The organism is Elusimicrobiota bacterium (assembly GCA_040757695.1).
Taxonomy (GTDB): domain Bacteria; phylum Elusimicrobiota; class UBA8919; order UBA8919; family UBA8919; genus JBFLWK01.
The window spans coordinates 1-56,481 of record JBFLWK010000012.1 but is presented as its reverse complement, the minus strand read 5'-3'; the positions used below and the strand labels follow the sequence as shown (position 1 = coordinate 56,481).

Genomic DNA, 56,481 nt, shown 5'->3' with positions numbered 1-56,481 from the left:
GGCGACAAAGTAACTGCACAAACTATACAGAAATACATCCAATATCAAAGAGCAGAAGAAGACAGACGCCAGTTAAAACTTGACTTTTAAGATACCCCGCAGCTTGCTGCGGGGAGTATGTCATTTACCAAACCTTGCATCATCAGATAAAAAACTTTATAAAAAATCTGTATATGTCTTGATTGACGAACTAAAAAGATGTAAAATACTAAATGCCCAATATCTTGTAATTCATCCGGGTAGATATTCAAGCGGCGATTTTGAAACCGGTATAAAAAACATAATTGCTGCAATAAATTTTGCATTCTCAAAAGTTAAAAACAAAACAATGCTTCTATTAGAAAATCTGGCTGGCGGGAAAACGGATATCGGATGGCGATTTGAAGAACTCCGTCGGATTATTGATAATATAAAAGATAAAAAACGGCTTGGTGTGTGTTTGGATACATCTCATTTGTTTGCTGCTGGTTATAGAATTTCAGAAAAAGGTTTTGGCGAAACAATAAACGAATTTGATAAAATAGTTGGACTTAAATATCTGAAACTTTTGCATCTGAACGATACTCCAAGCGAACTTGGAACAAAAATTGATCGGCATGCCCATATCGGTGAAGGCAAAATTGGGCTAACCGGTTTTAAGACAGTATTAAATCATCCAGAACTAAAAAAATTACCAGGGATTATTGAAACCCCGCGTGGTAATGCTATATCTAACGATAAAAAAAATCTGGATATACTCAGAAAAGTCTCAAAAGGATAAAAACTCAATTAGTACAATTGTACTAATTGAAATTTCTAATGCAGTTAACGGAGGTAGACGATGGTTGATTTTAAGCGGGTTTTAAGAAGTGCGGAATCGGGCATTATGAATCTTTTAAATGTTTTAAAAGAAGATCCTATCTATGGCGGACGGCTAAAGAACATTAATTCAAAAGAGATGGGATTTGAACGCCGAAAATTTCATCTCATACTTGAAATTGGCAGAAAAACATATCGGCTGTTTCTTCAAAATAAAATTACAGAACCTGAAATTTTGTATCTTTGTAAAAAACTGAAAGCAATTGATACCCAATCTAAAATCTATCACGGCACAGAAAGAAGATTCAAAAAAAGAGAAACAGAACAAATGTAAGCAAATGCTTACATTTTAATGGATCTAAAAAATGAACTCGTTGATTGTCGGAATATGCGGGATTGTTTTGTTGATTATTGGCTATAAGTTTTATGGTAGCATAATTGAAAAATTATGGGGAATTGATAAATCAAGAAAAATGCCATCAGAAACGCTTTATGATGGTGTGGATTATATTCCTGCGAAACACTGGACGATACTTTTCGGACACCATTTTTCATCAATCGCTGGTGCTGGACCTATTATAGGACCGGTGCTTGCCTGCGCGTATTTCGGCTGGTTACCAGCATTGTTATGGATAATTTTAGGCACAATCTTCATCGGCGGAGTGCATGATTTTTCAGCACTGATTGCCTCTGTGAGAAACGAGGGAAAATCAATCGGTGATATTACTGAAAAAGTAATGGGTAAAAAAACAAAAATCATTTTTTCTGTTTTTCTATTGCTCGCTTTAATTCTAGTAATCGCTGTTTTTACCGCTACAACTGCACAGACGCTTGTTGGCGAGCCCCAAATAGTTGTTCCTACTTTCGGGCTTATTTTTGTTGCTATTTTAACCGGCTGTATGATTTATGTATGGAAATTGAATTATCCGCTTTCTACAATTACTGGACTCGCACTTTTGGTTGTACTTCTGGTTTTAGGTAATGCACTGCCCGTAATCGTCAGCAATATAAAATTCTGGATGATTGTGCTTTTAATATATTGTTATATTGCCTCTGTTATTCCTGTGAATATTCTTCTGCAGCCGCGTGATTATCTGTCTGCATTTTTGCTTATCTTTGGCTTACTTTTTGGATATGCTGGGCTGATAATATCACATCCGAATATAAATACTCCTGCATTAACTGGTTTTAATACTCGTATCGGTAATCTCTGGCCAATGATGTTTGTCTTTATCGCCTGTGGTGCTGTTTCTGGATTCCATTCGTTGATTTCATCAGGCACTACTTCTAAACAAATCGCTATCGAGTGCGATGCTAAAAAAATTGGATACGGTGCAATGGTTACTGAAGGCGTGCTGGCAATTCTTGCGCTTTTATGTGTGTGTGCTGGGCTTTACTGGACCGGTGCTTCCTGCACACCGCAACTTATTTATCCTGAACTGATTAAGTCAGGTGATTATATTGGTACATTTGCTACCGGATACGGTGAAATAACAAAAAATATCTTTGGTTCTTCATTCGGAAAATTTATCGCTATTTTGATATTGAATGCATTTGTAATAACCACACTTGATACCGCTACAAGAATTACAAGATATATCGCAACTGAACTTTTTGGTGAAGGGTTTGGTATAAAAATTTTCAAGAACAAATACTTTTCAACTTTAGTTGTGGTAGCACTATCAGGCGTTCTGGCATTCAGTGATTGGAAAAAAATCTGGCCTGTATTCGGCGCATCCAATCAGTTAATTGCAGCACTAGTTTTGATAGTTATCACAGGCTATCTTTTTAACTTAAAAAAACCAATCAAGTATACCTTGTATCCTGCGATTTTTATGTTTCTGACAACTGTTTCTGCATTAATTTATCAGACGGTTCAATTTATCAAACAGGGTAATTTTTTACTCGCTTTTATCGGACTGTTTCTTATCATTTTATCTGTTTTTGTTCTCACAGAAGCTCAAACAAAATTCCGACATATCTACCCTCTTAAGCGAAATTAATGATATGTTATGTACCTCAAAATAAAAAAATTCAAAAAATACAAAGAGTGCTTGACAAAATAAAGGTTTTTTGTTATATTATTTGTAGTCATGCTCCGATAAATCGGAGCACGCTCTAACTTTTAAGGAGAATCTATGCTAATGCTCTCACCTGAACTCTCTCTCTCTCTCTCTCTCTCAAGAACTATGCCTGAATAATTCAGAATTAAGAATTGAGAATTTAGAAGTCATTGCGAACCCTGATGGCAATCTGGGTGAAGCAATCTCAACCAATAAAAATAATTCTTTTGTAGTCGCAGACCTTCAGTCTGCGTTTTTGTTTTGTAATGGCAGGGCTTGTTCCCGTTTTTTTGTAGGTGTGCTTTTTAATCTGCTTTGTAATTCAGGATTTAGAAAATTCGTTATTAAGGTAGTGTTTAAAATTTTATGAAAGAAAAAAAACAATTCAATCAGAACAAATCAATAAGACTACTTAACATTTTTGTACTTGCTTTTCTATTTTTTTATTTTATTTCCTTAATAAAAGCAAATGGCACTGAAATAAATCCTGCAACATTTGAATATATCCATAAAAAATCGCTCAACATATTAGAATTATACAAACACTATGAAGCGATGATACAAAAATTCAATCCAAAATTCTTATGCGATGTTAGTATGATTACTCCGGGCATCTTTGCTGAGGATATTATTTTTGTTATTCCCACAACAGTTGGTTCATGTAATATAAACGTAGAACAAATGGATTTTGGATTTTATTATAGATGGGGAATGAAATATTTTTCTATGGCTCTCTTTTTCCTAAATCAAGGTGTTCGCTTGATAGTTCCTGAATATGAACTTCCTTCTTATTATAAAAATATATACGATTGGTCGGAAGTTAATGATTTGATGGGGTTAAGGTTTATTATCAGCAAAAATATTATTTTCAATTTTTTTATTTTGGGTGGCTGGTCTCCTTATATTGTGACAGCTCCTGACGGAAGTAAACAGTTTGGAGTATATAAAGAGGATGGTAAATATTATTCAAATGTATATAAAGAATCAAAAAGCTTAGTTGATTTCTATTTATATGGTTATGAGAATAAAGCTTTATATAATTCTACTGAAAAGAAACTTGATGTATATAAAGGTGCTAAATATATTGGGAAGAAACTAACGGTTAGTTATAATTATTATAGGAATGAAAATACACATCAGGCCGGACTTGGATTTGGAGACCTTACACTAAACGAATCTATTTCAGTTAATTCAGCTATTTTTTTCAATATTTATAAAAAAGATGATTGGTTCAGTTTAGATTATGTTTTATCTAAACTGAGAATTAATTTTTTAAGACCTAAACATAAATATATAGAAAAATTTGGAAAAGAAATAAGTTTCTATGTTGGGTCGAATATTGGAGTATCTTATTCAAAAGGTTTATTTGACGAGGGACTAATTGGTTATTCCGGGGATATAGCTTTTGGTGTATCTACATGTGCATTAACAATTAGCTTTTCAAAAAACTATCATGAAATGTTATATCGGTTACCTCTAAAGAATTATGCCCTGAGATGTATAAATATTAGATTAGGATTTTAGTTTCAGCAAATAAAATAAAAAGGTATTTTGTGCCAGACTTCAGATGAAATGTTAGACTTTGAAAGTTGAAAAAAGGAAAGATGTTTACTTTAAAAAACAAAAATCAAAAAAATATTTTTTTGTTGAGTATCTTTACATTTATTATTTTTGAAATAATATTTGCTGAAAATAATATAGAGACAACTTCTATATTACAGGACTCATCTATAAAATTAATTGATTACTATCAAAAATATATTTCCACCATTAAAGGCCAAACTTGTAGATTTAATCCTACATGTTCCAATTTCGCTAAAGAATCAATTTTAAAATTTGGCTTTTTTACAGGTTTTTTAATGGCATCGGATAGATTACAAAGATGTAATTATTTTGGTGAATGGGGAAACGACCCGGTTGAAAAACATTATATTTTTGCTAATCTTACAAATGAAAAAAAAGATGACTTTAACTTAGTGGAGAATCAGAAATTAAAAACTATTTCTGTTGAGCCTAATTTAGATTTGGCTGATAAATTATTTTCTGATGAATGTTATGATTCTGCTTTGCTTGAGTATACAAGATATGTTCATTATAATCAAAATTCAAAATTTCTTAATTACTCATATTACAAAATTGGATTATGTTATCTAAAAAAAAGTGATTTTAAAAAATCTAAAATATATTTTGAACAATGCACAATAGACTCATATGAAATTTATTTAGTATCCCAATTAGCTCTGGGTAAAATTTACCTTGATACAAAAGCATACCATTTAGCACGAAATAAATATTTTGAAATCTGTAATGATGAAAAGTATCCCAAAATTGCTAAAAAAGCAAAACTTTTGTATGCATGGAGTTATGTAATGGAAAGACGCTGGAAAGAAGCAAACGATGAATTTATACAATTAAGAGAAAAATTTACTGAACCAGCGGAGAAACAAGTCATTGAAAGGATAATAAATGAATTAAATGTAGTAAATAAACTAAAGAAAAAATCGCCAACAAAAGCCGCTCTATTTTCCTTAATACCTGGGTTTGGTAAAATCTATTCCGCGAAAATAGCCGATGGGGTATTCTCTTTTTTCTTAATTACTGGTTTAGGATATTTGGCTTATGATTGCTACACCAAAAATGTATATCCCTCGGCAGTCATTTGGTCATTATTTACATTTTCTTTTTACACCGGCAATATTTATAGTGGTGCTGATGCAGCTATTAATTACAACAGTAATAAAGAAAAAGAGTTTATGAATAACCTAAAAAGAGAAATTGAGCCATTAATTGAGTGGAATAGAAATTCTTGTGGTAGTTACCACAAAAAAAGGAGGACGTGATGAGTAAAAATGGAAAATACTGGGAATTATTGACGGTTTTGATTTTTATATTCGGTTTTTATGGTTATTCTTCAGCCGAAGAAGGAACAGAAAAAGTTGACGTATCGGAAAGAATGTCAAAATTTTATAAAAATGCATTTCAGACAGAAAAAAAGAAAGTAAATAATATCAAGAAATTAGCTGTTGTGGTTAATTCTACTGTATACTCTTATCCAGTCACTGAAAGTGAATTAGACTGGATTCAAGAAGAATTTATAGCACAAATAAGAGAATTAAAATTGTTTACTTGTGTTGATAAAAAGGAAATACTGATTCAGATTAGTAGCTCTACCGTTCAAAGCCTTTCCTCACCATTGGTGGTTGAGGAAAGAAGTAGCCAAAAAAAAACTGATTATTATGCTGGTGGACAGTATGCATATTCATCTGATATGCATTTTTCTGAAACTGAGATAGTTGATATCAATTTTAATACAATTCAGCCAAACGAACTCTTAACTTTCAAAGAAAAACTTGGTGCCGATGCTGTCTTAATTATCTGGGTCTGGAGGTCTCGTTGGAAGGCGGTTACTCTTGTAGATAATATTAAGGGATATGTAGACGCAATGCAAAAAGGATACGAAACCCCGGGAGGATTAGGGCCAAGTTTGGATTTCAATCCTTCTAACAGAGTATGTCTAGCTGCACAGATTTTGGATACAACATCAGGTGAAACAATTAGTACTGGGTTTGTAGACGGTGAGTCAGGAATAGAAGTAGACCTTAAGAAACCAAAGTTTTTTGGGACATGTGCTTTACTAACTTTCACCGGAGGTTTGGCATTACCTTTTCTGGTTCCTGGCTGGTCATCTTCTTATGAGGAAGATATGAAGATTGATTGGGGAGATATAAATAAACCTAAATTGAAGGTTCCTCAATTGAAAGATGATAATGAATCTAAAAATTTAGTACTTAAAGCTGGAGTAAGAAAAATATTAAATGGAATGATATTAAAATATAAGTATCAATAAAAATTAATAAGAGAAAATTGGGGTGATGAGATGAAAAAATGTTTAATTATTATTATGATTATCTGTGGAGTTTTAGGGAAAATTGAAAGATGTAAAGCAAGTGGACTTTATCCAGATGTTCTTGACTCAGATGAAAGAAGTAAACTTATCTGGGGATTGTCAACTATGGATATAAAAATTGTTAAGAAAAAAAATCCTTATTTAGCTGCACTCTGGGCAATTTTGCCTGGTGGTGGATGCTTTTATAATGGTAAAGTAGGTAAAGGAGCAGGTTACTTATTAACCGGTGGCGGATTTGGTTTCTTGTATGTTTGGAGCATCTACGATTCCTATATGACAGCCATCTATATAAATGAAAAAGCTACATTAGATTTGATAGAGCAAAAAAAAATTGAATACAAGAAAAAAGAAGAACAAACTAAAAAACTCGAAGTATCAGATGAGGAGAAAAAGTCAAAGATGCGCGAGTATTTTACAAAAGGTCAACAGGCATTTAGTAATGGTAACTATGAAAAAGCAATAGAATTCTATGAGAAAGTATTAAAAATTGACACCAGACATCAACCATCAATAGAAAATATAAAGAGGGCAAAAGAAAAATTGAACGAAAGTAAAAAATAAAAAAAGAAAAAATCTATATAAAATGACATCAAGAAATAGTGAAGACGGTAAAGAAATGGGAATGGAGGGAAATGGTGCCTGAGAAATGGTGAAATGGGGTGAAATGGTGGTGAAATGGTGCCTGACTTGTGAAATGGTGCCTGACTTGAAATTTTCAAACTTGTGTGACAATGACAATAGATTTCGTAGCAAGATAAAATGATACACTGATTTTCAGAATGGCAATTCATCCAAGAACCTGTCCCAAATTCTGTTCCAACGCCGGGCTGGGGTGGTAATGGTCACCCTGCCATCTGTCTTTTTACAATAGCAAAACTTTGTTTTGCAGACAGGTGGTAGGGTCATTTTTTTATTGACTTTTTAGGTTTTTTTGCTATAATTTTTGTTATGAAAACCCTCAACGAAATCAAAAAAATAATACAAGCACATAAAACTGAATTGCACGACAAATATAAAGTCAAAAAAATTGGTGTTTTTGGTTCATATGTCAGGAACACACAAACCCCAAGAAGCGATATTGATATTCTGGTTAGTTTTAACGAGGCCATAAGCCTTCTAAAACTAGCGGGATTGGAAATATTTCTGGAAGATATTTTGGGGGTTAAAACGGAAGTTGTCCCAAAAGAAGATATCCGACGGGAATTGAAAAAAAATATTTTACGGAATGTGGTTTATTTATGAAACGGAAATATATTCTTTTTATTAAGGATATATTAATTCTACTTCGTTAAGTTGAAATTGTCATTGCGAGGTGGAACCGAAGCAATTTCGTCTTTAGTATTGAGATTACCACGCCTTCGGCTCGTAATGACACCTTATTGAATATCCCATCAGTTAAAGATACACTTAACGAAGTAGGGTTAAAAAGATAAGAATCATTAGAGTCATAAATAAAATTACAAGAATGACTGAGATGGTGACAGCCATTTTTTTTGTTTGCAATTTTTGGCATTTTTGAGTATAATTTAAGATATGAAAAAGAAAAGGTGGTTAGTGCTTTTTGTTTCTATATTTCTACTTTTTTCTGGATTCCAGATAGCACCATTCGGGAATGATATTTCGTGTCAACTTTTTACCTGCCTTTATACACAGGGATTTCCGAAATATGACGATACAAAAGTGCTGCCAAAAGAAGCACAGTTTTATGAAAAACTACCGAACGATTTTGTGAAATGCGGGCTTTGTCCGTGGCGATGCACAATCGCACCTAACCAACGAGGTGTCTGTAGAACCCGAGAAAACAAAGACGGCAAACTTTATACACTTACATATTCTCGACCTTGTACAATAAATGTTGACCCGATAGAAAAGAAACCATTTTTCCATTTTTTGCCGTCGGAAGCAGCATTCTCTATCGCAACTGCCGGCTGTAATGTCGGATGCAAATTCTGCCAGAACTGGCAGATTTCTAAAATTATGCCTGATGAAAGTTCGGCGCTTTATATCACGCCTGAAGATATTGTCAGAACTGCTAAAAAAAGTGGCGCAAAGGTTATCGCCTATACATATACAGAACCAACAGTTTTTTACGAATATATGATTGAAATTTCGTCATTAGCAAAAAAAGAAGGACTGAAAAATGTGGTTGTCTCATGCGGATATATCAATCCTGAACCTCTGAAAAAACTTTTGAAATATGTTGATGCTTACAAAGTTGACTTAAAATCGTTCAATAAAAAATACTATGAAGATATTGTCGGTGCGCAACTTGAGCCTGTTTTAGAAACAATAAAAACGGTAAAACAAGCCGGTGTTCATTTAGAGATTGTGTATCTTGTTGTGCCTACGCTTAATGATAAGCCCGACGAAGTGCGTCAGATGGCAAGATGGCTTGTAAAGAATATTGGAACAGATGTTCCACTACATTTCACACGATTTCATCCGGAATACAAAATGCTGAATTATCCGACAACACCAGTTTCTACCGTTGAGAACTTAAGAAAAATTGCAATGAATGAGGGACTAAAATATGTATATGTTGGTAATGTTCCACCGGGTAACGAAGGTGAAAATACATACTGTCCGAAATGCAAAAAACTGTTAATCAAACGGCTCGGTTTCTATGTAGACAAGAATAATGTTGTTAACGGTTGTTGTAAAATCTGCGGTCAGAAAATATACGGTGTCTGGCAAAAATAATGTTTTCACGTTGTCGCTAACTAGAAAACATAAATTGATATGAATTTGACTGTTTGGGTAGAATTATTTCTTGCAGGGCTCGGGTTTGGTTTCGGTCCCTGTTTTTTATTTTGTGCACCTGTTATTTCATCGTATATTTTTGCAAAAGGGCTTAATCATAAAGAAGGGCTAAAATGGGTGATTGTTTTTTCTATTGGTAGAATTGCTGCCTACAGTATTTTGGGTTTGGTGGCAGTTGCTTTTGTAAATACAGTCGGTATCCAAAAAAATATTTTTAAGCAGACTGCAGGTATTCTAATAATTTTATTGTTACCGTTATACGAATTTGGTAAAGAGAATATAAAATTCTGCAGTTTTATTCATAGATATTTTAATAATAAAACCCAAACAGGCAGTTTGTTGCTCGGTCTTTTTATCGGGCTTACACCTTGTATACCACTTATCGGTATTTTAACTTATATAGCGTGTAAATCAGCAAATATTTTTTATGGATTTCTTAACGGACTGGTATTTGGACTCGGAACACTTTTTTCACCACTTATACTTCTGGGTATATTCAGTGGTTTGTTGGCAAACTTGGCATTAAAATTAGGAAAGTTATATCTGGTGTTCAAGTTAATCGCGAATATCATTCTCGTTTATTTTGGTATAAAACTTATTTTATGGCATTGATATCACTTTTTTTGCTTGGGTTTGTATCGCTTGGTTACCAGATTCTGCTTCTGCGTGAATTATTGGTTGTTTTTTTTGATAATGAATTGGTAATCGGTATATTTATCGCAAACTGGATGCTGATAGTAGCGGTTGGTTCATATATAACAGAGCGTGGCAGAGTAAAAATTGAAAATGCAGATAAGTTACTAAAAATTTGTGTTTTACTGACGGCAGTTATTACACCATCTGAATTACTCGGAATACGGGTTGCAAGACATCTTACCAATAAAGCACCGACGGAAATGTTAGGGTTAATCCCTGTGTTTGTTATTTCGTTCTTAACTGTCGTTGTGATTTGTTTTCTTTTTGGTAGTTGGTTTGTGTTATCAGCCCAGATATTCCGACAGCGAAACTCGGCTGGCATAGTATATGCAGTGGAAACATCAGGTGCAGTTTTTGGTGGATTCATAACGAATATAATTTTGATAAAATATCTATCTGCATTCCAGATAAGTTTGTTTTTTTCTGCTTTAATTTTTGGGTTTCTGATATTCGCATCGTATAAAAAATTTTTTCTTTTTTGGATACTTGTATTACTTGGCATCATATTTTTTCATTCTGAAACTATTGATAGATTTTCGTTTTCACAACAATGGAAACCATTTGAACCTGTTGAGACAAAAGATTCGTTTTATGGCAGAGTAACAGTCCTAAAAGCAGGTGATACCGATTACGATTTTTACGAGAATTCAACTAAAATTTATTCTACAATACCATCTGTACAAAATGAAGAAATAACACATATCCCGTTGGCACTGGTACCTTCGTGCAAAAATATCCTGTTGCTTGGGGATGCTAATAATGAGATAAATGAGTTGTTGAAATATAAAATAATAAAAATTGATTATGTTATTTCTAATCCGGTTTTTTTTGAAGTATTAAAAAAATACTCGGCTGATTTTAATAGCCTTAACTTGAAAGTTCATCTTGCAGATGGCAGATTTTTTGTCAAACAAATAACTGAAAAATACGATTGTATTATTCTCAATATCTCACCGCCGCTGACAGGTCTTGCTAATAGGTATTTTACAAAAGAGTTTTTTGGTGAATTAAAAAAAATATTATCACCTGATGGCATCTTAATATTCCCGCTTTTATCATCTGAAAACTATATGTCTGATGAGCAACGGTTTTTATCCGCATCTGTTTTTAATACTGTAAAAAGCGTCTTTGAATACTGCGAAACAGTGCCTGCATCATATAATTATTTTTTATGCGCTGCTAAAAAAATTGAGATAATTCCAGAGATATTAAAACGGGAATTACAGATACAAAAAATTACAACAAAATATCTTACACCGTATTATCTTGATTATATTTTGAGAAAAGATAGAGTAGAAAAACTGGCTGATTGGATTTCGTCTAAAAAAGCATTCACAGGGTTGAATTATGATTTTCAGCCGCTGTGCTATCTTTATGGTTTGAGATACTGGCTTTCGTATTTCAACAGCAGATTGGTATCTTTTTCACCTTCTATTACTCGCTGGCTTGTTGCTGTTTTGTTTTTTAGTTATATTTTTCTGGTTCTTTTTTTTGTAAAAATTAAAAAATTACTATTTGAATCTGCGCTTGTTGTTATCAGTTTTCTCGCTATGGTGTTTGAACTGATTCTAATTTTTGCGTTTCAATCGGTCTATGGCTATATTTACTACCAAATCGGACTGCTGTTTTCGTTAAATCTTTTAGGAATTGGAACTGGCAGTTATGTGGGCGGAAAAATGTTTAAACAAGAAACACGCGTTAAGACAATAAAAAATACAATGTGGTTCATTATTCTGTATTCTTTAATTTTAGGTTCCTTGTTTAAAATTGGAATGACCATTCCATTATCAGTTTTTTATGTCTTGGTATTTATAGCAGGACTGTTTGTAGGACTCATATTCCCGTTAGTAACAACAAAAGAAACCATTGGTAAGTTCTATGCGCTGGACCTTTTAGGCGCATTAGCTGGTTCTATATCAGCAAGTTTGATTTTTGTTCCACTAATTGGCACGATAAATACTTGCTTTTTTGTTGGGTTAAGTTTGCTATTGACAATTTTAATTATTTTTGTAAAATAATATTAACTCCGAGTCTGATTGCTTAAGTTACGGCAAATTGTAATATAGCATTAGACCGATAGAGTATGGCTGGAAACGGCTATGCTTCCCTTCAGGGAAGGAGATTTCCTATTATGAGGTTGTTTGGAAGAAGGTTCCGGTTTTTGTCTTTTACAATCGGGACTTTTTTATTTGTAAAATTGGGTTTAGGCAGTATAGAAGCAAAACCGAAGCTGGTTCTTGCATCAACCACTTCAACTCTGGATTCTGGATTGTTTGATATACTGATTCCACTATTTGAAAAAAAATATAACTGCAAAGTAAAAATAATTGCAGTTGGTACAGGGCAGGCGATTCGGCTGGCAAAAGACGGCAATGCCGATGTTCTTTTGGTTCACGACAGGATATCAGAAGAAAAGTTTGTATCTGATGGCTATGGTACAAAACGGCTGGATGTAATGCACAATGATTTTTTCGTTATTGGTCCGAAAAATGACCCAGCGGATATAAAAGGATTGACAGTATTAAATGCATTCCAGAAAGTATCTGAAACAAAACCATTTTTTATTTCACGCGGCGATGATTCAGGAACACATAAAAAGGAATTAAGTATCTGGAAAAAACTAAACATAAAACCGTCGGGAAGTTGGTATATTGAAAGCGGAACAGGTATGGAAACGACATTAAGGATTGCCAATGAAAAAGTAGCATATACCTTGTGTGATAGAGCAACATGGCTATCTCACAAAAAAGAAGTGGATGCATTGGATATTCTTGTAGAAGGTGACCCTGTATTGTTTAATCCATATTCTGTAATTGTTGTTTCACCGTCAAAACATCCGTGGGTAAAATACGAACTTGCCAAAAAATTTGCTGATTTCATAAGAAGTTCTGAAGGACAAAACATTATCAAAAATTATGGAATTGATAAATTTGGAACTCCTTTATTTTTTCCCGATGTGATAAAATAAAGGAAATTTAATAAGAAATGGATAGTTGCTCATTTAGCTAAATGAGCAAATGAGCAAAAAAAGGGGCGGTATGAAAAAGATTTTTTGGATTACGGTTTTTATCGGTTGGTTTTCAAGATTGGTTTTTTGTATGGAAACAGATACAAATGCAGTAGAGGATTCCCCAAAAATCAAACCGACCGGTTTTGCAAGTGTAAGATTTACGGTTGATACCACAGCTGGAAATAAAGACGGGTTTACAATTGCCCAAGCCCGTTTCGGAGCAAAGGGAGATATAACAAAAGATGTGGCTTTTTCGTTCTCGCTTGAAGGTACGAATACGGATACAAACAACAACAAAACACTTTATGATATATATCTGGATGTCAAATCAGTGCCTTATTTTACACTCCGTTTAGGACAGTTCAAGTATAAATTTTCGCTTGAAAATGTGATATCTGATGCGGATTTAGAACTGATAAACAAATCTGATGTGATTAGTAATTTAGTTTCACCGACAAGAGATATCGGGATTGAACTATCGCGCGAGTTTTCTTTTTCATCTGTAAAAGGCAACATTTTTGCAGGTATTATGAATGGTAGCGGGTCAAATCAGTCAGATGAGAATGACAATAAAATGGCTGTTGCTAGATTGGTTTTTAGTCCGGTAAAAGGGCTTAATCTCGGTAGCTCTTATTATGATAGTGCAATAAGCACAAATACATTTAACAAAGATAGAATTGGATTAGAGATGAAATATGAAGTAGAAACTTTATTATGTAAAGCCGAATATATTCTTGGTCAAGATGATTCTATTTCAGAAGGTAAAAAAACTACAACTAAAAAAGAAGGATATTATATTACAATCGGTTACACAATGTTTTCTTCCTGTGTTTTGCTTGCTCGGTATGATGTATGGGATTCCAGTTTGAAAACTATCGGCAAAAAAAACAGCAGATGGACTTTTGGTATAAATTATTTTCTTGATAAGAATGTTCTATTAAGAAATAATTACGAACAAAAAACAGAATCGCCGTCGGTAAAAAACGATTTAATAATGACACAATTACAGGTTAAATTTTAATGGAATATATTTTTGAAGGTATCAGACAGGGATTACAACTTTTGTATCCGCCTAAAAAAGAGATTTTAGAAATCGTTTTTATTTCTCTGCTTGTCTCTGGAAGCGCCACCATCATAGCGAGTTTTTTCGGGATACCCATCGGTATTTTTGTTGCATTAAAAGAATTCAAATTACGCCGTTTCATTATTGGGCTTTTTAATACTTGGCTGGCGATTCCCGCAGTTGTGATTGGGCTTTTGGTTTATATTTTTTTATGCCGGAAAGGTCCGCTTGGTGTTTTCGGATTTCTGTTCACACCTTACGCAATAATCATTGCCCAATCCATTTTAGCGCTGCCAATAATAATTGCATTAACAGTTTCAGCATTAAAAAATATCGCAAAAGATATTAAAGATTTGGCATATTCGCTTGGCGCAAGCAGATTACAGATGGCTTTAACAGTAGTTAAAGAACAGAAGTTTGCCTTTTTGACAGCGATTATCACCGGTTTTTCAAGAATTATAGGCGAAACAGGGATGACGCTTATGGTCGGTGGAAATATCAAAGGCGCAACAAGAGTTCTTACAACTGCAATTTCGCTTGAAACAATGAAAGGCAATTTTGAATTCGGAATCGCATTAGGTGTCGTTCTTATTTTTGTCGCGCTTATGTTAAACATAATTTTACAAATAGTTCAAGGAAAATAATGAAAATAGAGATAGCAAATCTTAGTAAAAAAATCGGTTCTGCTAAAGTATTAAAAAATATAAATCTGCTTTTTGAATCAGGTAGTACTAATGTAATAGTTGGACCTAATGGCGCTGGTAAAACATCGCTTTTAAGACAGATTGCGTTATTAGACAAGATTTGTAATGGTGATATTTTTTTTGATAACCAATCCGTCTTAAAAATGTCAGCACAGACCAAACTACATCTTCGTAGAAGAATAGGGTTTGTTTTCCAAACACCTGTAATTTTAAGTGGAACAGTTTATGATAATTTGGTTTATGGGTTAAGAGTCAGCAAGAAGAAAATTTACAAAAATGAAATAGACACTATACTTACTAAAGTTGGTTTATCCAAAAAAAATCAACAATACGCAAAAACACTATCAGGCGGTGAAAAACAGCAGCTATCATTAGCAAGAGTGCTTGTTTTACATCCTGAGGTTTATATTTTTGACGAACCAACTGTTAATCTTGACCCTGGAAGCGTAAAAGTGATTGAAAATACGATTTCCGAATTATCAAAACTAAAAAAGACAATCGTGTTAACTACACATAATTTGCGACAAGCACGAAAGTTCGGTCAAAAAATATTTTTTATGAATAATGGTAAAATTATACAAAAGGGCACTGTTGACGAAGTTTTTAATCAGCCAATATCTGTTGATATAGCAGAATACTCGTTTGCAGAAAATATTTTTAACGGAAAAATTACAACAGAAAACGGTCAAAAGTATTTCTTAAGCAATGGTATTAAAATGAATGTTGTTGCTGATGACAATATATCCGAAGTTTCAGCAGTTTTACATGCTGAAGATATTTTTGTATCAAGAATGCCGTTTAAGTCCAGTGCCCGAAATTGTTTTAACGGAAAAATCAAAAAAATAGAAAATATCGGGGCTGTATATAATCTGGTTGTAGATGTTGCAGGCACAGATTTTGAGACGGTAATAACTAAACAATCGTTAGTTTCTATGAATCTTAAAACTGGTGATGAAATATACCTTACATTCAAGGCGACATCCGTACATTTGATAAAAAACAGTTAGCCAATGTAAGCAAATGCTTACATTTTGAATTTATGAAACTGATAGACAATTTTGGAAGAGTAATTGATTATCTACGGATTTCAGTTACAGACAGGTGCAATTTAAGATGTGTATATTGTATGCCAAAAGAAGGTGTTGAGAATATTCCATATAATGAAATTCTTCGTTATGAAGAAATTCTGGAAATTGTTGATGTTGCAATTTCGCTTGGTATAAAAAAAATTCGGATAACAGGCGGCGAGCCACTTGTAAGAAAAGGGCTCATCCCGTTTCTTTGCGAATTGTCGCAGAGAAAAGTAGATTTTTCTATTACTACAAATGGGATTTTACTTGGTGATTTTGCAAAAGACCTGAAGAAAGTGCGTGTCAAAAGAATAAATGTAAGTTTAGATACTCTTTCAGAAAAAAAATTTTTTCAAATCACACGAGGTGGTAACATAAAAAAAGTAATCAATGGAATTTTGAGAGCAAAAGAAGTAGGTATTGAACCGATAAAAATAAACACAGTAGTTTTAACAGATGCTAATGAACAGGAGATAAAAAATTTTGTTGAATTTGCAAAAACTAACGGACTTGTTTTAAGGTTTATAGAGCATATACCTTTTGTAAACAATCAGAAAACAAATTTTGCCCAATTTGAACAAATGTTCAAATCAAAATACAAACCCAGTGCAGTAAATATTGAAGGATTTGGTCCTGGCAGACATTACAGAATTAACGGTGCAATAATCGGTTTTATTTCTTCTATATCCCGGCCATTCTGTAAAAAATGTAATCGGTTGCGTTTAACTGCCAACGGCAAACTGCTACCTTGTTTGGGTTATCCAACAGAAATTGATTTGAAAAAAGCGATAAGAAGGGTAGGAAAAAAGAAAAGCAAAGAAATAAAAAATTTATTTCTGGATGCTGTCTCAAAAAAACCAGAAAAGCACTTGTTTAATCAGCCCAAAGATTGTATGAATATAAAAAGTATGATTAGTATAGGAGGTTAGTATGAAAGCTTTTACAGACTTCACACACCTTAATAAAAAAGGAAAAATGCAAATGGTTGATGTTTCTCAAAAAAAAATAACTTTAAGATATGCCAGAGCGGAAGGGACAGTTAAAATGTCAGTGGATGCAGTAAAAAAAATCAAAAAAAACGAAATCCAAAAAGGTGATGTGCTTACAACCGCAAAATTAGCTGCAATAATGTCAGCAAAAAATACAAGCAGTTTGATTCCACTTACTCATCCGATAAAAATTACTCATAGTGATATGCAATTTTTGTTCTTAAAAAATGGAATAAAAATGATTTCTGAAGTCAAAGCGGTTGATACGACTGGCTGCGAGATGGAAGCGATAACGATGGTAGCGGTTGCAGGGCTTACGATTTACGATATGATAAAAGCGGTTGATAAAACGGCTAATATAACAAATATTTATCTTCTTGAAAAAAGCGGTGGAAAAACCGGATATTGGAAAAGAAGCAAGGTTAAAAATGTAAGCAAATGCTTACATTTTCTGGGATATGCAAGGCAAAATAATTTCAATAAATATCAGTAAAAAAAAAGGAACCGTGAAAAGACCAATTAGAACAATTGCTCTAATTAGAAGAAATTGGGGTATTGTTGGTGATGCCCATTCCGGTAGTAATCGGCAGGTTAGTTTTCTCGGTTGGGAAGTAGTAGAAAAATTCAAAATTCAAAATTCAAAATTAAAAATTAAAATAAAACCAGGTGACTTTGCGGAAAATATAACAACTAAAGGAATTGACTGGACAGAAGCAAAAGTCGGCAACAAAATAATTATTAAAAAAAATGTAAGCAAATGCTTACATTTGCCGGAATTACAAATTACTCAAATTGGTAAAGAATGTCATTCCGGTTGTGCTATAAAAAAATTAGTTGGGAATTGCATAATGCCTAAATCAGGCGTTTTTGCAAAAGTATTATCAGGCGGTAAAATAAAAACAGGCGATAAAATAGAGGTGAAGAATGATTAAAATCGGTATTCTTACCTGTAGCGACAAGGGCTCAAAAAGTGAACGGACAGACATATCAGGACCTTTAATCAAAAAAATGGTTAAATCAATGAAAGGCAAAGTAATAAAATATGAAATTGTGCCTGACAGTAAAAAAATTATCTCCCAAAAATTGAAGGAATGGTCTGACAAACTGAGACTTGATTTAATTTTTACGACGGGTGGCACTGGTCTTGCCTCGCGTGATATTACGCCTGAGGCAACGGAAGAAATTATTGACAAAAAAGTTCCAGGATTTTCTGAAATAATGCGATTAGAAGGTTTTAAGAATACTAAATACTCAATTTTATCAAGAGGTATTTCGGGATTGAGAAAAAAAACGCTTATTATCAACCTTCCTGGCTCGGAAAAAGCAGTCAGAGAAAGCCTGAAAATTATTCTACAGTCAATCCCGCATGCAATTGAAATTATTCATGGTAAAACAGAACACAGTTGTAAAAATGAAAAAAAGTAGTTGACAAAATAAGATATAAATAGTAAAATCAAAGCAGTGGAAAAAGTAAAAATTAATCTTGAGAAATGCAAAGGCTGTTATTTGTGTATTTCAGTTTGCCCAAGTGAATGTCTTAAAATTTCTGAAAAGATAAACAAACTTGGCTATAAACCTGTTGAATTTATCAATAATGAAAAATGCAATTCCTGTGGGTTTTGTTTTCTAATGTGTCCCGATGTAGCAATTGAGGTTTACAAATGAACAACGATAAAATTTTGATGAAAGGGAATATTGCACTTTGTGAAGGTGCAATTGCTGCAGGTGTAGATGCATATTTTGGTTATCCAATAACACCACAAAATGAAGTGCCTGCCTATATGTCAAAAAGGATGGTGGAACTTGGTCGGGTTTTTATCCAATCAGAAAGTGAGCTTTCAGCAATCAATATGGTTTTTGGCGCAGCAGTTTGTGGAAAACGAACAATGACAACGTCATCTTCACCTGGGATTTCGCTGAAACAAGAAGGCATCTCGTATCTTTGTGCTTGTGAATTACCTTGTCTGATTGTCAATATTCAGCGAGGTGGACCTGGTTTGGGAAATATAGCAGGAAGTCAGGCAGATTATTTTCAGGCAACAAAAGGTGGTGGGCACGGAGATTACCGAATGATTATTTTAGCACCGTATTCAGTAAAGGAACTATATGATTTTTCATATCTTGCGTTTGATTTAGCAGATAAATACAGGAATCCTGTTATGATACTATCTGATGGTGTTGTAGGACAGATGATAGAGCCGATAACGACTGTTCACGAGTTCACGAGTTCACGAGTTCACGAGAAAAATTGGAAACTAGATGGCTGTGCAGGACGGGAACCGAGATTTATTCGCTCGTTGATTATGGAAGAGGGTGAACTTGAAAAGCATAACTGGCATCTGAATGAAAAATATGATGAAATTAAAAAAAAAGAAGTCCGCTGTGAAGTTGATTTTATTGACGATGCCGAAATAGTTATTGTTGCTTTTGGAATTGTTGCAAGAATCTGTAAATCGGTGATAAAAAAATTAAGACAAGCAAATAACAAAATTGGATTTGTCAGACCGATAACACTATGGCCATTTCCTGAGAAAATTATTACAGAAATAGCAAGGAAAGCGAAAAAGATTCTTGTTGCCGAAATGAACATGGGACAGATGGTTGAAGATGTAAAACTTGCCGTTAATGGTATTTGTCCTGTTGAGTTTATAGGCAGACCAGGGGGAGGTGTTTTTGATGAAGAAGGAATTATCGGTAAAATCAAAAAAATTCAGATATAGAAAAAACAAGCGATGTGCTCGGGGCATTAAATTGCGATAAAACAATTTGTAAGCAAATACTTACATTTATTTATGAAAGCAATTTTTTTAAAACCAGAAAGTTTGACAGAAAAAACAAACAGTTACTGTTCAGGCTGCGGGCATGGTGTGATACATCGTTTGATAGCAGAAGTTATTGATGAATTAAATATACGCGAAAAAATAATAGCAGTAGCGCCTGTTGGTTGTGCTGTTTTTGCTTACTATTATTGGAATTTTGATGTAACCGAATCGGCACACGGTAGACCACCTGCGGTTGCGATTGGTATAAAAAGATGTCTACCGGATAGAATTGTTTTTACATATCAAGGTGATGGTGACCTTGCGGCGATAGGGACCGCTGAAATTGTTCATGCTGCCAATCGCGGTGAAAACATAACGACTATCTTTGTTAATAATGCCAATTATGGGATGACTGGTGGACAGATGGCACCGACGACGATTTTAGGACAAAAAACAACCACTACACCATTTGGCAGAGATGCCAAACGAGATGGCTATCCACTAAAGGTTTGTGAACTTCTATCCTCGCTTGACGGTGTTTGCTATCTTGAACGGGTTTCGGTGACAAGCCCCAAAAATATCATGCGGGCAAAAAAGGCAATCAAAAAAGCATTTCAAAACCAAATCAATAATCTTGGATTTTCATTAGTTGAGGTTTTGTCACAGTGTCCAACTGACTGGCAGATGACACCTGTTGAGTCGGTAAAATGGGTAGATAATGTTTTGGGCAAAACTTTTCCGTTAGGTGTTTATAAAAATAAAAAATAAAAATGTAAGCAAATGCTTACATTGGTTTGAACGAAATTATGTATGAAGAGATTATTATTGCTGGTAGTGGTGGTCAGGGAATAATGTTTTTTGGTACACTTCTGTGCAATGTTGCAGTATCCCAAAACAAATATACGACATTTTTTCCGTCTTACGGTGCTGAAATACGGGGTGGCTTTGCAAGCTGTTCTGTGATAATTTCAGATGAAGAAATCGGCTCGCCGATAGTTACTAATCCATCAATTTTGATAGTTATGAATCAACAATCGTTTAGCCGGTTTTCACCAAAAATAAAAAAAGATGGATTGTTATTTGTTAATTCATCACTTGTAGAGTCCTTTTTAGAAAATGCTATTAAGATACCTGCAACTGAAACAGCATCAGATATTGGCGATGTCCGTGTAGCGAATATGGTTATGCTTGGTAAACTTATTTCAACGACAACCCTTTTTCCTGTAGAAATTGTTACAGATATTATCAAAAACACTTTTAGCACTAGAAACAATTTACTGGATACTAATCTTACTGCATTTATGAGAGGAACAGAACTATGATAAGAAAAGCAAAAGTTTCTGATGTTAAAAAGATTCATAAACTTATTAACTTCTATGCCAAAAACGGTGAGATGCTACCAAGGTCTCTGAGTCAACTTTATGAAGAGTTACAGAATTTTTATGTTGCTGAAACAAACAAAAAAATTATCGGTTGCTGTGAACTTTTTACTACTTGGGAAGACCTTGCAGAAATAAAAGCACTCGCAGTATCTCCAAAATATAGAGGAAAAGGGATTGGTAAGTCACTTGTGAATATATGTATTTTAACTTCCAGACAACTTGGTATAAAACGGGTTTTTGCATTAACATTCAAGCCGGCATTTTTCCAAAAACTTGGGTTTAAAATAATTTCAAAAGATATCCTGCCACATAAAATCTGGTTTGAATGTGTTAAATGCCATCTATTCCCGAATTGTAACGAAGTGCCTGTTATGAAAGAAATTTTTTGAACTTGGAATAATACAGAAGCCCGATAACAGTTTTTGCATCTTCAATTTTACCCATCTTTATCCAATCCATCGCAATTTTTAAGTCAATAATTTCTGGCTTTATAAACTCGTCAGCATCCGGTTTTACATCTACCTTTTTGAGATTCTTAGCAACAAATATATGCAGTTTTTCTGTAGAGAATGCGGTTGATGGATAATAAGAAATCAATTTTTTTATATTGTTAGAAGTGAATCCTGTTTCTTCTTCAAGTTCGCGTTTTACACAGTTATACGGGCTTTCGTTTTTTACTGTTTTCCCAGCAGGAAGTTCATATGTTATTTTTTTTATAGGGTATCTGTACTGTTTCACAAGGACAATTTTTTTAGTATTGACAAATGGAATAACTGCTACTGCATTAGGCTGCTTGATGTATTCTCTTAATGCTTTCTTTCTGTTAGGTAAAATTACATCATCTGCAAAAAGATTAAGTATTTTGCCACTATAGATTTTTTTCTTTTTTAATAATTTCTCTTTCATCCTAAACTATTATATCAAATAATTTGACTTTTTACCATATTTTTTATAAAATGAGATTGTTGAAAAACCCTACCACAGAGACGCGGAGAACACAGAGGGAAAATCACAGGATTAAGAATTGAGAATTAAGAATTCTGTTTTTTCTGTGAGTAAGGGCACAGCATGCTGTGCCTCTACTGTGATTTTCTCTGTGCCTCTGCGGTAAATTAACTTTTTCAACGGTATCAAAATACTTTTTAGAATAGCGTGTGGATACTGGAGGTTTTGTATGATTATATTAAAAATGATTTGTGGAATTTTGCTGCTGTTTTTAGGTTTTGTTTATCTCTATAATCCCAGGATGGTTATGAAGATAAACTTCTATGCCAAAGAGTTTTTATTTAACGATACTTATATTCTTTTACATCGCAAAAAAATCGGTGCACTTTTTATATTACTTGCTATAATTGCATTTTATATGACATGGAGTGTATTACTACGATGATTGATTTTAATTTTTTCAAGAATATCTTTACAAAATTACAAAAAAAAGTTGGTATAACAACAGAAGTTGAACTTTTCGGCGATATTACAGATAATACTACAATTGTATGGTCTGAAGGCAAATTAGAAGATTGTTATAACACTGTATCACAGGGTATTGGACTAAGAATCATAAAAAACAGTAGAACAGGTTTCGCGTATACAAATAATTTCAGTGATTCTGTAATAGACGATTTAGTTTTATTAGCAGAACAAAACCGTGAACTGATGCCTGAAGATGAATATAATACTATAGCATCACCGACTAAAATTAATACTGAACTGGATATTAGTGATGAAACTTTTAGGAAGATTCCAATTGATAAAAAAATCAATATACTGAAAAATATGGAACGATTTGCCCTATCAAACAAAAAAATAAGAAGTATCGCAAAAGCAGGTTATTCAGAATCATCAGGCGAAACTTATATCGTAAATAGTAATAGGGTTGCATATATTTCTCGTGGGACATTTTTTTCATATGGAATTTCTTGTGTTGCTTCGGATGGAAGTGAAGGGCGTGGGAAAGAAGGTGAGTGTGGCGAAATTCAGGTTGGTGGAGAATCTACAATAAAAAGGATTTTTAACGATATAGATTTTGAAACAACAACCTCACAGGCAGTTAGAAATGCTGTTGACCTTTTAGGTGCTAAACGAATAAAGACAGGCAGTTATCCAGTAATTTTTAACCAAAATGTTGGCTGTGATTTTTTAGGATTATTTTCAGCCTCTTTTTCAGCATTTGCCGTCCAGAAAAATGTTTCTTTATTGAAAGAACGCATTAACCAAAAAGTATGTTCTGAAAAACTAAGTATTATTGATGATGGAACACTTACTAATGGGGTTGCGACTTCGTCGTTTGATGATGATGGTATCCCAACACAAAAAACAATAATTATTGAAAATGGGGTGCTTAAAAATTATATTCATAATTTATACACGGCTAAAAAAGACAATACCAAATCTACTGGGAATGCCTCAAGAGGTTATTCAGGGCTTTCGGTGCCGGAGGCTACAAACCTTTATATTCAACAAAGTGAAACAATTCTTGATAGTTTATTAAAAAAAATGGGTCGCGGGCTTTATATTACTGAAACAATGGGAATGCATAATGCTGATGCTGTTTCCGGTGAGTTCTCTGTAGGTGTAAATGGTTTTTATGTAGAAAATGGTGAAAAAAAATTCCCAGTTCACGGCGTAACAATCGCAGGAAATATTCTGGATTTGTTTGATAATATTTTGGATATAGGAAATGATTTAAAATTTTATGGAAGTATTGGTAGTCCTTCGCTGCTGATAAACCAGTTGTCAGTTGCAGGAGAATAGTTGAAGTTATCAGAATCTCAATAAACTGATATATGAAAAGAAGCCATTGTCATAATAGTAAGTTTAGAAGAAGCATTGATGACCATGCAAATTACTATCGTAAAAAAAGTATAAAAGAAAAATTAGTAGAGACGCTTCTGATTTCCGAGTTCTGCAGAAACCTTGCAGAAGCCGGAAAGAAAGTAAAATTCAGTGGAAAATAGAGAATATCAAAAAATAGAAAATTTACTAATTGTTATATCAAAGTTTTTGTCAGGATTTAAATCTACAGGAATTATAAATTCTTACGGACTTATTGGTGGGTTAGGAGTAGGTGCTATTGGCATACCCAGAGCGACGAAAAATGTAGATTTCTTAATATCAACAGAAAATATAGGAAAGTTTTATGTAGAATTTAGAAAACTATTTAATACGAAAAGTTACTCAATAGAATTAAAAAAACCAGAACAAGAAGTTTTTCCATATTATGCAATTATTTGTTATAAGAAAGAAAGAGGGCGAGAAAAAAAATCACGAATTGTAGATATTCTTATATCAACATTGAACTGGCAAGATGAAATTTGTAAAGATACAGTTCTACTACATTTTGCAAGACAGTCAATCCCTGTAGTTAATACTGAAGGTCAGATAATCTTGAAATTAAAAGCAGGTGGGCCAATGGACATTATAGATATTGAGAATATACTTAAAGTGGTTAATAAAAATAAACTGAATCTAAAAAAATTGTCAAACTGGGCTAAAAGGTCAGGAACAACCAATCTACTCAATAAGATATTAGGGAAAAAGTAACAAGAATATGGACAAAGAAACCGCAAAATCAGAAGTTAAAAAACTAATTCAAAAATATGAAACAGTAAAAACTGATGGTAAAATAAATGACTATAAAGAAGAAATGACCAAGAAGGATTTTATTCTTCCGTTGTTTCGTACACTGGGTTGGGATATTGAGAATTCTAACGAAGTTAGCGCTGAAGACAAAATTTCAAACGGTAGGGTTGATTATTCATTCATACTTTCAGGTATCGTAAAGTTTTTTGTTGAAGCAAAACCGCTTAAAGCCGACCTCAATAATCCTGAATACAGCAAACAGGCAATAAATTATTCGTGGCATAAAGGCGTTCAATGGGCTATTTTGACTGATTTTGAAGGGCTCAAACTTTACAACGCAGAATGGCGAGAAGATGCTGACAAAGCAAAAGTGCTTGATTTAACTTATATGGATTACATTACTGATTTTGATTCTTTATGGTTATTAAGTAAAACAAGTATTGAAACTGGAACACTTGATAGATGGTCAGAAAAATTTGGAAAGAAAATCAAGAAACAGCCCGTCTCAAAACAGATTCTTGACGATTTGTTAAAAGCTCGCGAAAAACTTACTAAAAATATTCTGAAATATCCACGATTGAATAAAATTTCAGAGACAGAACTTGATGAATCAGTCCAGCGAATACTTGACCGTCTAATTTTTATTCGCACTTGCGAGGATAGAAATATTGAGCAGAACCATCTTTTATCTCTCGTTCGCTCTTGCCAAGAAAGTAAGCGGGACTTAAACTCTTCTCTACAAAAAAATTTCCGTGAGTTTGATGACGGATATAACTCAAAACTTTTTGAACCGCATCTTTGCGAGAAACTGAAAATTGATAACGATATTTTGGAAGAAATTATTCTATCGTTATATCAGACAAAAGATGGAAATATTCATTATGATTTTGGAGTGATAAATGCTGATGTTTTAGGCAGTATTTACGAGCAGTATCTCGGACATATACTTAAAAAAACACCGACAACAGCAAAGTTAAAAGAAACACACCAGCACAGAAAAGAGCAGGGGATTTATTACACACCGACTTATATCGTTGATTACATTGTGAAAAATACCGTTGGAGAAGTGTTAAAAACAGCAAAACCAAAAGAAGTTCAAAATCTTAAAATTTTAGAACCCGCCTGTGGCTCTGGTTCATTTCTTATAAAAGCATTTGACGAATTGGTAAAATACTGGACGGGTGAGTTAGGCGGAGTCCGAAAACCCGAAATACTGCAGAACAATATCTATGGTGTTGACCTTGATAAACAGGCAGTAGAAATTACACAGATGAATTTGCTTCTGAAAACGCTTTATACTCGTGAACGCTTGCCAATGTTAAAAAATATCAGATGCGGGAATTCGCTGATTGATGACCCAACAGTTGCAGGCAACAAAGCATTCAACTGGTCTGAAGAATTCCCAGAAGTGTTGTGTCATTGCGAAGGACGAAGTCCTGTAGCAATCTCATCAGACCAGCCCAATGTCATTGCGAGGCGTAGCCGTGGCAATCTCGGTGTTGAAACGGGACGAGCCAAAGAATCCAATGGTGGTTTTGACATCATCATCGGCAATCCCCCGTATGTTTTTGCGCGAGGGGAAAGTTTTTCAGAGAAAGAGAAAAAATATTATTATGAAAATTATGATTTAGTTAAATATCAAATAAATACCTATCTTTTATTCGTGAATAAGGCATATGAACTGCTCGATAGAAATGGTTATTTCGGTTTTATTATTCCGAATAACTGGCTTACTATTGATACTTTTTCAGAGTTTAGGAAATTTCTATTACAAGAGACAAGCAATCTTAAAATTATCAATATTTTTGATAAAGTTTTTCAAGATGCTAATATTGACACCTGTTTGTTAGTTTTTCAAAAAGGAAAACCTACTGATATAACACTCGGCGAGTTTAGAGATGGAAAACTTGAAATTGTTGGAAAATTTGCACCATCACTTTTCAAGGGCAATAATTACATAATAAACATCGTATTAACTAAAAACAAAGATAAAATAACTATATTGGGAAAAATAAAAAACCATTCAAAATCACTTGACTCTTTTTCCATCATCAAAGCTGGATTAAAAGCATACGAAACAGGCAAAGGAAAACCAAAACAAACAGACACGATGAAAAACAACCGTGTCTATCATAGTAAAACGAAAGAAGATGCTGATTACGGTAAATATTTAGAGGGCAAAAATGTCAAAAGGTATGGTATAGATTGGAGTGGTTGGTGGTTAAAATATGGAGAGTGTTTAGCTGCACCAAGAGATGAAAAGTTATTTACTAACCCACGAATTTTGGTTAGACAGATACCATCGCCACCGCCTTATTCAATTTATGCTGTATTTACAAAAGATTATTTGCTGAATGATATAAATAGTATGATTATTTATAATTTTCATGATATTGAGCCATTTTTTGTCCTTGCTGTTCTTAATTCAAAAATCACAACTTTTTGGTTTGTGAATACTTTTGATAAGTTACAACGCAATATTTTCCCTCAATTTAAGGTTAAAGAATTAGCAATTTTTCCAATCCCTCAAGCAAGTGAAAGCGAACAAGAAAAAATTGCACAATTTTCTCAAAGAATGCTTGAGTTAAACAAACAACTGCAAAAATTCGGTGATAAAATTACAGATGAGCGAAAACGAATTGAATCCGAAATCCAAAAAACCGACAACCAAATAGACGAATTAGTCTATAAACTTTACGGACTTACAGAAAAAGAAATAAAAATTGTGGAAAGTAAATAAGAACAATGAAAATTATTAGAAATAAGTATTTTATTACTTTTGTTGTCGGGATATTTGCTACTGCTGGAGGTAATTTAGTTTCAACATATATATTTGATTTTAATTTTATAAAGTCATTATTAAACTTTATAGTAACACTTGTAGTATATATTTATCTTTTTTTTACACAAAAATTTACCCTACCCTTATGGAAAACAATATTATTTTTCGATTTTTTTCCCTTGCTTATTTTTATTATTTTTGTGGGAATTATGCTGTTTAAAAACAAGAAATCAGAAAAACTTGACTGGTATAATTATACAAAAGATGTTTTTTATAAAGTATGTTGGCATTGGAAGTATATTGATAACAAAATTTGTAATTTAACTCCACATTGCCCAAAGTGTGATTGTGAATTAAATCAAGGTTATACTTATGAATGTCCTAATCCTGATTGTAAATATAGAAACTCAGATCTAGAAGATGAAGGAAATATAGAGAAATTGATAATCCATAAAATACAAACAGGGAAATATAAGACAAAAAATACTGGGGACGGAGGTAATTAAAAAGTAATTTGGAAATGGTTCAAGAAAAGGAGAATTAAATTGGGATTAACTTTTGAATGGGACTCAGGAAAAGCGAAATCTAATTATATAAAAAGCATAAAGTGTCGTTTGAAGAGGCCTCAACAATTTTTGGAGTTCCTTTTTCTGTAACTATTATTGACCCGCTACATTCAAAACCAGGAGAAAAACGGTTTGTAACAATCGGACAAATATATAAAGGACGAATTTCAATAGTAGTCCACTGTGAACAGAAAGATACCATTCGTATTATTAGTGCAAGGTGGGCTACTCGTCGGAAAAGGAAAAGTTATGAAGAATGTAAGTAAAAACCAGCACGGTAACGGAATGTTGCCTGAGTATGACTTCAGAAAAGGAGTCCGTGGGAAATATGCGCGGAAATATGCTGAAGGAAATAATGCAGTGTTGTTAGATTCAGATGTGTCAAAAGTATTTCCCACATCCGAATCAATTAATCGAACATTAAGGGTAATCGCTGGTATTATTCATGCTCAGTCAAGAATCTAATCAATTTGTCATCTTGAACGATGTGAAGGAACTCACGTTTGGTTGGTAAGAGATTCTTCGCTTTGCTCAGAATGACAACTTATAGGAGTTTTTTAACAATTTCATAATTAGAAAAATTAGAGACAAAAATGAAAATTTTAGGCATTTTTGGCTGGCCGATAGAACATTCGCTTTCACCAGCGATGCATAATGCTGCAATAAAAAAAATGGGCTTGGATTATGTGTATATTCCTTTTAATATCAAGCCAAGCCAGCTTAAAACTGCTGTTGAATCAATTCGTGTTTTGAATATTGCCGGTGTGAATATCACAATTCCACACAAAGAAAATGTAATCAAATTTTTAGATAAAATTTCTGATGAAGCAAAAAAAATCGGTGCTGTGAATACTATCGTCAATAGGAATGGTTTCCTATCGGGATATAATACTGACCATTACGGTTTTGTAAAATCTATTGAAGGTAAAACAACTGTTAAAAATAAAACTGTTTTTATGCTTGGCTGTGGTGGTGTAGCAAAAGCAATCGCATATGCGTTGATAAAATCCGGTATAAAAAAACTTGTTGTATCGGATATTATCAAGCAACGAATGAAAAAATTTGTAAGCAAATGCTTACATTTTTGTAACACACAATGCAAATTGCTTGGTATTGAGGTTAACAAAAGTAGTCATCATATTTTACAATCTGATATATTTATCAATGCAACGCCAATCGGTATGGACAAAAAAGATGCATCACCAATTAACAAGAAACTATTGCGAAAGGATATGTTTGTGTATGATGTTATCTATAACAGACAAACACAGTTAATCAAAGATGCAAAAAAAGTTGGTGCACCTTTTTCAGATGGATTAGATATGCTTATTTATCAAGGTATGAAATCGTTTGAATTATGGACAGGTAAAAAACCGCCGATTGAAATAATGAGACAAGTGATAACGACAAAAATACAAAGCAGCCACAGATGAACACAGATGAACACAGATTTTAATTTTAACTTTTAACCTTTAACCTGCACTTTATAGGAGGTAGCGTTAAAATGATACGGTATGTTACAGCAGGTGAATCACATGGGAAGTGTCTTACTGTGATACTTGAAGGGCTTCCTTCAGGAGTTGAGTTGACTGAAGAGTTTATAAATACCGAACTTGCCCGTCGACAGAAAGGTTTCGGTCGCGGTGAAAGGATGCAATCAATTGAAAAAGACAGGGTTTCTATTACATCGGGTGTCCGACATGGAAAAACGCTAGGATCTCCTATTGCAATGACAATATCAAACAAAGACTGGGAAAACTGGAAGACAATAATGTCAACCGAACCAGAAGATTACGATGAAAAGTTTAAGTTAACCCGTCCGCGACCTGGTCATGCGGATTTAGCAGGTGTGTTAAAATTTAATACTGATGATACTCGCAACATTTTAGAACGGGCTTCTGCACGAGAAACCGCTGCACGGGTTAGTGCTGGTGCAGTCTGCAAAAAATTGTTGGCTGAAATTGGTATAAAAATCGTTTCGTTCACTAAGGAGATTGGTGGTATCAAAGCACCTGCGATAAAACTCAAACCCGGTGATATAGAAAAAATTGCTGAAAGTTCGCCTGTACGATGTCTTGATAAAAAAGCAGAAGAGTTGATGATTTCAGCAATTGAAAAAGCACAACAGAATGGTGATACGCTTGGCGGGATTTTTACAGTAGTCGTTGATAAAGTACCTGTCGGGCTGGGAAGCCATACACAGTGGGACTTAAAGCTTGATGCGCGGCTCAGTTATGTGATGATGTCAATTCAGGCAGTAAAAGGGGTTGAGATAGGCCGCGGGTTTGATATAGCAAGAAAACTTGGCTCTCAGGTTCATGATGAAATTTTTTATGATAATCAGATTGGCTACTGGCGAAAATCAAATAATGCGGGTGGTATAGAAGGCGGTATCTCTAATGGTGAACAGATAATAGTTCGGGCAGCAATGAAACCAATCCCGTCGTTAAAGAAATCACTTCAATCGGTTGACATAGTAACAAAAGAGGCAATTAAGGCACAAATTGTTCGGTCTGATATATGTGCTGTCCCGGCAGCCTGCGTTATTGGTGAAGCGGTTGTCGCTATTGAAATTGCAAGAGCGTTTTGTGAAAAGTTTGGTGGTGATTCTGTAGATGAACTAAAATCAAACTATTCAAATTATCTTGATATGTTAAGAAACAGGTAGGATGAGTTTTTAATGTGGTTAAAAAATAATGGAAAATTTTGGAGTTGTTTTTTTATTCTTGTTTTTTTGTCGTTTTCTTTTGTTTATTCGGCAATTAAACAGGTTACAGTAATAAAAGAAAGAAATGTTGTCGCTAATATCCCGCTTTTTATGATTCAAGGTATGGGCTATTTATCCTGTGAAGATATTGCCAGAGTTTATAATGCAAAAATTAACTGGTATCCGGTATCAAAAAAAATTATTCTTACCTTGAATAATAAAGAAATAAGTTTTAAGATTGATTCAAAAAAGGTTGTAGTAAATAATCAGGAACGCCTGATGAACAAACCGGCAAGATTACAAAACAAAAAACTTCTGATACCGCTGGAGTTTATACTCACACGAGTTTTTACAGATGTTGCAAATTCTTATACTGAGTGGGATTATTATCGTTCTATTTTAAGAATCACACCGATACCCGATATTTTTCCAACAAGATATTATTCTTACAAAGATAAAACCCGACTGGTTATTCAGATGGTTAATAAAAAAGAGGTGCGATTTGATGATATTTCTAAAGAAAAAAAATTAACACTAAAAATTTACAGAAGCAGATTAAATCCTGAAAAGAATTCAGTAGTGATAAACGATGGTGTAGTCAATAGTATTGATGCAACCAATTTAGACCGAGATGCATTCTTTGTTGTGAACCTCGGTAATTATTCAGGCAAAATTGAAACATTCACACTTTACAAACCATACCGGTTCGTGATTGATATAGAGCGTGTTGGTAGCATGGTAATAAAACTGCCAGGAATGATTTCAGAATTTGCACAGTCATCAACCAGTTTTGCAGAGACAAATATACCGTCTGCAATTATCCCGCCACCGTCTGAAACAAAAGAAGCACATAAACCGAGAGTAATAATTCCTACCACCAAAGAAAAAATAGCAAAGTGGCGGAAGCGTGGTACGACAGTTCGGAAACTCAACAGAATAGTTGTAGATGCTGGACATGGTGGTGAGGATGCAGGCGCAATCGGTCCCAAAGGAACAAAAGAAAAAGATATCAATCTATCAGTCGCTCTAAAACTGGCTAAAGTTCTGGAAGATGATGGATATGCAGTTTATCTGACAAGACATGATGATACTTTTATCCCGCTCGCTGATAGAGCAAAATTTGCAAATAAGGTATTAGCAGACCTGTTTGTAAGTATTCACTGTAATGCCTCAATCTCAGAGGAGACACGTGGATTTGAGATTTATTTTCTGTCTGAAAATGCGACTGACCGTGCTGCAGAGGCGGTTGCGAATATGGAAAACTCGGTTGTTGTTTTAGAAAAAGGATTATCAAAAGATAACAAAAAGGATATTGAAAAACTGCTACTTTCTATGGCGGTAAATGAGTTTATGAACGAGTCATCAGCGGTATGCGGATTTATCAATCAACAGGTTTGCAAAAACTTTTCCAACATAGAAAGCCGCGGTGTAAAACAGGCAAATTTTTTTGTTTTGCGTGGTGCGACAATGCCAGCAGTGCTTGTAGAACTCGCTTTTTTATCTCATTCTAAAGAAGAAAAATTATTAAAACAAAAAAAATTCCAAAAAAGAATAGTAGAAGCGATATACAATGGTATAAAAAAATATGAAAAACAGATTACAAAATAGTCCAATAGGCGTTTTTGATTCAGGTGTAGGCGGGCTTACCGTTGTAAAAGAGTTGCTCAAGATACTGCCGTCTGAAAATATAATCTATTTTGGTGATACTGCACGGGTACCATATGGAACAAAGTCAAAAGAATCCGTGATAAAATTCTCAAAAGAAATTGCTGATTTCCTGATACAAAAACATATCAAGATGCTGCTTGTTGCCTGTAATACTGCATCTTCGGTAGCGTTAGATGTGCTACGCAAGAAGATAAAAATACCTGTAATTGGTGTTATTGATTCTGGTGTCTCTGCGGCTGTTTCCTTTACAAAAAAGAATAAAATTGGCGTGATTGGAACTGAAGCAACTATAAAAAGTGGTGCGTATAAAAAACAGATAAAAAGAATATCGCCAAACTGTAAGGTTGTAAATCGCGCCTGTCCGCTTTTTGTTCCGCTGGTTGAAGAGGGCTGGATAAATAAAAAAATTACAATTGAGATTGCACAAGAATATCTGTATCCGTTGAGAACATTTGGAGTTGATACTGTTATTCTTGGCTGCACACATTATCCGCTGATTAAAGAAGTTATTCAAAAGGTGCTCGGCAACAAAATTACACTTGTTGATTCTGCTTCAACAGTTTCTTTGAAAGTCAAGCAGATACTTAAGAACCAAAAGATATTGAATACTGATAAGAAGCATGGTTATCTAAAGTTTTTTGTATCGGATGCGCCTGAAAAATTCAAAAAATTAGGGAAGTTGTTTCTTAATAAAAAAATAGTAAGTGTATCTAAAATAGATGTTGGCTAATTATGTTTGAAATTTTTGTTGAAGATAATTTTTCAGCTGCGCATAATTTGAGAAACTATAAAGGCAGATGTGAACATCTGCACGGGCATAATTACAATGTCTGTATATCTGTCTGTGGGCAAAAACTGGATAAGACAGGAATGCTCGTTGATTTTACTATTCTGAAAAAGCAACTTAACGAAATTATAGCCACACTTGACCATAAATATCTGAATGAAATTAAACCATTTGATAGAATTAATCCAACTGCTGAAAATATCGCAAAATACATACACAGACAAATACAATTGAAAATTAAAAATTCAAAATTAAAAATTAAAGTTGTTGTTTGGGAAACAGAAAGAAATTACGCAAGTTATTATGAAACCTAAGGCGGTTGTTTTGTTATCAGGCGGGCTTGATTCTGCAACAGCGCTTTTTATCGCAAAAAAAAAATATACAACATACTGTCTGATTTTTGATTATGGTCAGCGACATAAAAAAGAGATTGAATCTGCCCAAAAAATTGCAAGTATCACAGGTTGCAAATACCAAATTGTAAAAATTGCCTTTCCATGGAAAGGCAGTTCACTTATTGATAAAACTAAAAAAATTCCGTATAATAAAATAATAGGAGATTCTATTCCATCAACATATGTGCCAGGTAGAAATACAATCTTTTTAAGTTATGCACTTTCATATGCGGAAACAATAGGTGCCATAAAAATTTTTATCGGTGCCAATGCTGTTGATTTTTCAGGCTACCCCGATTGCCGTCCACAGTACTACAAAAGTTTTAATCGCATTTTGTATAATGGAACAAAAACAAAAGGGGAAACAAAAGGTGGAACAAAAATAAAAATAGAAACCCCGTTACTTTATAAAACAAAAAAAGAAATTGTGGAATTAGGATTTAAGTATAAAGTTCCATTTGAATTAACCTGGAGTTGCTATTCAGGCAAAAAATATCCCTGTGGGAAATGCGACGCCTGTATTTTGAGAGCAAACGGGTTTGCTAAAGCAAACCGAAAGGATCCAATTTTATGATTGGTAGAGTTTCAGAAATTTTTGTATCTGTTCAGGGCGAAGGAATTTATGCAGGCACACCAATGGTTTTCGTAAGATTTGCAGGCTGTAACTTAAACTGCGATTACTGCGATACGCCGGAAAGTCGGCTTGCTGTCTACGGCAAAGTGTATACAGCAGATGAAATAAAAGAAACGGTAGAAAAAGAATTGGAAGAAAATAAAACGGTATCTCTTATCTCGTTTACAGGTGGTGAACCGCTATTACAACCAGAGATAATTTCACAGGTCATTTCACATTTTAGAGATAGCAGAATAAAAACATATCTTGATACTAACGGCACACTGCCTGAAAAGTTTTCAACAATCGCAGATATTATTGATTATGTGGCAATGGATATAAAACTGCCATCAGCGTGTGGCATAGAACTCTGGCAAGTGTATTCAAAGTTTCTGAAATTAGCAAAAGGGTGTGTATTTGTCAAAATTGTCATAACTGCTAAATCAACTTTTGATGAATTCCAAAAAGCAGTAGAGCTTATTTCAAATGTTGATACCTCAATTCCACTTGTGATTCAACCTGTAACACCTATCAGAGAAATTGGTTCAATGCCGTTTAAACAGATTCAGGTTTTAAAAAATTATGCAGAGCAAAAAGGTGGGATAGAAAATGTTTCTATTGTATCACAAATCCACAAGAAAATAGGCATACGATAGTAACTATTGAAAAATGAACAAAATAAATCCGAAACTGCTGAAAACTATTGATTACGAATATAAAGGCAAAAAAATTGAGATTGTTGTTGAAACAGATGAATTCACCTGCCTCTGTCCCTGGTCAGGATTACCTGATTTCGCACATCTTACAATTTCATACATACCGGATAAACACTGTGTTGAGTTAAAATCATTAAAATTTTATCTGCAGAGTTACAGAAATGCAGGTATCGTCCATGAAAGTGTCGTAAATAGAGTGCTTTCTGATTTGGTCAAAATGGTTAAACCAAAAAAAATGTGTATTGAAGCAGTTTTCAATATTCGTGGTGGGCTTAAAACAACATTAAAAGCGGATTATAAAAAATGATAGAAACTCTTTTAATTATTGCTGTAATAGTAATTTTGGCGCTTGTAGTTTTACTTCTTAAAAAGAATCCACAAAAGGAATCGCAGTCAAACCTGCTTATCCAACAACAGATTGAGGCATTAAGACAACAAGTGAGTGATACATTAACCAATAATACACTGATTGCAAATCAACAGATTGCAACCTTGACTTCTCAGGTTAACAAACAACTTTCATCAGTTGCTGAACAACTGCTTAACTCACAAAAAAGTATCGGAGACCGACTGGATAGTGCAACAAGAGTTGTAGGCGATGTCAACAAAAGTATCGGTCAACTTTCAGAGGCAACCAAACGAGTGTTTGAGGTTGGTCAGGATATTGCGTCACTTCAAGAAATTTTGAGAGCACCGAAACTGCGTGGGAATATCGGCGAGTTTTTTCTCGGTGATTTGCTAACACAGATACTGCCACCCAAGTTTTTTATATTGCAGTATCAGTTCAAATCAGGCGAAAAAGTAGATGCGGTTATAAAACTGGGTAGTGGACTGGTTCCGGTGGATTCTAAATTCCCACTTGAAAATTTCAAGAAAATGATTGAAGCAGTTGAAGAAAAAGAAAAAAATCAAGCACGCAAAAAATTTGTTAGTGATGTTAAAAAACATATTGATGCAATTTCAGAAAAATATATCTTGCCAGACGAAGATACTTTTGATTTCGCGTTGATGTATATACCAGCCGAGAATGTATATTATGAAACAATTATAAAAGATGAAAATACTGATGAGACATCTATTTCTTCATATGCATTACAAAAACGGGTCATTCCCGTTTCACCGAATTCGTTTTATGCATATCTTCAGGCGATTGTTTTAGGACTGCGTGGAATGAAAATTGAAGAAAGCGCCAGAAATATTATGGAGACACTTTTGCGACTTACTGGTGATTTCCAGAAATTTAAAGATGATTTTGAAACACTTGGCGGCCATATTTCTAAAACTGCCGGCAAATATGATGAAACACTTAAAAAATTAGAAAAGTTTGAATACAAACTTGTTTCTGTAGAACATCAGGAAACAAAAGCAATAGAATAAAAAATTAAAAAATTTGGAATGAATACAATAAAAAACTTTTCGCTTGCCTGTGTAGTCCGTGTTTCTATCGGTAAATTCTTTCGGTTTGGTTACCTCCCTAAAAAAATTTTGTAAAAAATAAAAAAGGGACTTGACAAACTATATGTAGTATAATATAATACTAACCAATCTACTTATCGTAATAATAATTCATTATTTAGTATATCAATAGCAAACATGTAGTATAGGTTGTAGTTATGAAATGCCCTTTTTGTGGATGGCACAATTGTGGTGTCAGCGATACCCGTCAAATTGAAAACAGTTCAATAATCAAAAGAAGAAGGGAATGTGCTCGTTGTAAAAAAAGATTTACTACATTTGAAAGAGTAGAAATCCCACCGCTTACTGTGATTAAAAGTGATGGCAAACGAGCACCGTTTGATTTAGAAAAACTTAGAAAAGGTGTCAGAATGGCATGTCTTAAAAGACCGGTTCCTGAAGAAACGATAGAAAGAATTATCAGTGAAATAGAAATGGAATTACACGACTACATAATGGAAGTGCCATCTAAAACAATAGGCGAAATGGTGTTAAAACGGCTCAGAAAAATTGATGAAGTTGCATATGTTAGGTTTGCATCAATCTACAGAAAGTTTGATAGTATTGATACATTTCTGAAAGAGTTAAGAAAGTTGAAAAGAAGAAAATAGATTCAGAATAATAAGAAAATTCGTATAATCCTAGTAATATGGTCTAGGAGTTTCTACCATTCCACCGTTAATGGAATGACTACGATAGAAAAGTTTTCAGGTATAAAAAACCCGAATGATTTCTTTTATTGTAGTTATTCGGGTTTTTGTTTGGAGGCAGACAAATGAGTAATGAAATTTGTGAATCCGGTAAGTGTTCGTTATCACAGGAAAAAATTGAGTTTATTTCCTCATTGCAGATTTCTAATATAGCAACAGCAGAGAAGTCACTACAGGGCATGAAAATCAAATTTTTTGGTAAGAACGATTGTGATATCTGCAAAAAAGTAATTGAAAAAATACATCAGTATTTAAGGCAATTTGAAAATAAACCAGTACTTAATTATTACGATTTGGATACATTAGACGGCTTAACGGAAGCAGCAATATATGTTGCGTTTGATATTCCTACAATTGTTATTGAAAAGAACGGCTACGAGGTCAAACGATGGAAAAATATACCTGAAGAAGAGGAATTTAAAAATGTATGTTGCTGATTATCTTGAAACATCACTTTTAGATTGGGATGGAAAAATTTCTTGTGTTTTGTTTTTATCAGGTTGTAATTTCCGCTGCCCGTGGTGTCAGAATAGAGACCTTGTATTAGGCAAAACAGCGAACAGGATCCATATTACCGAGATATTACAAAAATTCAAAGATAGAAAAGACTGGATTGACGGGTTTGTAATAACTGGTGGAGAGCCGACAATAAACAAAAACTTAAAAGTACTCATCTCCGAAATTAAAAACAACGGGTTTACAGTAAAAATTGATACTAATGGCTCAAAACCTGAACTTCTAAAAGAACTCATTTTAAACAAGCTCGTGGATTCAGTTGCTATGGATATAAAAACTTCAGTCGAGCAAAAAAAATATAATGTCGCCTGTGGCATAACAGTAAATCTCCGTGATATAATTCACTCAATTGATATCTTAATTAACTCAAAAATAGATTGTTTGTTCAGAACAACTGCTGTGCCGGGAATTGTAGATATAGACGATATTAAAAAAATCTCTGAAAAAATTTGCGGCAAAAAATATACTATTCAGAAATTTGTCCCGCATAATACACTGAACAAAAATTACGCAAATCTTGAACCATACTCAGATAAAGATATGAAAAAAATGGAAAAGAATATTTCGTGTTTGCGGAAACACGAAATCATTGTTTCTAATGCGGAGGGATTGCGTTATGCAGAAGTACTTCAGTTATGTAAAAAAGAAGGATAATACCTTTGAGTTGGCAGATGAACAAAAAATCTTTACAGCACTCAACCGTGCAAGTAAAGAAGGTGGCTGTGAAAGTAAGGAAGAAATCAAAAAAATCGTTAGCAATGTTGCAAAATACCTAAAAACAAATTTTCTGCCTGGCGAAACAATTACAACGCAGATAATAAGCGATGCAGTTGAAAGAGTTCTTATTGACGGGCGATACGAACAAACATTTCAGGCATATCATAGAAGACGGGTTAAAAAAAACGAAATCCGAAAACAATTAAAAGTAGCGAAACGAAAAGAAAAAGCGGATTCAACCGACTTGTCGCTTCTTGTTCAGGCAGAACTTGAAGAAGAGACATCCTCGTGGGATAAAACAAAAATTATTGACGCACTTGTAAAAGAAGCCAGAATCCCACATAATGATGCTCGTAAAATTGCAAATAATATAGAAAAAAAAGTAATAATGTCCACTATTAGTAAAATTACAACTTCGCTTTTAAGAGAACTAGTTGATAACGAACTTTTTGCTTTAGGTTTCTCAGCAAAAATAAAAAAACAGACATCACTTGGAATCCCAACCTATAATTTAGAACAGATTGTATTCTCCAAAGGGAAAGAAAACTCAAATGTTACCTCGCATAATCCTGAAGCAATAAATCTATCAGTTGCAGAGATAATACTTAAACAGTATGCATTGAACAATATTTTTTCGCGTGATGTTTCTGATGCCCATTTAGAAGGTCGTATCCATATACATGATTTAGGCTATCCTACAAGAGTTTATTGTTCAAGTCATTCTTTAGAATACATAAAAAAATATGGACTTGCATTGGAAAATCTTGATGTTATCTCCAGTTCTGCAAAACACGCAAGAACGCTTACAGGACATCTTAATACATTTCTTGCTTCTATGCAGGCGTATTATGCAGGTGCACTCGGGATTGGTTATTTAAATGTCTTTTATGCACCGTATCTTGTCGGGTTAAGTTACGAAGAAATGCTTCAAGAAGCACAGTATCTTATCTTTTCACTTTCTCAGTCGGCATTCTCGCGTGGTGGACAGGTTTTGTTTTTAGACGCTAATATCCATACTGGTGTGCCATCATATCTCAAAAATATACAGGCAATCGGTCCGGGTGGACAATATACAGGCAGAACTTACAGTGATTATGAAAAAACAGCACAGATGTTCGCAATGGCACTTTTAGAGGTATGGCGTAGAGGCGATAGATACGGCAATGTGTTTGCATTTCCGAAATGTGATTTACATATAAATGAAGAAACTTTTACAGACGAGAACCAAAAAAAAATTCTGGAATACGCATGCCTTGTTGCGTCAGAAAACGGAACACCATATTTTATATTTGATAGAGATGAGGTTACACTTTCTGCCTGCTGTCGTCTGCGGACACAAATAAAAGATAATTATATGATTGAGCATCCAGAATCAATGCGGTTCTGTGGGTTCCAAAATGTTACAGTTAATCTTCCGCAGACAGCATATCGGGCTGGGAAGGGAAATACTGATAAACTGTTAACTGAAATTGAGGAAGATATAGCGTTGTGTGTAAAAGCGCATCTCCAAAAAAAATCGTTTGTGAAAAAAATTAGCACATCTGAAGAAATGCCACTCTATCAAATAGGAAAAAATGCATCTGATGGCAGACCGTATGTTGACTTGGAAAAAGCAACATATATAATAGGTATAATTGGACTCAATGAATGTGTTCAGTACATAACAGGAAAACAACTCCACGAAGATGAGAGCGCGTTTCAACTGGGCTTAAAAATAGTTTCTTTTATGTATCTGAAAACAAAAGAATACGAAAAAAAATACAACCTGAAATTCTCGCTTGAAGAAAGCCCGGCAGAATCTGCTGCAAGACGACTATCAAAGGTTGACCTCCAAAAGTATACACAGGCAAAAGAGGTTATAAAAGGTGATATAAACCGCGACGAGTATTATTATACAAACAGTATCCATTTTGCTGCGAATGCACCTATTGGGCTTATTGATAGGATAATAAAACAAAGTCAGTTTCATCCGCTTATAGAAAGCGGTGCTATTATCCATGCATTCATAGGCGAACAAAAACCGCATTCATCTTCAATTTTTGCACTTGTTAAAAAAACCTGGCAAAATACAAAATGTGCCCAACTCACAATCTCACCAGAGTTTACTGTCTGCGAGGATTGTTGCAGAACGGTTCGCGGACTAAAGAGTAATTGTTTAAGATGCGGTTCCCAAAATGTTTATCAAATTACAAGAATCGTCGGATATTATTCAAGAATATCAAACTGGAATAAATCAAAATTAGGTGAGTTAAAAGACAGACATAAAGGAATTTATTCGGTGGAGGAAAACGATGCTCGTAAAAATATTGAGATGCCGGAAAAATCTCAACTTGCCACAATATCAGCATAGTGGCGATTCCTGTGTTGATTTAATAAATGCAAAGAAAGATGTAATCATTAAACCATTTTCAAGAGAACTTGTACCAACAGGTATAAAGGTAGCAGTGCCTTTGGGTTATGAACTCCAGATAAGACCAAGAAGTGGACTGGCATTAAAAAAAGGAGTGACAGTGTTGAATACGCCGGGAACGATTGATGCGGGCTACAGAGGTAAGGTCTGTGTGATTCTGTATAACAGTACAGACAAAAATGTCAGTATAAAAAAAGGAGAAAGAATCGCACAGGCTGCGCTCTGTAAAATAGAAAAAATTGTATGGCAAGAAGTAAAAAAATTAAATAAAACAAAAAGAGACAGTGGAGGGTTTGGCTCAACTGGATAATAAGGTTATTTTCTCATTTGCCTAAATGAGAAAATGAAAAATATGGCTCGTCGGTAAATTATTAACAATAGTTGCTCATTTAGCTAAATGAGCAACTATCAAAATTTTTAGGGACAAGGCGAAGGAGGATAATTCTATGCTGATAGAACTTTTGGCAATTACACCAGATGCAGAAAAATTGGTTGAGAACGCGGGAAGAACATGTTATATGTCGTTTGATAAAAAAACAGCAGGATCTGAAAAAAGGTTTATACAGGGCTTAATAAAAGCAGGGCATACATCTGTCTTGGAGCATGCGTATGTAACATTTCGGCTTAAAGATGTCTCGCGGGCATTCACACATCAGCTTGTTAGGCACAGGCTGTGTGCATTTTCACAGCAGTCACAGCGCTATGTTAACGAAAAAAATTTTACATACATAACACCTGAAAAAATTAAAAATAATGATGAAGCAAAAAAGTTATATGACAACTTTTTAGAAAATGCAAGAGATATCTACACAAGACTCCAATCACTGAATATCCCAAATGAAGACGCCCGATATATTCTGCCTAATGCATGTTGTAGCGAAATAGTTTTCTCAACAAATTTCCGAGAGTTAAGGCATATATTTGAAGTTCGTGGTTCTAAACGAGCACAATGGGAAATCCGAGAGGTATGTATTGAACTGCTAAAAATTATCAGACAAAAAGCGCCATCTGTATTTGGTGATTTTGTCATTGATGAAAAAGAAAGAACAATTATAAAGGGGTGAGAGGGAAAAATATGGCGTTTTTTATAGGCAGAGAGAAAGAAATAAAACGGGCTTACGGGTTTGATGAGATAGCACTTGTGCCGTCAACTGTGACGGTAGATATTGATGATGTAGATATCTCCACAAAAATCGGGAATATAGAATTAAAAATTCCGTTTTTAGCGTCTGCAATGGATGGTGTGGTGGATGTAAAGTTTGCAGACGCCTTTAGCAAACTCGGTGGTTTGGCAGTGCTTAATTTAGATGGTGTCCAGACAAGATATAAAAACACACAACAAGTAATTAGAAAAATCAAAGATGCTTGTAGAAAAAAAAATTCAACCGAAATTATTCAGGAAATTTACAAACAGCCAGTAAAAGAAGAACTAATATCAAAACGAATAAGCGAAATAAAAAAAAGAGGCGGGATTGCTGCTGTCTCAACAATTCCCAAAAATGCCGAACGATATTCAAAAATTGCTGAAGAAGCCGGCTGTGATATTTTTGTAATACAGTCAACAGTTACAACTGCAAAGTTTATTTCTACAAGACAGCAAACGATTGACTTAAAAAAAATCTGTAGTTCAGTTAAAATCCCTGTTATTATTGGAAATACAGTCACATACAATGCAGCACTTGAACTATTGGAAACCGGCTGCTGTGGTATTCTGGTTGGTGTCGGTCCTGGTGCTGCCTGTACAACAAGAGGTGTTTTGGGAATAGGTGTCCCACAGGTTACAGCAATTATTGATTGCGCATCTGCGAGAGATTCCTATTACAAAACTACAGGAAGATATGTTTCTGTAATTGCTGATGGTGGAATGATAACTGGTGGCGATATTTGTAAAGCATTCGCTTGTGGAAGTGATGCTGTGATGATTGGCAGCGGGTTTGCCCGTGCAGAAGAATCGCCAGGTCGCGGCTGGCATTGGGGCATGGCAACCTCGCATAAGAATCTGCCCAGAGGAACAGGTATATATGTTGGTATCTCTGGAAAACTTGAAGAGATACTATTTGGACCAGCAAAAACTGACGATGGCACACAAAATCTGGTTGGTGCCTTAAAAACCAGTATGGGTTCACTCGGTGCAAAAAATATAAAAGAGATGCAAAAGGTTGAAATTATACTTGCACCTGAAATAAAACACGAAGGCAAAATTCTACAGAAAAAACAAGGTGTTGGGATGGGAAAATGATTGTAATACTGGACTTTGGGTCTCAATATACCCAACTTATTGCAAGAAGAATTAGAGAATTAAATGTATTCTCTGAAATTCTGCCATATAATACTTGTAGTGTTGAACTGCTGAAAAAGTCACCTTCCGGAATTATACTGTCAGGCGGACCTGCGTCTGTTATTTCAAAAAATTCACCTACTTGTGACACTTATATTTTCAATTTAGGAATTCCTGTGTTAGGTATATGTTACGGAATGCAACTTCTGGCAAAGATATTTGGCGGTAAAGTTGTAAATGGAAAATTACAAGAATACGGGAAGTCAGAAATCTGTGTTGACAGAAAGAATCTGCTTTTTCACAGGTTACCGAAACAATTCAATGTATGGATGAGCCATTCTGATAGAATAAAAATATTACCAAAAGGATTTGTTAAAATAGCAGAAACAAAAAATATTGAATATGCAGCGTTTATGAATCTCAACAGAAACCTGTATGGTGTTCAATTCCATCCCGAGGTTGTTCATACAGAATATGGTAAAAAACTACTTGAGAATTTTGTTTTTAATATAGCCAAATCAAAAAAAGATTGGAACTTGAAATCATTTATCAGCCAGGAAATAACCGAAATAAGAAAGAAGGTTCAGAATTCCAAAGTTATATGCGGGCTTTCAGGTGGTGTAGATTCTTCAACTACTGCGATGATATTAAAAAAGGCAATTAGTAAAAATGTTATTCCTATCTTTGTAGATAACGGGCTGTTGCGAAAAGAAGAGCCCGAACGAATACGGAATATATTTGGTAAGAAATTCCGTCTTGAAATCCATTTTGTTGAGGCCCAAAAAGTTTTTCTAAAAAAATTGAAATATGTTACAAATCCTGAACGAAAAAGGAAAATTATTGGACGACTATTTGTAGAAGTATTTGAAAAAGAGGCAAAAAAAATTAAAGATGCAAAATTTTTAGCACAGGGAACATTATATCCTGATTTGATTGAATCTCAACCTGTGAAAGGACCATCTTCAAAAATAAAATCACACCATAATGTAGGCGGGCTACCTGAAAAAATGAACCTTGAACTTGTTGAGCCACTGAAGTTTTTATTCAAAGATGAAGTCCGAACTATTGCAAAACAACTTGGGTTACCAAATGAGATTGTTTATCGGCAGCCATTTCCAGGTCCTGGATTAGCAATAAGAATTATTGGTGAGATAACAGAAGAAAAATTGAAAATTTTGAAAGATGCCGACTATATATTGATTGATGAAATGAAAAAGTCAGGGTATTACTATAAAGTATGGCAATCGTTTGCAATTCTTTTACCTGTGAAAACCGTCGGGATTAAAGGTGATAGACGCAGTTATGAAAATGTGATTACTATAAGAATAGTTGAAAGTACTGATGGAATGACTGCTGATTTTTCAAGAGTTCCATATCAATTACTTGAAAAAATATCAACCAGAATTGTGAACGAAGTAAAAGGCGTGAATAGAGTGGTTTATGATATTACCTCAAAACCACCTGCAACAATAGAATGGGAATGATAGACACGGAATAGAATCGGAACAAAACACGGAACAGACACAGAACAGTTCTGCTTCAGTTCCGTGCAGGAGTTCCGTGTCAGTTCTGTGTAATGAGCGAAGAGAATGAAACTGCTATATCGCGGGAAAGTGCGTGATGTATACGAATTTGATGACGATAAACTGCTGATTGTTGCAACCGATAGAATTTCTTGTTTTGATTTTGTTCTACCGACCTTGATTCCTGAGAAAGGTAAAATTCTAACAAAAATATCTTTGTTCTGGTTTGACTACTTAAAAGAAATTATTGATAACCATTTAATTTCAGCTGATACTGATATTGAAGAATTCAAGAGTCGTACAATGCTTGTAAAAAAAGCCAAACGAATAGATATTGAATGTATTGTCCGTGGTTATCTATCAGGTAGCGCATGGGAAGAGTATCAACAAAATTATTGCTGTGTCTGCGGGAATAAATTGCCGTTAGGACTTAAAGAATCAGAAAGACTGCCAGAGCCGATTTTTACACCATCAACAAAGGCGCCCGACGGCAAACACGATATCAATATCAAAGAAGCAGAAGCAGAACAAATTGCAGGAGGTGAAATTGTTAAAATTATCAAAGAAAAAAGTATAATGTTATACAGGAAAGCATCTGAATATGCACTATCAAAAGGAATAATAATTGCAGATACAAAATTTGAGTTCGGAATAGTAGATGGTAAAGTTATTCTGATTGACGAAGTTCTTACACCTGATTCGTCAAGATTCTGGGATAAAGCGAAATATCAAGCAGGCAATCCGCAGGAGAATTTTGATAAACAGTTTGTCAGAGATTATCTTGAAAAAATAAAATGGAATAAACAGCCGCCAGTTCCAGAGCTTCCAGAAGATATTGTTCAAAAAACAAAACAACGGTATCTTGAAGCACAAAGGAGATTATGTGGCTGAATATAAAATTTTTGTAAAATGTAAGGATAAGGTTTTTGATGCAGAAGCAGAAAAAATTAAAAAAGATATTTTTGCGATGGGCGTCAAAAAAAAATTATCTGTAAAGATAGCACAGATATACAAGATTTCCGGCAGTATTTCTTTTAGAAAAATAAAAAAAATCTGTACGGCTTTGCTTGTTGACCCGCTTATACAAGTAATAAATATAAACTTTGAATCACAAAATAAATGTTTGGCAGTTGAGGTTTATTATAAAAATGGTGTCACAGATACCGTTGCAGAAACAGTAAAAATTGGAATAAAAGATATGGGTATAGGTAATGAACTGTTTGTAAAGACGGGTAAAAAATACTTTTTTGAATCTATTCCGCGATTATCAAAAAAGGAATTAAAACTAATAGCCAAAAAAATACTGGCAAATACCGTCATCCATAACTACAGGATAACAAATGGAAATTAAAATACTTACTGCTACCAAACCAGAACTGCAAAAAATTAGTAAGAAATACTTGCTGGCATTAAATCTTGAAGAGATGGTTACAATTCAGAAGTATTTTCAAACACTTAAAAGAAATCCAACCGATGTAGAACTTGAAACACTCGCACAAACATGGTCTGAACACTGTAAGCATAAAACTTTAACTGCTGAAATAAAATACAGATGGAAAGATGGAAAGATGGAAAGATGGAAAGAAAAAACATATAATAATCTGTTGAAGGAAACGATTTTCAAAACGACTGAAGAACTGAATAAAAAATGGTGTCTGTCTGTTTTTAAGGATAATGCCGGAGTAATTGAGTTTGATAAAAGAAACGCGGTTGCTTTCAAAGTTGAAACACATAATCATCCGTCTGCAATAGAACCATATGGTGGTGCTGGGACAGGTATCGGCGGTGTTATTCGTGATATCTTAGGTGTAGGCTGCGGTGCAAAACCAATTATGAATACTGATATTTTCTGTTTTGGCTCATATAATTATCCGTATAAAAAATTGCCTGAAAATATTCTGCATCCAAAAAGAATTTTTAATGGCGTTGTAGCAGGTGTTAGGGACTATGGTAACCGTATGGGTATACCTACTGCAAATGGTAGTATAATTTTTGATGATGGTTATATATATAATCCACTGGTCTACTGCGGAACTATAGGTATTATGCCCAAAAACAAAATATCCAAAAAAGTTGTTCCAAATAATTTAATTCTGGCTGTCGGCGGAAGAACAGGCAGAGATGGTATTCACGGTGCTACATTTTCGTCATTATCGTTAGAAAAAAATATACCTGCAAGCGTAGTTCAGATAGGCAACCCGATTGTTGAAAAAGAACTTGTAGATACAATCCTTCAAGCACGTGATAAGAATCTTTACAACGCAATCACTGACTGCGGTGCTGGTGGGTTTTCGTCTGCTATTGGTGAACTTGCAATTCTGTCAGGTGGTGCAAAGGTATTTTTGGAAAAAGCACCATTAAAATATCAAGGGATTGAACCCTGGGAAATATGGGTTTCTGAATCACAAGAAAGAATAATTCTTGCGGTTCCAAGAAAAAATATTGAAAAAATAATGGAATTATTTTTTGGTGAAGATGTAGAGGCAACTGTGCTTGGCGAGTTCACTGATACAGGCAAACTGGAAGTATTCTATAAAAATGAATTGGTCTGCTCTATTGATATGGATTTTCTGCATAACGGAGTGCCGACAAAAAAAATGGTTGCTGTTGAGCCAAAAACCGAAAAAAAATGTTTCCGTGTTTCCGCAAACACGAAAACATTAAATCCAGTTTCTACATTAAAAAAACTCCTAACATCACTAAACGTATGCTCAAAAGAATCTGTTATCCGTCAGTATGATTATGAAGTTCAAGCCCAGACAGTAATAAAACCAGTTGTAGGAATAAAAAATGATGGGCCTTCAGATGCGACTGTTCTGAAACCGTTTTTTGATTCCTATCGCGGTATTGTTGTTTCAAATGGAATAAATCTGTATGGCAAAATTGACTCTTATTCTATGGCGGCATCTGCAATTGATGAGGCATTAAGAAACATTATCGCAGTTGGCGGCGATTTAGAAAGAACAGCACTTTTAGATAATTTTTGTTGGGGTGAATTAGAAAAACCGGAACAACTCGGCGGGCTTGTAAGAGCGTGTGAAGCCTGTTATAATATCGCAAAGGGGTTTGGAATACCGTTTATCTCGGGCAAAGATAGTTTAAATAATAAATACATAGTAGTAAATCAAAAATCAAAAATCAAAAATCAAAAATCAGTATCCATTCCACCAACGCTTTTGATTTCTGCGATTTCTGTTGTAAAAGATGTAAGAAATTGTATAACTATGGATTTAAAAAAAGCAGGGAACCCAATTTATATTGTTGGTATTACAAAAAATGAATTTCCACCAACGGTTGAACCGAAAACAGCAAAAAAACAGATGTGCGCTTTACAAAAAGCAATTGAAAATAATTGTGTTGCATCATGTCACGATTGTTCAGACGGCGGGATTGGTGTTTGTATAAGCGAGATGTGTTTCTCAGGTGAATTAGGCGCAGAAATTAACTTATCAAAAGTTCCTTATCAACCTAACCATCTGATTTTATTTTCAGAAACCAATTCAAGATTTATTGTTGAAGTAAAAAAGGAAAAAGAACAGGAATTCAGCAAAATTCTTAGCGGAAATACTTTTGCAAAAATTGGAACAGTTACCGAAGCCAAAAGATTAATTGTTACAGGAAGTACTGGCAAAAAAACAATTGATGCTGATATTTTTGAATTAAAAAAGTGCTGGCAGAAAACATTGTTACAATAAAATGACGATATGGAAAGAATAAAATTCACGTCTATGAACCCCAATACTAACTCAAAAAAAATTATTTGCTATGCAGTGTTAGTTTTGATATATTTGACTGTTTCTTATTTCAAAATTATTACTATTAACAAAGAATTGCTACTTCATAAAGAAGAGCCCGATACTCTGTTGTTCTTTACAGAATCCGCATTCCAATATAGATACGCAAAAATGATAGCTGAAGGCAATCGGGTTCCTGAAATAGATATAAAAGCACAATGGCCGGAGGGCATAAAACCTTATTCAGAACTGACAATGCTTATGCCGATGGTTCACGGATATACTTATAGAATATTTATTAAATTCTTTCCAAAAGTTCCATTTCATATCTATTTGTTTTACTTTATCTGTTTCTATACAAGTTTAACCGTTTGTATTGTTTTTATCATTTCTAATATGTTATGGAAAAATTTAATTGCCGGACTTATTTCAACAATTTTTTATGCAACCTCTTGGTCTAGTTTCATACGCACAATGCCACAAGGTGGATTTTTCACATATAACCTAGAAGATTTTACATTATTGTTGATTTTCTGTAGTTTTATGTTTTTTGTCAGTAGTATTAAAGAAACACGTTCAAAATATTCTTTATTGTTGGGTATAATCTCAGGATTATTTATTTTGTTGTCTTTCTGGAGTTGGCATTTCGCAAAATTTTATTTTTATGTATTTACTATCGCTGTTACGATAACAGCCGTTTTCTGTGTTCTCCGAAACAGGCACTATAATTTATGTGAAACTATCGGTGGTTTTGTTATTATTCCAACCATTGGTAGTCTGTTTTTACCAGTAACCCGACTTGCAGTGTTTAGTTTGCCAATGTTTATATTATATGGACTATTTTTATACTTTTTTTTACAGAAAAAATTTTCATATAATTCAATTGGCAAAAAATTGTTATTACTATGTCTGATTTTGATTTGCTGTGCAACAGTGATATTTATTAGAAATGCAGAATCTGAATATACACATGTTTGGTCACTTTTTATAGACAAACTACATTTTTTAGGTGTAAAACCTGAAAGCCCATCGTCGCTTTCGTTTGAAAGTCGGGCGCTATGGACTGGAGATTTTAATACCACAAATGTACTGATAACTATATTCTATCTTTCAAGTTTGTTAATTTGGGGATTGTTGGGTGGATATTCACTTTTTATTAAAAAGATTTTAAAGAAAAATGAAGAGGTTGAAAAACTTGCTCATATTCTTTTATTTTTGGTTTTCATCGGATTTGGGATATTATATGTAATGATAGTGCGGCTTCATGTTTTTATATCTTTCTTTTTAAGTGTATTATGCGGATGTCTCTTTTTAATGAAATTCCCAAAGATTATAAAATCATTTATCATTTCTTTTTTAGTAATGACTATTTTATGGGAAATATATGAAATACCCAATTATAAAGGAATAGGATTGAAAAATTTAATAATGTTGAGGTACTTTCAACACGAAGACACCATAAAAAAAATACCAAAATTTGTTATAGTTGAATTAAAAGAATGGATACAAAAAAACACTAATTCTGAAAATGCTTTTCTTACCAGTTTTGAAACAGGGCCAATAATACTTTTGTCTGCTGACCGTCCTATTATTATTCATTCAAAATTTGAAACATCAATAATGCGTGATAAAGTTAAAGAATTTACATTTGCACTTTATAATAATGATGAAAAAAAATTCTTTACACTCTGTAAAAAATATAATGTTTCTTATTTCTTATATCAACCTTTTTTATTATTTGAAAAAGGAATTGAGTCAAAACGATATCAAGCAGAAGCATTAAATCTATTAAAAACCTCCTTGTGTTATAGATTCCATTTTCAACCAGAAAGTTTTAAGCATTTTCAATTAGTATATCAAAATATGAATTCCCGTGTCTATAAAATAGTTAAGAATAATATATTGGTTCGGGAACTTCCATATATTGCTCTTTATGATGTGAACTTATACAACCAAAAAAAGATAGACAATTATTTTAATGAAGAATCGGTTTCTGCAGTGGTTGAAAAGTATTATAGAGGTATTGAGTGGTTTGTTCATGGAATTAAATTTACTGCTAATGGGGAATATGATGAAACAATTAAATGTAATCTAAAAGGGTCAGAAGAAGGTTATCCAGAATATCGGTTTTATTCAGAGATTGGTAATATCTATGCTCTTAAAAAAGAATATAAAAAAGCAATACCATATTTAGAAAAAGCAATTAAACTTGCACCTGAAGAAAGCGATTTACAACTTACATTAGCCCAATTATATTATTTAACAGGGGAGATACAAAAATCTTTAAAAGAAGCGGAAAAGTTACTTAAAAATAATCCACAAAATAATAAAGCATTACTTATTATTAGTACCATAAAAGCTGAAAGATATTAAAATAGAGGTTATGATGATTAAAAAATTTGTTTTTGTCACCGGTGGGGTTGTATCATCATTAGGGAAAGGCATCACAACTGCATCTATTGGATTACTCCTTAAAAGCAGAGGGCTTAAAATAACTGTGTTAAAAATAGACCCTTACCTGAATGTTGACCCTGGAACGATGAGCCCGTATCAACACGGTGAGGTGTTTGTGACAGAAGATGGCACAGAAACGGATTTGGATTTGGGATATTACGAACGCTTTTTAGATATGAATATGTCTAAAGAAAATAATTTTACAGCAGGACAGGTATATGAAACCGTCTTACGAAAAGAACGTAATGGCGATTATTTGGGAAAGACTATCCAAGTAATACCGCATATTACCGACGAGATAAAAAATAGAATCAAAAAAACTGCACAAAACTCAGAGATAACAATTGTAGAACTCGGTGGAACAGTTGGGGATATAGAAGGCCTCCCATTTTTAGAGGCAATCAGACAGTTCAAAATAGATGAAGGTTCGGAAAATGTTTTGTATATCCATCTTACTTTGATTCCATATATTCAAGCAGCAGAAGAATTGAAAACCAAACCAACACAGCAAGCCGTCGGTAAACTCAGAGAAATAGGTATTGAGCCGAATATCATTATAGCGAGATGTGAAAAACCACTGACCGACGAGATAAAATCCAAAATTTCGTTATTTTGTAGTGTAAAAAAAGAAGCAGTAATAGAAGAACAGGATGTTGGCGCTGAAAATATTTATTCAATTCCGCTGATTCTGAAAGAACAGAAATTAGATAAAATTATATTGAAGCATCTGAAATGCCGTGCTAAAAAACATAATTTAACAGAATGGAAGAAAATGGTTGAAAGTAAAAAAGAATTCACCCGAGAAGTTCAAATCGGTATTTGCGGAAAATATACCGGATTAAAAGACGCATATAAAAGCGTAGATTCGGCTTTAATTCACGCCGGACTTAAAAATAAAACAAATATAAAAATAAAATATATTGATGTTGAAAGCAAATTTTTGCAGAATGAATTAAAAACTGTGGATGGTATAATTCTGCCGGGTGGTTTTGGTGAAAGAGGAATTGAAGGAAAAATAAAGGTTGCAGGATATGCAAGAGTAAATAAAATCCCATTTTTAGGAATTTGTCTGGGAATGCAATGTGCAGTAATTGAGTTTGCAAGAAATGTATGTGGGCTGAAAAATGCTAATAGTACTGAATTTAATCCTGAAACCTCATATCCTGTAATTGACTTATTGCCACAACAGAAAAAAATTAAACTCAAAGGCGCAACAATGCGACTTGGAAGTTATCCTTGTAAGTTAAAAAAAAATACAACCTCTCAAATCGCATACAAGGTAAAAAATATCTCTGAACGACATAGACACCGTTATGAGTTTAATAATGAGTTTAGAAAAAAATTGGTAAATAGTGGACTTGTAATTGCTGGTGAATATAATGGTCTCGTTGAAATTGTTGAGTTAAAAAAACATCCATGGTTTGTGGCAACACAATTTCATCCGGAGTTTAAATCAAGACCATTAAAGCCGCATCCCTTGTTTGTTGCATTTGTGAATAAAGCACGGAATAGACACAGAACCTAACACGGAACGGAAGCAGAACTATTCAGTGTCAGTTCCGTGTATAAGTTCCGAGTCAGTTCTGTGTAATGAGCGAAGCGAATCTATGAAAAAGGTTAAAGTTTTAGTACTAAAAACAGCAGGGACAAATAATGATATTGAAACAGCACAAGGATTTAATTTGGCAGGTGCAAGTTCTGAAATCGTTCATATAAATAGATTTTTAAGAAAAGAAAAAAAAATCTCCGAATATAAAATTCTGGCAATACCCGGTGGATTTTCGTATGGCGACGATATTTCGGCTGGTAAAGTTTTTGCAAACAAGTTAAAATATAAACTAAAAGCCGAAATAATAAAATTTGCAAAAACAGGAAAACTTATTATCGGAATTTGTAACGGCTTTCAGGTGCTTGTAAAATCAGGACTTCTTCCATTTGTAACCGACAGGCAATCAGTAACACTTGGATGGAACGACTCCGGAAAATTTGAATGCCGATGGGTGTATCTGAAAAAAAATCAAAAATCAAAAATCAAAAATCAAAATTTTTGGATACGAAATCTGCCAGAAATTATTCAACTACCAATTGCACATGCGGAAGGCAAATTTTATGCAGATAATGAAATAATTGAAAAATTGGAAAAACAGGGTCTGGTTGTCTTCAAGTATTGTGATGAAACAGGAAATAGTGCAGAGTATCCATACAATCCTAATGGTTCAATTGATAATATCGCAGGAATAATGAATCCTGACGGTAATATTCTTGGTTTAATGCCACATCCGGAAAGATTCGTAACAAAATATCAGTATCCTGTTTGGACAAGAAATAAAACTATTGAACCAGTTGGACTTGCTATTTTCAAAAACGTAGTAGAATATGCTAGAACAAAAATATAATGTTAAGTTTTGTCTTCCACTTAATTACTTAATCGCTTAATCACTGGCTTTATATGTGTGGAATTTTTGGTGTCTATAATCATAGTGAATCAGCAAAGTTGACATATCTCGGACTTTATGCGCTCCAGCATCGTGGACAGGAGTCAGCAGGAATCATTTCGTCTGATGGTAAAAGATTTTTTAGTAAAATCGCTACCGGATTAGTTGCTGATGTTTTTACAAAAGATGAGTTAAACAAACTTAAAGGTTCTTGTGCAATCGGGCATGTGAGATACTCAACATTTGGTTTGTCTAATTTAACAAATGCGCAGCCGTTTGCAATAAATTATTCAAACGGCAACCTCGCAATTGCACACAATGGGAACCTTTGTAATGCTAAATCGTTAAAAGAAAAACTGGAGAGAGACGGTTCTATTTTTCAGACATCATCAGATAGTGAAGTGTTTCTTCATCTTATTGCAAGATCAAAAAAGATTGGGCTTGAACAAAAAATAATTGATGCCATATCACAAATTAAAGGTGCCTATTCGTTACTTTTTCTGTTGAATAAAAAACTTATCGCTGTCAGAGACCCTTTGGGATTCAGACCGCTGTGTATTGGCAAATTAAAAAATTCATATATTGTATCGTCAGAAAGTTGTGCGTTTGACCTCATTGGTGCAAAATATATAAGAGATGTAAAACCAGGTGAAATAGTATCTATTTCTGACGGCAAAATTGAGTCAGTCCAGTTCTGCAAAACCAGAAGAAATGCATTCTGTATATTTGAGTTTATCTATTTCTCAAGACCTGATTCAAAAGTTTTTGGAAAATCAGTTTATAATGTTAGAAAAAATCTTGGAAGACAACTATCAAAAGAATCAAAAACTGATGCTGATATTGTAATCTCGGTTCCTGATTCAGCAAATGCTGCTGCCGTTGGGTTCTCTGAACAGTCAAAGATACAATACGAAATTGGTTTTATCAGGAATCATTATGTAGGCAGGACATTCATAGAGCCACGACAGGAAATCAGAAATTTTGGAGTAAAAATAAAATACAATCCTGTAAGTGAAACACTGTATCAGAAAAATATCGTGCTGGTTGATGATTCAATCGTTAGAGGCACAACATCTAAGAAACTTATCAAACTACTAAGAAAAACAGGTGTAAAAAAAATACATCACCGAATAAGTTCGCCACCAATTAAATATCCTTGTTTTTATGGTATTGATACCCCCAAAAAATCTGAACTTATTGCTGCAAAAAAATCTGTGGATGAGATAAAAAAATTTTTTGATGACGATACACTATATTATCTTTCTATTGACGGCTTGATAAAAGCAACAGGATTAAAAAAAGACGATTTCTGTCTCGCCTGTTTCACAGGAGATTATCCAATAAAATGAGAATTCTTGTGATTGGGTCCGGTGGCAGAGAACACGCAATTATCTGGAAATTAAAACAATCAAAAAATGTAAATAAAATTTTTTGTATTCCCGGTAACGGCGGTATTTCTCAAATTGCCAAATGCGAAAAAATTGATATTTTGGATTTCGTCAGTATTTCCGAGTTTATAATTAAAAATAAAATTGATTTAACTGTTGTAGGACCTGAACTGCCACTTTCAGAAGGTATTGTTGATTATTTTACAGAAAGAAAATTAAAAATTTTTGGCTGTAATAAAAAATCAGCACAACTTGAGTCAAGCAAGATTTTTGCAAAACAGTTTATGAAAAAGTATAATATCCCAACAGCATCTTTTAATATCTTTGAAAAGCATGATGATGCTTTAAGATATCTTCAATCTCCAACCTCCAATCTCCAATCGGTTGTCGTTAAAGCAGATGGCCTCTGTGCTGGGAAAGGTGTTTTTGTCTGCAATTCAAAAGAAGAAACAGAAAATACAATCAAAAAAATAATGGTTGATAAAATATTCGGTACTGCAGGTGAAAAAGTTGTTATTGAAGAAAAACTTATAGGACAAGAAACATCGCTTATCGCATTTTGTGATGGTAAAACAGTTTTACCGCTAATTCCATCACAAGACCATAAAAGAGTTGCCGACGGTGATAACGGCGAAAATACTGGTGGTATGGGTGCATATTCACCTGTAAAAATCATTACTGAAAAAGATACAAAAAAAATATTTGAAAATTTTATAGAAGGAATCAAAAAAGAAAACCTTCAATTCAGTGGCATAATCTATGCTGGAATAATGATGACATCTGCCGGCCCGAAAGTACTTGAATTCAATGTTCGTTTCGGCGACCCTGAAACCCAGACGATACTGCCGTTGATGAAGAGTGATTTATTAGATTTGTTTTTAGCAACTGTTGATGGTCCACTTGCAAAATGTAAAATTGAATGGTATGATAAATACTGCGTGTCTGTTGTTTTAGCATCAGGTGGTTATCCCGGCAAATATGAGATAAATAAAGAAATTCACGGTATAAAAAAAATTAAAAATGTGCTTGTTTTTCATGCTGGAACAAGAATTGAAAACAACAAGTTTTTCACAACCGGGGGCAGAGTTTTGAATGTGTGTGCGATTGGTAAAACATTGGAAGTGGCAATATCTAAAGCATACAAGGATGTTAAAAAAATAAAATTTGAAAATATGCATTACCGTCGGGATATTGGTTCAAAAGGAGTTTTATGAAAAAACCGATTGTAAGTGTCGTAATGGGAAGCGATTCTGATTTGCCTGTGATGAAAAGTTGTGCAGAAATGCTTGAGTTTTTTAAGATACCTTTTGAGATGACAGTTATCTCTGCACATAGAGCGCCTGAAAAAACAAATTTATATGCCAAAAATCTTACAAAAAATGGGATTCAAGTTGTTATCGCAGGTGCAGGAGGTGCGGCGCATCTTCCCGCATCTGTCGCATCGTTAACAACGATACCAGTGATTGGTATTCCTATAAAAACGGAAACACTTTCAGGTGTTGATTCGCTTTATTCAATCGTCCAGATGCCAAAAGGTGTTCCAGTCGCTACTGTTTCAATAAATGGCTCTGCAAATGCTGCGATTCTTGCCTGTGAAATATTATCATTAAACAATACGCACCTTAAGAAAAAACTTAATCAATACAAAAAAGACCTTGAAAAAAATGTCTTGAAAAAAGATGTAAAACTTAAAAAAGTTGGTTACAGGAGATATATATGAGTGTGCCAAGAAAGTTCCTTGAATTCTTGTCGGTGGAAGTCCGAACTGGATAAAGGGTAGCGACCAGTCCAACACCAAATCCCACAGTTAATAAGGCAACGAACTAACTGATGCTGGGATG

The 56,481-nt window shown here is 34.0% G+C and carries 60 protein-coding genes and 2 riboswitches; of the genes, 58 read left to right on the top strand and 2 right to left on the bottom strand.

The genetic code is table 11. From position 1 onward, the window contains the following. The first annotated feature begins 103 nt into the window (after window positions 1-103). The 8 genes from AB1349_03960 (at window position 104) to AB1349_03925 (ending at window position 8,010) form a co-directional block, all read left to right on the top strand. The gene (locus tag AB1349_03960) at window positions 104-760 is read left to right on the top strand and encodes a deoxyribonuclease IV (protein ID MEW6556493.1); all 657 of its coding nucleotides are present in this window, start codon (window positions 104-106) and stop codon (window positions 758-760) included. Between the two features lie 60 nt (window positions 761-820). Beyond that, complete coding sequence (locus tag AB1349_03955; protein ID MEW6556492.1) at window positions 821-1,132, top strand: hypothetical protein; 312 nt, start codon at window positions 821-823, stop codon at window positions 1,130-1,132. A 31-nt stretch (window positions 1,133-1,163) separates the two neighbouring features. Continuing rightward, on the top strand, window positions 1,164-2,801 hold the full coding sequence (locus AB1349_03950) for a carbon starvation protein A (protein MEW6556491.1): 1,638 nt from the start codon (window positions 1,164-1,166) through the stop codon (window positions 2,799-2,801). A gap of 426 nt (window positions 2,802-3,227) precedes the next feature. Then, window positions 3,228-4,385: a hypothetical protein gene (locus AB1349_03945; GenBank protein ID MEW6556490.1), complete on the top strand. Its 1,158-nt coding sequence runs from the start codon at window positions 3,228-3,230 to the stop codon at window positions 4,383-4,385. A gap of 80 nt (window positions 4,386-4,465) precedes the next feature. Further along, window positions 4,466-5,701, top strand: coding sequence for a membrane protein insertion efficiency factor YidD (yidD, locus tag AB1349_03940; GenBank protein MEW6556489.1), 1,236 nt, complete (start codon window positions 4,466-4,468; stop codon window positions 5,699-5,701). Further along, a complete protein-coding gene (locus AB1349_03935) occupies window positions 5,701-6,708 on the top strand; it encodes a hypothetical protein (protein MEW6556488.1) in 1,008 nt (335 codons plus the stop codon). Before yidD ends, AB1349_03935 begins: the two co-directional genes overlap by 1 nt. Before the next feature lie 30 nt (window positions 6,709-6,738). Continuing rightward, a complete protein-coding gene (locus tag AB1349_03930; GenBank protein ID MEW6556487.1) occupies window positions 6,739-7,329 on the top strand; it encodes a tetratricopeptide repeat protein in 591 nt (196 codons plus the stop codon). Window positions 7,330-7,716: 387 nt separating this feature from the next. Further along, a complete protein-coding gene (locus tag AB1349_03925) occupies window positions 7,717-8,010 on the top strand; it encodes a nucleotidyltransferase family protein (protein MEW6556486.1) in 294 nt (97 codons plus the stop codon). 46 nt (window positions 8,011-8,056) lie between these two features. Here AB1349_03925 and AB1349_03920 read toward each other — a convergent pair whose 3' ends face one another. Further along, a complete protein-coding gene (locus tag AB1349_03920; GenBank protein MEW6556485.1) occupies window positions 8,057-8,281 on the bottom strand; it encodes a hypothetical protein in 225 nt (74 codons plus the stop codon). A 20-nt stretch (window positions 8,282-8,301) separates the two neighbouring features. On the opposite strand from AB1349_03920, the gene amrS reads away from it, so the two are divergent. The 16 genes from amrS to AB1349_03840 all read left to right on the top strand — a co-directional run bounded on the left by amrS (window position 8,302) and on the right by AB1349_03840 (window position 21,593). Further along, complete coding sequence (gene amrS, locus AB1349_03915) at window positions 8,302-9,468, top strand: AmmeMemoRadiSam system radical SAM enzyme (protein MEW6556484.1); 1,167 nt, start codon at window positions 8,302-8,304, stop codon at window positions 9,466-9,468. 39 nt (window positions 9,469-9,507) lie between these two features. Continuing rightward, window positions 9,508-10,140 carry a sulfite exporter TauE/SafE family protein gene (locus AB1349_03910; protein ID MEW6556483.1) on the top strand — a complete coding sequence of 211 codons (633 nt, stop codon included), beginning with the start codon at window positions 9,508-9,510 and terminating at the stop codon, window positions 10,138-10,140. Continuing rightward, entirely contained in the window at window positions 10,131-12,242 is a 2,112-nt protein-coding gene (locus AB1349_03905; GenBank protein ID MEW6556482.1) for a hypothetical protein, read from the top strand. Before AB1349_03910 ends, AB1349_03905 begins: the two co-directional genes overlap by 10 nt. Further along, window positions 12,237-12,361, top strand: a riboswitch (molybdenum cofactor riboswitch). (Overlaps the previous gene by 6 nt.) Further along, on the top strand, window positions 12,356-13,192 hold the full coding sequence (locus AB1349_03900) for a substrate-binding domain-containing protein (GenBank protein MEW6556481.1): 837 nt from the start codon (window positions 12,356-12,358) through the stop codon (window positions 13,190-13,192). It overlaps the preceding riboswitch by 6 nt. Window positions 13,193-13,262: 70 nt before the next feature. Continuing rightward, window positions 13,263-14,255, top strand: a complete 993-nt coding sequence (locus tag AB1349_03895; GenBank protein MEW6556480.1) for a porin — start codon at window positions 13,263-13,265, stop codon at window positions 14,253-14,255. Continuing rightward, window positions 14,255-14,941 (top strand): ABC transporter permease, encoded by a 687-nt coding sequence (locus AB1349_03890; protein ID MEW6556479.1) that lies wholly within the window; start codon window positions 14,255-14,257, stop codon window positions 14,939-14,941. The genes AB1349_03895 and AB1349_03890 overlap by 1 nt, the downstream gene beginning before the upstream one ends. Then, window positions 14,941-16,008, top strand: coding sequence for an ABC transporter ATP-binding protein (locus AB1349_03885; protein ID MEW6556478.1), 1,068 nt, complete (start codon window positions 14,941-14,943; stop codon window positions 16,006-16,008). Before AB1349_03890 ends, AB1349_03885 begins: the two co-directional genes overlap by 1 nt. A 32-nt stretch (window positions 16,009-16,040) precedes the next feature. Then, complete coding sequence (moaA, locus tag AB1349_03880; protein ID MEW6556477.1) at window positions 16,041-17,000, top strand: GTP 3',8-cyclase MoaA; 960 nt, start codon at window positions 16,041-16,043, stop codon at window positions 16,998-17,000. Between the two features lies 1 nt (window position 17,001). Continuing rightward, window positions 17,002-17,553, top strand: a complete 552-nt coding sequence (moaC, locus tag AB1349_03875) for a cyclic pyranopterin monophosphate synthase MoaC (GenBank protein MEW6556476.1) — start codon at window positions 17,002-17,004, stop codon at window positions 17,551-17,553. A 13-nt stretch (window positions 17,554-17,566) separates the two neighbouring features. Then, window positions 17,567-17,992 carry an MOSC domain-containing protein gene (locus tag AB1349_03870; protein ID MEW6556475.1) on the top strand — a complete coding sequence of 142 codons (426 nt, stop codon included), beginning with the start codon at window positions 17,567-17,569 and terminating at the stop codon, window positions 17,990-17,992. Next, window positions 17,985-18,485: a MogA/MoaB family molybdenum cofactor biosynthesis protein gene (locus AB1349_03865; GenBank protein MEW6556474.1), complete on the top strand. Its 501-nt coding sequence runs from the start codon at window positions 17,985-17,987 to the stop codon at window positions 18,483-18,485. The genes AB1349_03870 and AB1349_03865 overlap by 8 nt, the downstream gene beginning before the upstream one ends. Window positions 18,486-18,521: 36 nt before the next feature. Then, window positions 18,522-18,725: a 4Fe-4S binding protein gene (locus AB1349_03860; GenBank protein MEW6556473.1), complete on the top strand. Its 204-nt coding sequence runs from the start codon at window positions 18,522-18,524 to the stop codon at window positions 18,723-18,725. Next, window positions 18,722-19,780 carry a 3-methyl-2-oxobutanoate dehydrogenase subunit VorB gene (locus AB1349_03855; GenBank protein MEW6556472.1) on the top strand — a complete coding sequence of 353 codons (1,059 nt, stop codon included), beginning with the start codon at window positions 18,722-18,724 and terminating at the stop codon, window positions 19,778-19,780. The genes AB1349_03860 and AB1349_03855 overlap by 4 nt, the downstream gene beginning before the upstream one ends. 72 nt (window positions 19,781-19,852) lie before the next feature. Next, on the top strand, window positions 19,853-20,590 hold the full coding sequence (locus AB1349_03850; protein MEW6556471.1) for a thiamine pyrophosphate-dependent enzyme: 738 nt from the start codon (window positions 19,853-19,855) through the stop codon (window positions 20,588-20,590). Window positions 20,591-20,628: 38 nt separating this feature from the next. Next, window positions 20,629-21,144 (top strand): 2-oxoacid:acceptor oxidoreductase family protein, encoded by a 516-nt coding sequence (locus AB1349_03845; protein ID MEW6556470.1) that lies wholly within the window; start codon window positions 20,629-20,631, stop codon window positions 21,142-21,144. Beyond that, window positions 21,141-21,593 carry an N-acetyltransferase gene (locus AB1349_03840; protein ID MEW6556469.1) on the top strand — a complete coding sequence of 151 codons (453 nt, stop codon included), beginning with the start codon at window positions 21,141-21,143 and terminating at the stop codon, window positions 21,591-21,593. Before AB1349_03845 ends, AB1349_03840 begins: the two co-directional genes overlap by 4 nt. On the opposite strand, the gene AB1349_03835 is transcribed toward AB1349_03840, so the two are convergent. Next, window positions 21,574-22,110 (bottom strand): NUDIX hydrolase, encoded by a 537-nt coding sequence (locus tag AB1349_03835; GenBank protein ID MEW6556468.1) that lies wholly within the window; start codon window positions 22,108-22,110, stop codon window positions 21,574-21,576. The genes AB1349_03840 and AB1349_03835 overlap by 20 nt on opposite strands. Before the next feature lie 268 nt (window positions 22,111-22,378). Here AB1349_03835 and AB1349_03830 point away from each other — a divergent pair, with 268 nt between their 5' ends. From AB1349_03830 to purE, 34 genes are all read left to right on the top strand, one after another. After that, on the top strand, window positions 22,379-22,594 hold the full coding sequence (locus AB1349_03830) for a hypothetical protein (GenBank protein MEW6556467.1): 216 nt from the start codon (window positions 22,379-22,381) through the stop codon (window positions 22,592-22,594). Beyond that, window positions 22,591-23,958 carry a TldD/PmbA family protein gene (locus AB1349_03825; GenBank protein ID MEW6556466.1) on the top strand — a complete coding sequence of 456 codons (1,368 nt, stop codon included), beginning with the start codon at window positions 22,591-22,593 and terminating at the stop codon, window positions 23,956-23,958. Before AB1349_03830 ends, AB1349_03825 begins: the two co-directional genes overlap by 4 nt. 32 nt (window positions 23,959-23,990) lie before the next feature. Next, a complete protein-coding gene (locus AB1349_03820) occupies window positions 23,991-24,161 on the top strand; it encodes a hypothetical protein (protein MEW6556465.1) in 171 nt (56 codons plus the stop codon). Next, entirely contained in the window at window positions 24,151-24,747 is a 597-nt protein-coding gene (locus AB1349_03815; protein ID MEW6556464.1) for a hypothetical protein, read from the top strand. The genes AB1349_03820 and AB1349_03815 overlap by 11 nt, the downstream gene beginning before the upstream one ends. Window positions 24,748-24,754: 7 nt before the next feature. Continuing rightward, the gene (locus tag AB1349_03810) at window positions 24,755-27,526 is read left to right on the top strand and encodes an N-6 DNA methylase (GenBank protein MEW6556463.1); all 2,772 of its coding nucleotides are present in this window, start codon (window positions 24,755-24,757) and stop codon (window positions 27,524-27,526) included. A 5-nt stretch (window positions 27,527-27,531) separates the two neighbouring features. Then, the gene (locus tag AB1349_03805; protein ID MEW6556462.1) at window positions 27,532-28,074 is read left to right on the top strand and encodes a hypothetical protein; all 543 of its coding nucleotides are present in this window, start codon (window positions 27,532-27,534) and stop codon (window positions 28,072-28,074) included. Between the two features lie 101 nt (window positions 28,075-28,175). Further along, the gene (locus tag AB1349_03800; GenBank protein ID MEW6556461.1) at window positions 28,176-28,400 is read left to right on the top strand and encodes a BrnT family toxin; all 225 of its coding nucleotides are present in this window, start codon (window positions 28,176-28,178) and stop codon (window positions 28,398-28,400) included. After that, window positions 28,318-28,599, top strand: coding sequence for a hypothetical protein (locus tag AB1349_03795; GenBank protein ID MEW6556460.1), 282 nt, complete (start codon window positions 28,318-28,320; stop codon window positions 28,597-28,599). Before AB1349_03800 ends, AB1349_03795 begins: the two co-directional genes overlap by 83 nt. A 128-nt stretch (window positions 28,600-28,727) precedes the next feature. Next, a complete protein-coding gene (locus AB1349_03790; GenBank protein ID MEW6556459.1) occupies window positions 28,728-29,567 on the top strand; it encodes a shikimate dehydrogenase in 840 nt (279 codons plus the stop codon). Between the two features lie 71 nt (window positions 29,568-29,638). Continuing rightward, window positions 29,639-30,802, top strand: a complete 1,164-nt coding sequence (gene aroC / locus AB1349_03785; GenBank protein MEW6556458.1) for a chorismate synthase — start codon at window positions 29,639-29,641, stop codon at window positions 30,800-30,802. 12 nt (window positions 30,803-30,814) lie between these two features. Beyond that, window positions 30,815-32,449: an N-acetylmuramoyl-L-alanine amidase gene (locus AB1349_03780; protein MEW6556457.1), complete on the top strand. Its 1,635-nt coding sequence runs from the start codon at window positions 30,815-30,817 to the stop codon at window positions 32,447-32,449. Next, entirely contained in the window at window positions 32,427-33,239 is an 813-nt protein-coding gene (gene murI, locus AB1349_03775) for a glutamate racemase (protein MEW6556456.1), read from the top strand. Before AB1349_03780 ends, murI begins: the two co-directional genes overlap by 23 nt. A 2-nt stretch (window positions 33,240-33,241) precedes the next feature. Next, window positions 33,242-33,610, top strand: a complete 369-nt coding sequence (queD, locus tag AB1349_03770; protein MEW6556455.1) for a 6-carboxytetrahydropterin synthase QueD — start codon at window positions 33,242-33,244, stop codon at window positions 33,608-33,610. Beyond that, window positions 33,600-34,265, top strand: coding sequence for a 7-cyano-7-deazaguanine synthase QueC (queC, locus tag AB1349_03765; protein MEW6556454.1), 666 nt, complete (start codon window positions 33,600-33,602; stop codon window positions 34,263-34,265). The genes queD and queC overlap by 11 nt, the downstream gene beginning before the upstream one ends. After that, on the top strand, window positions 34,262-34,960 hold the full coding sequence (locus AB1349_03760; GenBank protein ID MEW6556453.1) for a 7-carboxy-7-deazaguanine synthase QueE: 699 nt from the start codon (window positions 34,262-34,264) through the stop codon (window positions 34,958-34,960). The genes queC and AB1349_03760 overlap by 4 nt, the downstream gene beginning before the upstream one ends. A gap of 13 nt (window positions 34,961-34,973) precedes the next feature. After that, a complete protein-coding gene (queF, locus tag AB1349_03755; GenBank protein MEW6556452.1) occupies window positions 34,974-35,327 on the top strand; it encodes a preQ(1) synthase in 354 nt (117 codons plus the stop codon). Beyond that, the gene (locus AB1349_03750; protein MEW6556451.1) at window positions 35,324-36,397 is read left to right on the top strand and encodes a DNA recombination protein RmuC; all 1,074 of its coding nucleotides are present in this window, start codon (window positions 35,324-35,326) and stop codon (window positions 36,395-36,397) included. The genes queF and AB1349_03750 overlap by 4 nt, the downstream gene beginning before the upstream one ends. A gap of 236 nt (window positions 36,398-36,633) precedes the next feature. Then, on the top strand, window positions 36,634-37,086 hold the full coding sequence (gene nrdR, locus AB1349_03745; GenBank protein ID MEW6556450.1) for a transcriptional regulator NrdR: 453 nt from the start codon (window positions 36,634-36,636) through the stop codon (window positions 37,084-37,086). Further along, a riboswitch (purine riboswitch) is annotated at window positions 37,087-37,188 on the top strand. It abuts the gene before it with no gap. A 62-nt stretch (window positions 37,189-37,250) separates the two neighbouring features. Continuing rightward, window positions 37,251-37,622 (top strand): hypothetical protein, encoded by a 372-nt coding sequence (locus AB1349_03740; protein MEW6556449.1) that lies wholly within the window; start codon window positions 37,251-37,253, stop codon window positions 37,620-37,622. Further along, on the top strand, window positions 37,609-38,355 hold the full coding sequence (locus AB1349_03735) for an anaerobic ribonucleoside-triphosphate reductase activating protein (protein ID MEW6556448.1): 747 nt from the start codon (window positions 37,609-37,611) through the stop codon (window positions 38,353-38,355). Before AB1349_03740 ends, AB1349_03735 begins: the two co-directional genes overlap by 14 nt. Further along, window positions 38,318-40,768, top strand: coding sequence for an anaerobic ribonucleoside-triphosphate reductase (nrdD, locus tag AB1349_03730; protein ID MEW6556447.1), 2,451 nt, complete (start codon window positions 38,318-38,320; stop codon window positions 40,766-40,768). Before AB1349_03735 ends, nrdD begins: the two co-directional genes overlap by 38 nt. Next, entirely contained in the window at window positions 40,710-41,138 is a 429-nt protein-coding gene (dut, locus tag AB1349_03725; GenBank protein MEW6556446.1) for a dUTP diphosphatase, read from the top strand. The genes nrdD and dut overlap by 59 nt, the downstream gene beginning before the upstream one ends. 136 nt (window positions 41,139-41,274) lie before the next feature. Next, a complete protein-coding gene (gene thyX, locus AB1349_03720; protein MEW6556445.1) occupies window positions 41,275-41,892 on the top strand; it encodes an FAD-dependent thymidylate synthase in 618 nt (205 codons plus the stop codon). Between the two features lie 11 nt (window positions 41,893-41,903). Then, window positions 41,904-43,067 (top strand): GuaB3 family IMP dehydrogenase-related protein, encoded by a 1,164-nt coding sequence (locus AB1349_03715; protein MEW6556444.1) that lies wholly within the window; start codon window positions 41,904-41,906, stop codon window positions 43,065-43,067. Continuing rightward, on the top strand, window positions 43,064-44,590 hold the full coding sequence (gene guaA, locus AB1349_03710; protein ID MEW6556443.1) for a glutamine-hydrolyzing GMP synthase: 1,527 nt from the start codon (window positions 43,064-43,066) through the stop codon (window positions 44,588-44,590). The genes AB1349_03715 and guaA overlap by 4 nt, the downstream gene beginning before the upstream one ends. A 105-nt stretch (window positions 44,591-44,695) precedes the next feature. Beyond that, window positions 44,696-45,520 (top strand): phosphoribosylaminoimidazolesuccinocarboxamide synthase, encoded by an 825-nt coding sequence (locus AB1349_03705; protein MEW6556442.1) that lies wholly within the window; start codon window positions 44,696-44,698, stop codon window positions 45,518-45,520. Next, window positions 45,513-45,980, top strand: coding sequence for a phosphoribosylformylglycinamidine synthase subunit PurS (locus tag AB1349_03700; GenBank protein ID MEW6556441.1), 468 nt, complete (start codon window positions 45,513-45,515; stop codon window positions 45,978-45,980). Before AB1349_03705 ends, AB1349_03700 begins: the two co-directional genes overlap by 8 nt. Then, a complete protein-coding gene (gene purL, locus AB1349_03695; GenBank protein MEW6556440.1) occupies window positions 45,970-48,324 on the top strand; it encodes a phosphoribosylformylglycinamidine synthase subunit PurL in 2,355 nt (784 codons plus the stop codon). The genes AB1349_03700 and purL overlap by 11 nt, the downstream gene beginning before the upstream one ends. A 9-nt stretch (window positions 48,325-48,333) precedes the next feature. Further along, entirely contained in the window at window positions 48,334-50,736 is a 2,403-nt protein-coding gene (locus AB1349_03690) for a tetratricopeptide repeat protein (GenBank protein MEW6556439.1), read from the top strand. Between the two features lie 16 nt (window positions 50,737-50,752). Next, on the top strand, window positions 50,753-52,342 hold the full coding sequence (locus AB1349_03685; GenBank protein ID MEW6556438.1) for a CTP synthase: 1,590 nt from the start codon (window positions 50,753-50,755) through the stop codon (window positions 52,340-52,342). A gap of 82 nt (window positions 52,343-52,424) precedes the next feature. Then, window positions 52,425-53,213, top strand: coding sequence for a phosphoribosylformylglycinamidine synthase I (gene purQ / locus AB1349_03680; protein ID MEW6556437.1), 789 nt, complete (start codon window positions 52,425-52,427; stop codon window positions 53,211-53,213). Window positions 53,214-53,266: 53 nt separating this feature from the next. Next, window positions 53,267-54,601, top strand: a complete 1,335-nt coding sequence (gene purF, locus AB1349_03675) for an amidophosphoribosyltransferase (protein ID MEW6556436.1) — start codon at window positions 53,267-53,269, stop codon at window positions 54,599-54,601. Then, window positions 54,598-55,854 (top strand): phosphoribosylamine--glycine ligase, encoded by a 1,257-nt coding sequence (gene purD, locus AB1349_03670; protein MEW6556435.1) that lies wholly within the window; start codon window positions 54,598-54,600, stop codon window positions 55,852-55,854. The genes purF and purD overlap by 4 nt, the downstream gene beginning before the upstream one ends. Then, window positions 55,851-56,360, top strand: a complete 510-nt coding sequence (purE, locus tag AB1349_03665) for a 5-(carboxyamino)imidazole ribonucleotide mutase (protein ID MEW6556434.1) — start codon at window positions 55,851-55,853, stop codon at window positions 56,358-56,360. The genes purD and purE overlap by 4 nt, the downstream gene beginning before the upstream one ends. Window positions 56,361-56,481: the final 121 nt, after the last annotated feature.

Coding starts and splice junctions, on each gene's coding strand:
- AB1349_03955 (MEW6556492.1), top strand. CDS start 821: ATGGTTGATTTTAAGCGGGTTTTAAGAAGTGCGGAATCGGGCATTATG.
- AB1349_03950 (MEW6556491.1), top strand. CDS start 1,164: ATGAACTCGTTGATTGTCGGAATATGCGGGATTGTTTTGTTGATTATT.
- AB1349_03945 (MEW6556490.1), top strand. CDS start 3,228: ATGAAAGAAAAAAAACAATTCAATCAGAACAAATCAATAAGACTACTT.
- yidD (MEW6556489.1), top strand. CDS start 4,466: ATGTTTACTTTAAAAAACAAAAATCAAAAAAATATTTTTTTGTTGAGT.
- AB1349_03935 (MEW6556488.1), top strand. CDS start 5,701: ATGAGTAAAAATGGAAAATACTGGGAATTATTGACGGTTTTGATTTTT.
- AB1349_03930 (MEW6556487.1), top strand. CDS start 6,739: ATGAAAAAATGTTTAATTATTATTATGATTATCTGTGGAGTTTTAGGG.
- AB1349_03925 (MEW6556486.1), top strand. CDS start 7,717: ATGAAAACCCTCAACGAAATCAAAAAAATAATACAAGCACATAAAACT.
- AB1349_03920 (MEW6556485.1), bottom strand. CDS start 8,281: ATGCCAAAAATTGCAAACAAAAAAAATGGCTGTCACCATCTCAGTCAT.
- amrS (MEW6556484.1), top strand. CDS start 8,302: ATGAAAAAGAAAAGGTGGTTAGTGCTTTTTGTTTCTATATTTCTACTT.
- AB1349_03910 (MEW6556483.1), top strand. CDS start 9,508: ATGAATTTGACTGTTTGGGTAGAATTATTTCTTGCAGGGCTCGGGTTT.
- AB1349_03905 (MEW6556482.1), top strand. CDS start 10,131: ATGGCATTGATATCACTTTTTTTGCTTGGGTTTGTATCGCTTGGTTAC.
- AB1349_03900 (MEW6556481.1), top strand. CDS start 12,356: ATGAGGTTGTTTGGAAGAAGGTTCCGGTTTTTGTCTTTTACAATCGGG.
- AB1349_03895 (MEW6556480.1), top strand. CDS start 13,263: ATGAAAAAGATTTTTTGGATTACGGTTTTTATCGGTTGGTTTTCAAGA.
- AB1349_03890 (MEW6556479.1), top strand. CDS start 14,255: ATGGAATATATTTTTGAAGGTATCAGACAGGGATTACAACTTTTGTAT.
- AB1349_03885 (MEW6556478.1), top strand. CDS start 14,941: ATGAAAATAGAGATAGCAAATCTTAGTAAAAAAATCGGTTCTGCTAAA.
- moaA (MEW6556477.1), top strand. CDS start 16,041: ATGAAACTGATAGACAATTTTGGAAGAGTAATTGATTATCTACGGATT.
- moaC (MEW6556476.1), top strand. CDS start 17,002: ATGAAAGCTTTTACAGACTTCACACACCTTAATAAAAAAGGAAAAATG.
- AB1349_03865 (MEW6556474.1), top strand. CDS start 17,985: ATGATTAAAATCGGTATTCTTACCTGTAGCGACAAGGGCTCAAAAAGT.
- AB1349_03855 (MEW6556472.1), top strand. CDS start 18,722: ATGAACAACGATAAAATTTTGATGAAAGGGAATATTGCACTTTGTGAA.
- AB1349_03850 (MEW6556471.1), top strand. CDS start 19,853: ATGAAAGCAATTTTTTTAAAACCAGAAAGTTTGACAGAAAAAACAAAC.
- AB1349_03845 (MEW6556470.1), top strand. CDS start 20,629: ATGTATGAAGAGATTATTATTGCTGGTAGTGGTGGTCAGGGAATAATG.
- AB1349_03840 (MEW6556469.1), top strand. CDS start 21,141: ATGATAAGAAAAGCAAAAGTTTCTGATGTTAAAAAGATTCATAAACTT.
- AB1349_03835 (MEW6556468.1), bottom strand. CDS start 22,110: ATGAAAGAGAAATTATTAAAAAAGAAAAAAATCTATAGTGGCAAAATA.
- AB1349_03830 (MEW6556467.1), top strand. CDS start 22,379: ATGATTATATTAAAAATGATTTGTGGAATTTTGCTGCTGTTTTTAGGT.
- AB1349_03825 (MEW6556466.1), top strand. CDS start 22,591: ATGATTGATTTTAATTTTTTCAAGAATATCTTTACAAAATTACAAAAA.
- AB1349_03820 (MEW6556465.1), top strand. CDS start 23,991: ATGAAAAGAAGCCATTGTCATAATAGTAAGTTTAGAAGAAGCATTGAT.
- AB1349_03810 (MEW6556463.1), top strand. CDS start 24,755: ATGGACAAAGAAACCGCAAAATCAGAAGTTAAAAAACTAATTCAAAAA.
- AB1349_03805 (MEW6556462.1), top strand. CDS start 27,532: ATGAAAATTATTAGAAATAAGTATTTTATTACTTTTGTTGTCGGGATA.
- AB1349_03790 (MEW6556459.1), top strand. CDS start 28,728: ATGAAAATTTTAGGCATTTTTGGCTGGCCGATAGAACATTCGCTTTCA.
- aroC (MEW6556458.1), top strand. CDS start 29,639: ATGATACGGTATGTTACAGCAGGTGAATCACATGGGAAGTGTCTTACT.
- AB1349_03780 (MEW6556457.1), top strand. CDS start 30,815: ATGTGGTTAAAAAATAATGGAAAATTTTGGAGTTGTTTTTTTATTCTT.
- murI (MEW6556456.1), top strand. CDS start 32,427: ATGAAAAACAGATTACAAAATAGTCCAATAGGCGTTTTTGATTCAGGT.
- queD (MEW6556455.1), top strand. CDS start 33,242: ATGTTTGAAATTTTTGTTGAAGATAATTTTTCAGCTGCGCATAATTTG.
- queC (MEW6556454.1), top strand. CDS start 33,600: ATGAAACCTAAGGCGGTTGTTTTGTTATCAGGCGGGCTTGATTCTGCA.
- AB1349_03760 (MEW6556453.1), top strand. CDS start 34,262: ATGATTGGTAGAGTTTCAGAAATTTTTGTATCTGTTCAGGGCGAAGGA.
- queF (MEW6556452.1), top strand. CDS start 34,974: ATGAACAAAATAAATCCGAAACTGCTGAAAACTATTGATTACGAATAT.
- AB1349_03750 (MEW6556451.1), top strand. CDS start 35,324: ATGATAGAAACTCTTTTAATTATTGCTGTAATAGTAATTTTGGCGCTT.
- nrdR (MEW6556450.1), top strand. CDS start 36,634: ATGAAATGCCCTTTTTGTGGATGGCACAATTGTGGTGTCAGCGATACC.
- AB1349_03740 (MEW6556449.1), top strand. CDS start 37,251: ATGAGTAATGAAATTTGTGAATCCGGTAAGTGTTCGTTATCACAGGAA.
- AB1349_03735 (MEW6556448.1), top strand. CDS start 37,609: ATGTATGTTGCTGATTATCTTGAAACATCACTTTTAGATTGGGATGGA.
- nrdD (MEW6556447.1), top strand. CDS start 38,318: ATGCAGAAGTACTTCAGTTATGTAAAAAAGAAGGATAATACCTTTGAG.
- dut (MEW6556446.1), top strand. CDS start 40,710: ATGCTCGTAAAAATATTGAGATGCCGGAAAAATCTCAACTTGCCACAA.
- thyX (MEW6556445.1), top strand. CDS start 41,275: ATGCTGATAGAACTTTTGGCAATTACACCAGATGCAGAAAAATTGGTT.
- AB1349_03715 (MEW6556444.1), top strand. CDS start 41,904: ATGGCGTTTTTTATAGGCAGAGAGAAAGAAATAAAACGGGCTTACGGG.
- guaA (MEW6556443.1), top strand. CDS start 43,064: ATGATTGTAATACTGGACTTTGGGTCTCAATATACCCAACTTATTGCA.
- AB1349_03705 (MEW6556442.1), top strand. CDS start 44,696: ATGAAACTGCTATATCGCGGGAAAGTGCGTGATGTATACGAATTTGAT.
- purL (MEW6556440.1), top strand. CDS start 45,970: ATGGAAATTAAAATACTTACTGCTACCAAACCAGAACTGCAAAAAATT.
- AB1349_03690 (MEW6556439.1), top strand. CDS start 48,334: ATGGAAAGAATAAAATTCACGTCTATGAACCCCAATACTAACTCAAAA.
- purQ (MEW6556437.1), top strand. CDS start 52,425: ATGAAAAAGGTTAAAGTTTTAGTACTAAAAACAGCAGGGACAAATAAT.
- purF (MEW6556436.1), top strand. CDS start 53,267: ATGTGTGGAATTTTTGGTGTCTATAATCATAGTGAATCAGCAAAGTTG.
- purD (MEW6556435.1), top strand. CDS start 54,598: ATGAGAATTCTTGTGATTGGGTCCGGTGGCAGAGAACACGCAATTATC.
- purE (MEW6556434.1), top strand. CDS start 55,851: ATGAAAAAACCGATTGTAAGTGTCGTAATGGGAAGCGATTCTGATTTG.